Here is a 57,671-nt window from a genome sequence, read left to right as displayed (position 1 = left end):
GCCGCCGAGTGATAGGTCGCGACAATTGGCCCGACCGAGTTCACTAACGACAACATCGAAAAACTGGGCGAATTCGGCTCATGGATATGAAGGATGTCAAAGCTACCTTCCTCGATCCATGTGCGGACTCGACGGCTCGTGCGGGGACCAAAAGACAGCCGAGCGACTGAGCCGTTATACGGAATCGGGATGGCGGCACCACCTCGAACAACGAAATCCGGCACGTCCGCCTGCGCGCTAGCCGGGCCGATAAGACTGACCTCGTGGCCTCGACGGATGAACTCCTCACACAAGTCAATCGCGTGAGCTTGAACACCACCTGGGACATCGAACGAGTACGGGCACACCATTCCGATTCGCACGGCTACTTTGACCTCTTCTTATCCGCCGGCCACAGTGGCTGCATCATGTGCCAATCCGCTGGATGCTGAGCAATATCAGATTCAAAAACAGCAGCGATGTCCTGGACGATGTCGGCCAGCTCGCGCCCCTCGGTCGGCACAAATGGATGCGCTACAAAACGCCAACCATCGCGCGTGTAGGACAGACCGGCGGGCATAAGCCGAGCGCCCGTGTCCTGTGCCAGCTTTGCCGCGCCGACCGGCATTGTCGTCTGCTCGCCGAAAAAAGTGACCGGGACCCCGTGGCCGCCGAAATCACGATCAGACAGCAGGCACACAACGCCACCTTCTTCCAATCGCTTCTGGAGTTCTGGCATCGCAGGTTTGCCACCGGTAAGCGGGAGAATGTGGAATCCGAGAGATTCGCGGTACTCCACGAAAGCGTCGTAAAGCACCTCTGGCTTTAGCCGTTCCGCCACGGTACTGAACCGACCATGGCGGGAAACGAGCCACATACCTGCCATATCCCAGTTACCAGAATGCGGCAGTGGGATAACGATGGAATCTCCTGTCTCGAGGGCCTCAGCAACTCGTTCAAGCCCATCGCTGGTGGATTCGACCGTGTCTGCCAACTCTGGCGACGCGATGGAGGGCAACCGGAATGCCTCCACCCAATAACGTAGATAGGAACGCATGGAAGCCCGAATAAGCCCTTGCGGCACTTCCTCAGGCGGACAGCCCATAACGCGAGCCAGGTTTTTGCGAAGCTGACGGGTAGTCGCGGGATTTGCTGCTACCCGATCGGCGGCAATGTTGCCGATACGGTAGGCCAAGCGTTCCGGCAGCAGACCAAAAATCTTCCACCCGGCCATATAGCCGAGCGCAACGAAATCATCTTTCGAGCGAGGCAGGAAGAAACTAGTCATCGTATCCTCCTTTAGTTGTTGGAATCAGCCGAACCCGTGGACTTCGTAGCAGAGTCGGGGTTGATAGATGAACTATCAGCTGCGCCTTCTGGCGGGGCCATGGGATCCAACCCTCCTGGCTGCTTAGCCACCATGTACAAGCGCTGAACGACGGTGAATACCGACCCAATCGCCAGGAGCCACATTGCGACGTAGAGGGCATAGTCCACGCCAAGCCCCTGGAGCCCAATGCCGATTAGACCGATAATCAGGCGCTCCGCACGTTCGACGAGACCGCCGTTGACCTTGAGGCCGCTAGCTTCTGCCCGAGCCTTAACGTAGGAAATGACCTGGGAAGATCCCATAGTGATCAGTGTCAGAATAAGCAGCACTGAATCCGCGTCATGGTGATACACCACCCAATACGCTATCGCCCCGAACAGTGCAGCATCCGTAATGCGGTCACAGGAAGCATCCAGCGTCGCTCCGTATTTCGTTCCCTGCCCTCGAAGTCTGGCCATCGTGCCATCGAGCAGGTCAAAAGCAGTGAAAATAGCGATTGACACCGCAGCTGCGAAAAGATGGTTGGTAGGAATCAGGATTACCGCAAGCAGAACGGAAACTACCGTTCCCACCAGGGTGACCGTGTTCGGGCTAATGCCGACCCGCAAAAGTGCAGCGGCAATCGGTTCAACTACTGGGCGGATTGGAGCCCTGCCACGGACACTCAGCATGCTGCCCCATCCTCTCGATTAAGGGCACGCCAGCCGTCGGCAAGCAACTCGCGAGTCTGACGAAGAGCCTGCGGTAACACTTTGGTGCCATCGATCACGGTCATAAAATTGCTGTCACCCGACCAGCGCGGTACGACGTGCATATGCAGGTGATCGGCGACCGAACCGCCGGAGGCCTTGCCCAAGTTGAAACCTACATTGACGGCGTGCGGACGCGAAACCGATTTGAGAGTACGAACCGCGTGCTTGGCAAATCGCATCATCTCGGCTGTTTCTTCGTCGGTCAAGTCCTCAAGGTTGGCGACTTCGCGATATGGAACCACCATGAGGTGCCCTGGGTTGTACGGGAACAGATTCAAAACGGCGTACACCCACTCGCCGCGAGCGATAATGAGTGCTTCCTCATCGCTTTGCTTCGGCAAATCAACGAAGGGGTTACGGGATGGCTTGGAGTTATGCACACCACGCTTGACGATGTAATCCAGCCGGTACGGTGCCCATAAGCGCGTGAGCCGATCCGGTTCGCCGTAACCGCTGTCGACGTATACGCCATCAGACGATTTCTGCTGGCCGGCATTGCCCTGCTGCTGCGGAGGCAACTCTTCACTTCCCGACTGATTCACTGCCATCCCCTTCGTTGCGTGGCCGGGACCCATTCAAGCCCCGACCACATATATTTCTCTGCTGTAGTTTACGACCTCGCGGTTAACTTCTTTGGATTACCACGCGTGGTTCACCAGTTAAAACAACGCGGTCGAATTAGAGAGCGTTAACGACCTCTAGAGAGCAGAGACATTCTCCTTGTTCGGCTGTTCGTTATTCCGCGAAGCAACCCAATCACAGATGATGTCCACAGCCTTCTCAACTGCCACCCCGTTAATCTGGGTGCCATCGAGGAACCGGAAGCTGACGGCACCTGCCTCAATATCGCGGGCACCAGCCAGAATCATGAACGGAACCTTGGCCTGGGTGTGGTTGCGAATCTTCTTCTGCATGCGGTCATCGGACGTATCCACGTGGACGCGGATGCCACGAGACTTCAGCTGTGCAGCAAAGTCCTCCAGGTGTGGGATACAGTCATCCGCAACCGGAATACCAACAACCTGTTCCGGAGCCAGCCAAGCCGGGAAAGCACCTGCGTAGTGCTCCAATAGGACGCCAAAGAAACGTTCGATGGAGCCGAAAAGCGCACGGTGAATCATAATCGGGCGCTTCTTGGTTCCGTCAGGTGCGGTGTACTCGAGCTCGAAGCGCTCCGGCAGGTTGAAGTCGAGCTGTACCGTCGACATCTGCCAAGTACGGCCGATGGCATCGCGGGCTTGGACGGAAATCTTCGGACCATAGAAAGCGGCTCCGCCCGGATCAGGAACGAGCTCGAGGCCAGAAGCATCGGCAACACGCTGGAGAATAGCTGTGGATTTCTCCCAAATTTCATCCGAGCCGACGAACTTCTTTTCGTCCTTCGTAGACAGCTCCAGGTAGAAGTCATCCAGGCCGTAGTCACGCAGAAGCGAGATGATGAAGTCGAGGACACTAGTGAGCTCTTCTTCCAGCTGATCCTCGGTGCAGTAGATGTGGGCATCGTCCTGCGTAAAGCCACGGGCTCGGGTAAGACCGTGGATAACACCTGATTTCTCGTAGCGGTAGACGGTGCCGAACTCGAACATACGAATCGGAAGTTCACGGTAGCTGCGACCACGCGATGCGAAAATGAGGTTGTGCATCGGGCAGTTCATCGGCTTGACGTAGTAGTCCTGCGGAGCCTTGGTGCAGTTGCCGTGTTCGTCATATTCGCCGTCGAGCTGCATCGGCGGGAACATGCCATCCGCGTAGAAGTCCAGGTGACCAGACTTCTTGAACAAGTCACCCTTAGTTACGTGCGGCGTGTTCACAAAGTCATAGCCCGCTTCGATATGACGGCGACGGGAGTGCTGCTCCATCTCGTTGCGGATGATGCCACCCTTGACATGGAATACCGGGAAACCAGAACCAATCTCATCCGGAAAGCTGAACAAATCCAGCTCGGAGCCCAAACGGCGGTGATCGCGCTTCTCAGCCTCGAGCATGCGGTCAAGGTACTCGTCTAACGCTTCCTTGGACTCCCACGCAGTGCCGTAAACACGCTGCAGGTTATCTCGAGATTGGTCACCCCGCCAGTACGCAGCGGAAGAACGCGTGATCTTAAAAGCAGGGATGTAGCGAGTGGTCGGCACGTGCGGGCCGCGGCAAAGATCAAACCACTCGGTCTCGCCGGTACGCGGATTGACGTTGCGGTAGCCGGTCAAGGTCGTACCTGCACCACCGACGTCGACATTGGCCTCATCATCTTCGGACACCTTGCCGGCCGACTTTTCAACAATCAGCTCGAGCTTATACGGCTCGTCGGCAAGCGCTTCCTGCGCCTCATCAGCAGACTCGAACGCAAAGCGCTCGAACCGCTGACCAGACTTGATGATCTTCTTCATACGCTTTTCGATGCGCTTGAGATCCTCCGGCGAGAAAGGTTCATCGACACGGAAGTCGTAGTAGAAACCATTGTCGATGGCAGGGCCAATGCCCAGCTTCGTCCCAGGGAACTCCAACTGCACGGCCTGAGCCATCACGTGAGTCGCAGAGTGGCGGATGACATCGCGACCGTCCGGAGTATTCGCCGGAACGGGCTCGAAGACGGTTTCCACTTCTGGCTTAAAGGACAAATCCTTCAAATTGCCTTCAGAGTCGCGGACACAAACGATGGCGTCAACGCCCTTGTTCGGGAAACCCAGGTCTCTCATCGCCTCGCCCGCAGAAACTCCTGCGGGCACGGAAAACGGTGCTGGGGTTGCAAATTCTTCTGACACGGCGTGCGTGTACTCCTTTTCAAAGTGTCTTCGAAAATCACATACCTGGTGACCTTCGTCAGTCGTTCACACACTTTACCGCACGGTCAAAACTCAGGCCTCGAAAAGGTCCTGGGCCCAGTACTCCTCCTCAGAAGTTCCTCGTGGCATAACAAACACGGCGGATCCAATGTGGAAAATCCACTGATTGAGACGGTCGTTCTTGGACAGCCGCTCTTGAATCGGATTGAACTGCTCCAACGGGTCCTTCTGGAAACAAATGAATACCAGGCCGGTGTTGGTCTCGAATCGACCATTCGGTTCCGGTGGCAGGTCATAGTTGTAGACCCGTCGCAGAATCCGCTGATTAGGTTTCTCTTTCGGAGGCATTGACAGCGCAACATGGCTGTTCGGATCCGTCAGAGGCAGACCATATTCATCAGTCTTCGCCAGGTCGACGGTCTCAAACTCGTCCTTACCTCCAATTGGCGCGCCGGTGCCGATATCTCGGCCGGTAATAACAGTGCGGCTTTCGCGGTCCAACACATCCCAGCCTGGAATATCCATTTCGATACGGCGGACAACCATCGCTGTACCGCCCCGCAACCAATCCGGACCATTATCAATCCACACCTGCTTGTCGAATTCTTCACGAGTGCGCGGGTTGACCGTACCGTCCTTCTGACCGAAGAGATTGCGCGGGGTCTCGCCTTCCTGCGTAGAACCATTGGCGTGCTGGAAACCAGCTTGCACCCAGTGAACATCCAAATAAGAACCTGCATTTCGGATCATCATTCGGGCCGCATGGGAGACCATTACTGGGTCGTCCGCACAAATCTGCAGGCACAGGTCTCCGCCGTTCCACTCCGGGCGGAGCTCATCGTTAACGTACTTTGGCAGATCTCCCAGCCACTCAGGCTTCTGGTCTTCCCTATCGATGATTGTGAAGAAATTCTCCCCATATCCAACTGTGATAGTCAGATTGGCCGGACTCCCCATGAGCTCAGGTTCCAAGTCCGTTCGAGTAGCCTTGCCGGCTGTCATTCGGCGGGCATCATCCGTCCAGGCACGCATGAGGTTTTGGAGGCGATTGCGATCGACCCCCTTCCTCACGTTGAAGGCAATTAGCCATAGATTCGCCTGTGCGGGCGTCGCAATCCCCGCCTGGTGGGCGCCATCAAAAGGTACGGTTGCTGTCTGCAAAGGCGGTTTCGGCGGCTCTTCCTGTGGACGTTCCAACCCAATCGCCTGGGCTTCCGGCGCCCCCAGGGCGAGCGCTGAAGCTCCTGCGGCGGTGCCGAGCCCGCCAAGAAAACGCCTTCTGGAAAAGCCTTCGGACATTTTGTGCACTCTTACCTTTCTGATTACTTCAAACTGGAGCCCATGAGATGGCTGGAAATCCGCCGATTTTTCAATGGCTTCAACGCAACCACTGGCCTATCCAATTCGACCGTATCGATAACCTTTTTCGGAAAAAGAAAAGCGCCGGAGTTCGTTGCATATGCTGCAATAACCTGCCAAACTCCAGCGCTTCTGCCACCATTAGATTCCAGTTAGTCAATTCCTCGACGTACCTGAGCTCACGCCCGCTTTACGACGAGCGATTACTTGACCAACGTGTCACAAGAATTAGTGACCCGAGTGATCCATCTCACCGCCGCCCATGTGCTCTGGGTTGTTCAGGTCACCGTCATTACCGTAGTCCTCTTCACCTGCTGGCTGGACGCGAACCTCAACGTCCTGGGTAATGCTAGAGCCGTCGGAAAGCTCAATGACGAGCTTGTATTCAGCTCCCACATCCATAGCTTCATCATTGTCCATAATCATGAAGTGAGTGCTACCCGGTTCGAGAACGAGTTCGCCATTAGCCGGAATCGTCAAACCTTCCGGCACCTCGAACATCTTGCCGTCCTTGGTGTCGTGCTGCTCGAACTTCGTGCCTTCCTTCAGCCCCTCAAGCTTGAAGGAGGAAACCTTGATGTCCTTATCGGTGTTGTTGGTCAGCGTACCGAAGATGGCGGTCATGCCCTTGTCAGCCGGCTTTTCCTTGATGTAGGCATCGGCCAGCTGCACAGCAGCATCGCTCTTCTCCATCTCAGAGGTAGCCTCGGTCGCAGCGGAGGTTGCGGACTCAGTCACCTCAGCAGCAGTGTTATCGTCGGACGAGCAACCTGCCAGAGCAAGGGTCAGGGCTGCGGAACCAGCGATCAGTGCAGTTGCAGTGCGATTGAGCTTCATGTATCTATTTTGCCTTTCGATTAATAACGATGACGACAGCGGCGATGATGACGATGAGTCCACCACCGAGGCCATAAGCCCATAGCGGTATTGACTTCGTTTCCTCGGCGTGCGCACCGGTTTGACGAGATTCTGCCCCAGCTTCGGCTGCACCAGCAGCATCCGGATCAGCCACTGAGAAAGTGGTCTTACCCCGAGTGGAGTGGCCATCCGAGGACGTAATCTGGAAACCGATGATGTAGTTGCCAGGGCCTGGATTAATCTCCTCAGGAATATCCAAAGAGACCTCGTTACCCACTACCTCTGGCTCGTGGGAGTACAGGACTTCCTTGGCATCTGCATCACTAATTGCAACGGTGTTGAAATTGTTCTTGGGGTTGCCGGAGAACTTGAGAGAAACGTGGTGCGGAAATTCATCGAGAACCTGCTTGTCGCCTGGGTTAGACGACAGCACGGAATCGTGAGCATGCGCGGGGCCAGCATTAATAACTGACGCACCTGCAAAGACTACAAGCGCCGCAGCGGCGGCTACTGCACGCCGGAAACTCGACTTTGAGAACCGAAACGTTTCGCTTGAAGCGACCCGGGGACTCACTAGAACAGTTCAACTCCTTTAAGCGGGACAGTTCGAGAAGAACAGCAGTAGTCTGACCGCTGCCCTTATACCTATTGTCGGATGGTAGTCCAGAAAAGTTCCCGAGAGGGACGAATATAGTTCAGGTCACACAGCAAAACCCCGGCCGCGCAGTTTTTATACGATGCGTCGACCGGGGTTTTAAATAGTAGTCCCAACTGGGTTCGAACCAGCGACCTTTCCGGTGTGAACGGAACGCTCTTCCACTGAGCTATGGGACTCGGACAGAAAAGCATTATGCCTTTGCTGCTCTGCGGAATAAGTTAGCACGCGTTTTGGGAATTTCCCTAATTGAGTTTCATTGCGTTTGCGATTCCGCAGTTCGACGATTTATTACCCCACCGATGGAACTCCATGACGATAGCGACTCGATAGCCCCCAGTAACCAACCCACGAAAGCGAATAAATGACATCGTTGCGATTCAGAGGCATCAAAGGTTGGCCTTTAGCCCTACGCCCACAGGCACAATACAGATGTTCACCTGGTAATTTGTAATCAATCGCACAAGCACGCTAAAGTATCTTTCGCACCGCAAGAGAGCAATTGAGATTCTTCTTCGCTCTTCTTGCAACGTGATGCGGATGTAGCGCAGCTGGTAGCGCATAACCTTGCCAAGGTTAGGGTCGCGGGTTCGAGTCCCGTCATCCGCTCTGGTTTCTCAAGAAGTTAAGCTCTGTGGTATAACTTCGAGGCAACCACTGAGGCGGCAGCCTCACGGTGGAATGGCCGAGTGGCGAGGCAACGGCCTGCAAAGCCGTGTACACGGGTTCGATTCCCGTTTCCACCTCAGCAGAGATTCCTTACCGGTTTCGATGTAATGCGCGTTTAGCTCAGCGGGAGAGCGCTTCCCTGACACGGAAGAGGTCACTGGTTCAATCCCAGTATCGCGCACCACGTAAGCCCTTATGGGCGAGCGTATTTGCGGATGTAGCGCAGCTGGTAGCGCATAACCTTGCCAAGGTTAGGGTCGCGGGTTCGAGTCCCGTCATCCGCTCAGTGCAAAACCCCCTTCTCCTGGAAGGGGGTTGCGCTTGAAAGCTTCTATATAGCTTTTACCCCAGCGCGATTAGCTCAGTGGGAGAGCGCTTCCCTGACACGGAAGAGGTCACTAGTTCAATCCTAGTATCGCGCACCACGTAAGCCCTTATGGGCGAGCGTATTTGCGGATGTAGCGCAGCTGGTAGCGCATAACCTTGCCAAGGTTAGGGTCGCGGGTTCGAGTCCCGTCATCCGCTCAGACTAACCCCCTCCCCGGGTATCCGGGAGGGGGTTTTCGTTTAACCTTTGCTAGGCAACCAGTTTCATTGAGTCCTACCGCTCCCCTGGGTTAAGCAGGAAAAATGTTGTCCGGCAGGCGTCTCGGCTGGCAGGTTTCCCAATTCGGCGAGCTCTGCTGAGCAGCTCGCTCGTCTAAAGGCTATGGATGGTCAACCCAGAACCGCTCCACAAATCTCGGTTTGCCTGGACGCCAAGCCCATCAATTGATACTCCAGCTGAATAGAAATGACCGCCCCAGGGATAAGTGCCTGGGGCGGTCATTTCTATCGAAACTGTGAACCGAGCTCGATATTAAGCTGCGTCGCGAGCGCCAAGCTCCCGGTCGATACGTAGCAGGCCAGCACCGTTGTCGCCGACAATCTCCAGGCGGCCGATGATGCCACGCACGGTGTCCTCTTCCTCAATCTGCTCAACCACGAAGCTGTCCAGCAGCGGGCGGGAGTCGAGATCACCCTCGCTATCAGCAAGCTTGCGAAGGTTACGGATAGATGCCGAAACCTTTTCTTCATGCTCAAGAGCGATGCGGAATGCATCGATTGCGGAAGTGACCTTCACCTCCGGTGCGTCGACAGCACCAATCTGCGGGTGGTTGTCGCGAGCATCGAGGTGTGCGATGAACTGGTTCGCGTGATCAACTTCCTCATCCGCCTGTGCACGCATCCACTCTGCCATGCCGGAGAGATCCAGCAGATCCAGCTCGATTGCCAGCTGGCGGTAGACGTGGGAAGCGGTGAGCTCCATAGTGATCTGGTCGTTGAATGCCTTCTCAAGAGTATCTGTTAGTCGCATGCCCCTACTATAAGCCCAACCCTCATAAATGACAACGATTATAATACTTCCCTTATAAGCCAGGCCTTGCCTATTTTGCAATCGTCGGCTTAACCTCGGCGGTATGGCTACACTCACCTCCAGAAGCCCATCAACCGATGAAGTTTTGCAGTTTCTTTCTCGACCTGCGCAAACGGCACATGATTCAGCAGCGGTACCCCTCGCCACCTCCACCGTCACTGCCATCGCCGTCACCAGCTTGGACGGACGCGGCGCCGTCGAAGGCACCTCAGGCCAGCTTGGGAATGACACCGATGCCACGGTTTTCAACACGCTTCGCGCGCTTGCCGACGTCGTTTTCGTTGGTACAGGCACCATCGCGGCTGAGGGTTACGGGCCAGTTGAGATACCGGAGTACCTAGAGACCGTTCGACAGAAGCTAGGTCGCTCCAAGCACGTGGCGATGTCCACACTCTCGCGCTCGTTGGATTTAGATATAAAATCCGACTTTTTCGCGAATGCAGAAGTCAATCCTCCGATAATCTTCACCCAGACTGAAGATGCTTTTAATGATGAAGAGGCAAAGACCGCTCACAAGGACAAAGCTAGAAAGATGGAATCGGCCGGGGCTCGCGTCGTTAAGCTCCCTGATCCCTCGGTAAAAGCGGCGTTAGCGTGGCTGGCTGAACATGGGTATCGAGACATTGTCGTAGAGGGTGGGCCGACGATGTATCGAGAAGCATTCGAAAACGGGTGCGTCGACGAACTGTTCCTGACGTTGTCGCCGATGTGGGTGGGTAACGGTCCCCTGACTTTCGGAGAGAACGACCCTGATGAGGACTCGAACTCGACGAACCCGCAGGCTTTTGAAGTGCGGGATATCCTACATTCCGACTCACACATCCTCCTACGCTATTCCCGCAGCTTCACCCAGTAGGGTGGAGTATTGTGAGTAAACCAAAAATCGACGTGAGCGCAAGCGCAACGGCATTAACGCAAACGTCCAAGGACACGCCAGAGACAAATTCGGTGGCAACACGCCCTCTGTCTCGGCACGTGTCGCGAGGACTCAGCGCTTTCTTGTGGCCTATCGCAGCTGTGGTAATTTTTCACCGCACCTGGGTTTTGCCGAAAGACGTGTCTGGCACAGATGACTTTACGACGGTCTGGTCAGCAATTAATCGATTCGTGTCGCAGGTACCCGTTTATTCGGAAGACTACGTAACAGCCGATCCGCACTATCTGTATTCCCCAGGCGCTACCCTACTTTTAGCCCCGATTAATTTGTTCGGCTCGCTTGAATCGGGCCGAATCTGGTTTGCGGTATTTCAGTCAGCTGCAATCATTGCGGCAATTGTGTTGCTACTCAGGTGGCTTGGTATTGCGCGCTCTGGCCCCATCATTCCAGCGTCGATAGCACTGCTTTACCTCACGGAACCCGTTACCAACACGCTTGATTTTACGAACGTCAACGGTTCACTGTTCCTTGCATTAGTGCTGTTTTTTATTGCACTGACCGAGCGACGCAATATCCTGGCCGGCCTGATTATCGGTATCGCAATCACTATCAAGCCCGTATTCTTGCCAATGCTGTTCCTACCGTTCATGCGCAGGCAGTTCTCTACGATACTGACCAGTATCGGGGTGGTAATTGCAGCCAATGCCGTTGCGTGGCCGCTCATGGTCCAACCACGTGACTACCTAGATATCACTATCCCCTACCTGGGAGTTGTCCGTGACTTTGCGAATGCTTCACTGACTGGGCAGCTTGTTTGGCTGGGTGCCCACCCGACATTGATCTTGCTGTGGCAAATCTTTTTCGGCATTTTCGTCTTGGTATCTGTCGTTCTCCTTCTTCGCTGGCTCGAAAGGGATGAGAAATTCTGGATTGTTACAACTTCCGGAGTTCTCTTCACCGGCGCGTTCTTCCTTTCCAGCCTAGGACAGCAGTACTACTCGATGACGCTCTTGCCAATGGTTCTCACTGTGCTTCGCCCATTGGTTTTGGATTGCGACAATGAAGGAAATATTGGTTCGACTGTCATGTTGAATTGGGGCGCAGGACTCGGAGTCGTACTCTGTTTCTTCTACGCCAATTGGTGGATTGATGAGGATGACCTATTTTTCCCGTGGTTCACGGTTGCAATCGGCGGAATTGGATGGGCCGTTCTTATTCTCTCCATCACGGCAGCACTGATTCGAATGACGATTGTGGATGCCGTCAATGGGCGTAGCTTTGCATCCGGCTTCAGCTGGCTGGGTGACTGGAAGATCGTAGGCGGGAAGTTTAATCAGGAACCTGATTTCAAGTCTGAGGAGGCTATTCAGAATGGATGATTCGCATAGCGAAGACTGGAATCTAAGCGAAGAAGAATGGCGCGAACTCCTCAGTGCCGCGGAGTACCAGGTTTTGCGTCAGGCAGGTACTGAACGCGCCTTCACCGGTGAGTACACCGATACTAAAACTCAAGGTGTATACCGCTGCCGGGCTTGTGGTTACGAGCTGTTTCGCTCGAACGAGAAGTTCGACTCTCACTGCGGTTGGCCATCTTTCTTCTCTCCACTAGCAGGAGACCGCATTATTGAGCGACGAGATACGAGCCTCGGTATGGTCCGCACCGAAGTGCTGTGCAGTCGTTGCAAGTCTCACCTCGGCCACGTCTTTGAGGGAGAGGGATACAATACTCCAACCGACCTGCGTTATTGCATCAATTCAATTTCACTCACGCTGGAACCGGACAAGACGGCTGAATAACCGGATAAAGAAACAGCGCCGCTGGTCACAATCCCGTCAGTTAACGGGGCTTGACCAGCGGCGCTGCTGATTTTCTCGTAGATTGCACGGGCTACGGCAGAACGTTGATAATCTCCGCGATGTCATCGACGCGACGGCCCGTGTGGAACGGAATCTCTTCGCGGACGTGCAGACGAGCCTCGGTGTAACGCATCTTCCACATCAAGTCCACAATGCGATCGAGCTCCGGCCCCTCGAATGCAAGGATCCACTCGTAGTCGCCGAGTGCGAACGCCGGGACAGTATTGGCGCGCACATCCGGGTAGTCACGACCGGCCATACCGTGTTCAGCAAGGATGCGGCGACGCTCGGTTGGCTCCAGCAGGTACCAGTCGTAGGAACGGACGAATGGGTAAACCGCAATCCATCGTCCTGGCTCTTCACCCATGATGAACGACGGCAGGTGCGACTTATTGAACTCAGCTGGACGGTGCAGCGCAGCGTTCGACCAGTGCGGGGTGGATGCCTGGCCCAGCGGAGTCTCGCGCAGGAAAGCGTTGTAGAACGCCTGCAGATCTTCCAGTTTCTCTGCGTGAATCCAGAACATGAAGTCAGCTTCAGCACGCATGGCCGAAACGTCGTAGAAACCACGGATGATCAGATCGGTGTCTTCGTAACGAGCCAGGAATTCCTTGGTCTTAGCCACTGCCTCTTCGCGGTTTTCTCCGAGTGCGCCCGGGGTCACCTTGAAGGTAGACCACATGGTGTAGCGGATGGTGTCGTTGAGCTTCTTGTAATCGAGCTTGGTCATCAGTTCTCTCCTAGTTCGGTTGAAAAGTCTGTTCAAAAATTCAATGGTTCGGCGCCAGTTTCGTACTCAGCACCAATCTCGCAGCTTTATCCCAGCTCCGCAGCAATCTTGTTAGCCGCAGCCTTGGCGTTGGAAATACACTCCGGAATGCCCGGGCCACTGAGCCATGCCCCTGTTGCTGCAAGCTTAGGCACCTCGTCCAACTCGTGGCGAGCAAAATCCATCAAACCTCCATGCCCCATATCGAAGCGTGGAATCCCTGCCCACCAACGCTGGACGAAAACCGCTGTCGGTTCAGCATCAAAGCCAGTCGCCTTAGCCAAATCCGCCTTTGCCCTGGCGATGAGGTCTTCGTCGCTGCGATGCACGTGCGAGTCATCATCAAAACGTCCGAAACTTGCCCTCACAACGGCACCGTAGCGCTCACCAATATGTGGCCACTTTCGGGACGACACTGTGAAAGCTTTCGCGGACAAATCCGCACCAATCTCGCACAACACGCCGTTGATCTCCGGCAGTCCCTCTGACGAGTCAAAACACATGCCGACCACCGCCGAGTTCGACGTGTCTACCCCACCAATGAGCTCAGCCGCCTCTGGCGCAAGATTGCTCAACAGCTCCGATGTGGTTGCAGAAGGTGCCGCCACGACAACACCGTCGACATCGATAGTGCTAATGCTCGTGCCGCTTTCCGACGGCAGTTCCACAGTGACCTCAAAGCCATTGTCATGCTGCCGCAGACCAGTAGCCTTCGTCGACAAGAGGAGTTCGGCTCCCGATTCGTCGACAAGCGTGTTGTAGAGAACCTCGAAGCCATCGCGGAACGTTTGGAAGACCACCGGCCGCTTCGTCTTCGTCGAGTCTGTCGCAGCCTCACTGCTCAGACGCGCCTGCTGCGCCTGCTTACGTGCTTCCAGAACGCGCTGGACAGCGCCGGTGAGGCTGACATGATCACCGACACTAGCCATTTCATCAAGCGCTGCCGCCAGCTGTGGGATGGTCGCACGCAGGCCCAGGTCGTATGCGGTGGTTGAGTAGACGCCTCCGAGCAGCGGGGAGACGATGCGGTCAACGACTTCCTCACCGAGCCGCGCCGCGACCAGCTGGCCGACATTCATGTCGTCTCCCAGTACCCAGTGCAAGGCTGGAGTGAGCTCGGGGTTCGACTCGGCATCAATCTTGGCGAGGGTGGCCTCGCTGAGGAGGTAGCCCAACCCCTCTGAGCTTCCTGGAATACCGGTGACCGTGTTACGCGGAAGGTCCTTGAGTTCACCGCCAATGTAGAGCTTGGAAGGCAGCCCCGAAGGGGCGACTAGCTGATCTGCCAAACCAAGATCCTTGAAAAACTCGGTGGCATCGTGACGGAACGCCAGGTACGCCTCAGCGCCCGCTTCGAGAGGGCCGTTAGCTCCTGGTCGAGTCTTCAGCTTGCCGCCGACCTGTGCACTGGACTCGATGACAATTATTCTTGCGGCGGGTCCGAGCTTTTTACGCAACTCATACGCTGCGCTCAGGCCGGAGATACCGCCACCTATGACGGCAATGGTAGAAGGTTGTGCAACCACGGTATTTCGTACGCTTTCTCTATGCCCGCGCCTCGAGCGGGCACGGTCGATAAGACTTGTAGGAAATTAGCTAGTGCGTGTTTTACACGCCTGTTGCGTCGGCTTTTACGTTGCGTGAATGATCTCAACGGCGCGCGTAATCGCGTCGGCATCGGTATTCGGTAGCACCCCGTGACCCAAGTTGAAGATATGTCCACGGGCATCACCACGCTTAATGGCACGGTCCGCCTCAGAGCAGATGCGCTGAATCTCTTGGGTCATTGCATCTTCACCGGCAAAGAGAATCGCCGGGTCAAGGTTGCCCTGCAATGCAAGGCTGTTTTCCGCCGGGTCTGCGCCTCGGTGAACGTCGGAAAGCGTGGCACGAATGTGGTTGGCAGCAACGTCCAGTGGCACGCGCCAGTCGACGCCCATGACTTCTGGGCCGGCTTCAGCCATCGCACCGAGAAGCTCGCCGGTGCCCACACCGAAGTGGATGCGCGGAATGCCGGCGTCGGCGACGGCCTGGAAGATTTCCTTCGAGTACGGCAACACAAAGCGGCGGTAATCACGCTCGGTGAGATAGCCAGCCCAGGAGTCGAAGAGCTGAATAGCGTCCACACCAGCACCAATCTGCGCGCGCAGGAAAGCAATCACCATCGGAGTGATCTTCTGCATCAGGTGATCCCACAATTCAGGGTCCGAGTGCATCAGCGCCTTAGTGCGCTCGTGATTGCGGGATGGACCGCCTTCAATCAGGTACGACGCCAAGGTGAACGGTGCACCGGCGAAACCAATGAGTGCCTGGGTATCAGTCAGCTCTTGCAGAATGAGGCCGATACCCTCGGCCACCGGAGCGAGTTGCTCTTCCGTGACTTCCGGTAGAGCCTTGATGTCTGCTTCCGAGCGCACCGGAGTATCCATTACTGGACCGCGGCCAGGAACAATATCCAGGTTGACACCCGCAGCCTTCAGCGGCACGACAATATCGGAAAAAAGAATCGCAGCATCAACGTCGTGCCTACGTACCGGCTGCATAGTAATCTCAGCGAGCAGTTCCGGACGGAAACAGGAGTCCAACATACCGATGTCCTTGCGCACCTCACGGTACTCAGGCAGTGAACGACCAGCTTGCCGCATAAACCACACCGGGCGGCGCGAAGGAGTTCGACCGTAAGCTGCATCAAGAATCGGGGCATCAGTCAAAGTGCGACGATTGTTCATACGGACAATCATGCCCCACTTACCTTAGAAATTGATATGTGGGGTACTAAGAACAGGAAATTCGCTCGCCCTGCTGTGCGTTTTCGACGAACCGCTTGGTCGCTTCCCACTCTTTTCGGCGCGCCTCCCACTAACGCAAGCGTCATATGGCTAAGTTCAGGCGCGTGAATGGAACCGATTCAATGCCACAGAACTTCCGCGCCGCGGTCCAGTCAATGCATTCTGCTGAACTGCGACCTGAGATTGCTCTGGGCACCGTTCGGCCACCGCAGAAGCTGGCACCGTTTAGCCACGCTGTCTCGCTTGAGGTCACGCAGCCCGAAGCTGATATCGTCCCTGAGTCCTCGGACGACGATGCCTTTGGTCGTTTAATTTTGCTCCATGACCCCCGCAGTGAGGAAACCTGGGACGGTGACATGCGCTTGGTTGCATACATCCAGGCGGATATGGATGCCTCCCTCGCGGAAGATCCGCTGCTTCCCCAGGTTGCCTGGCAATGGCTCACCGAGGCTCTGGCTGAGAACAACGCCGAACTGTCGAACTTGGGTGGCACGGTGACTACTACGAACTCTGTCCGCTACGGCGAGATTGGCGGCAAGCCACAGGCCTTTCAATTAGAAATGCGCGCATCGTGGACTGCTCGTGGCACCGACCTGCGCACTCATGTTGAATCCTTCGCTCAGGTACTAGCGAACGTCGCTGGTCTGCCACCCGTCGGCGTATCCCTGCTGGGCTGATACCGACGACCGAAGAGGCGTGCGATGAGCTCCGACGTGGAAACTAGTCCCGACGTAGAGGTAAGACTTGCCCCTGCCGAGGGAACTCCACGCGTGCTTTCCGACATCGACGACATTATTGACGCCGGAGAGCAGCTAGCCCAAGGACACGGTTGGCTCGCAGTCGATACTGAACGAGCCTCGGCATATCGCTACGACGACCGCGCCTTCCTGCTTCAATTTCGCCGCCGTGGAGCGGGCACCTTTCTCATTGATCCCGAAGACGGTCACAAGGCGATGGCCGTTTTCGGTTCCTCAGTCAACGACCTGACCTGGATCATTCACGCCGCTCATTCTGACCTTCCCGGCCTCGCAGCTCTGGGCCTCTACCCCACCAAAGTCATTGACACTGAGCTGGCCGGCCGGCTTCTCGGACTGGAGCGAGTCAATTTAGCAGCTCTGACGGAACGACTCCTCGGAGTTGGACTTGCCAAGGGGCACGGTCGAGAGGATTGGTCTACTCGTCCACTGCCAGCGGATTGGCTGGACTACGCAGCCCTGGATGTCGAGCTGCTCATCGAACTCGCCGAGGTTCTTTGTCAGGCGCTGACTGAGCTCGACCGTTTGGAATGGCTGGAACAGGAATGCGAACGCGAACTTGCTCTAAACCGTAAATACCTCGATGGTCTGCACGTCGGACACTCGTGGCAGGGGCTCAAAGGGATTGGGAAGCTGCGCACTCCCGAACAACTTCACGTCGCCCGTGCACTGTGGACTGAGCGTGACGAAATCGCACAGCGCCGTGATGTCTCCCCAACACACGTCATGGGGCACAGCGTTCTGCGTGCAATCGCAGAACAACTCCCCGGTACGCAGCGTGAACTGACTGCAATCCGTGGATTTCCACGTCGCCGTCGCGGTGCTGCGGACGCTTGGTTGAAGGTCGTTAATGAAGCCCGTCAGGAACCAAGGTCGTCATGGCCGAAGCCCCAAAAGCCGCCTCGGAACGAGATGCCCCACTTTCGACGTTGGGCTGAGCATGCCCCACAAGCCGCCGAAATTTTCGAAACCACGCGAGACTGCATCGACAACGTCTGTGCCCAAATACATCTGCGCAAAGACACACTCATCACTTCCGCGCAGACACGTGAACTGGTTTGGTGGATTCACAGCCGCGCAGTCGGCTCATTCGTTTTCCGCCACCACGACAACTACGCTGGCGGCCTGCCAGCCGTTACCGAAATCTCCGCTCACCTCAGCGAACAGGGTTTCCGCCCATGGCAGGCACATTTGCTTGCCGACGTGATCGGCGCCAACGTTCTTGCGCCCATGCGGCAGCCACTCTAGCTACAGCTGCTCCAGCACCGCGATGGTTTCAAAGTGATGCGTTAGACCAAATGCGTCCACGACCTCGAGGTGTTTGAACGCGTAGCCATAGTCAGCCCAGTACCGGGCATCGCGGGCAAAAGTCGCCGGATCGCAACCGAAATGTACGACCGTGCGTGGCTTGGCTTCTGCAATAGCGGCAATGGCATCCTTACCAGCACCGGAGCGCGGAGGGTCGAGAACGACGATATCCGGGTTTGGTGTTTCCGCATTAGCAACTTCGCGGCGCACTACCTTGGTGACATCCCCGGTTACGAACCGGACTGGTGCCGCAGGCGACGCATTTCCACTGTGGTCAGCTGCAGTGAAAGCCTTGCGCCCCGCCGTCGCGGCCGCGGCAAAACCCTCGACAGAGAGAATTGAACCCTCTGCGTCAACTAGCTTGCGCAGTGCCGCCGACAGAACGCCTGCGCCACCGTAAAGATCCCAACCGCAGGAGAAAGACTGACCAACCAACAGGTCGATGATGCGCGATCCATAGAACTCAGGGGCATGGCAATGGGCTTGCCAAAAACCGGTCGTCGGCACATCGAAAGTAATTCCGTGAACGGTGTGCTGTGTAGTTGGCTCGCCTTCAATCAACGTTTGCGTGCGGTTCCTGCCGCTGCCGGAAACGTATACAGCACTTCGGTTACCCTCCGTGTCCATGGCCACATGGAGTTCTCCTGGCTTCGGCTTCTTGCTCCCTCGACCGCGAGCAGGCTTAGCAACAGGGATGGTTCCGGCCGTCGAAAAGCCAGCGATGAGGTTGGGAACTGTTTGGACGCACTCGGAGCCGATGACGAGCTCGTGGGAACGGGAACGACGTAATCCCGCTCGTCCCTGGGAATCCACACCCAGCCGCACGCGCGTGCGCCAACGGGAGGTCGGAGCCAGTGGAAGAACATCGATAGCTGGCAGCTCGTCGGCGGTGAAACGTCCAAGACGGCGCAGGCAATCGGTCAAGACATCAGCCTTGAGACGCGCCGCGTGCTCAGGATCAATAAAACCCCAGTCGCAACAGCCCGCGCCCTGCTGAGCTGCTTCGCAACGCTGCGAAATTCGATGCTCTGAGGCATCCAAAACCTCAACGACATTGCCGCGCCACAGCTTGGCATCAGGTTTGGCAATTTCGACAACAACGCGTTCGCCGGGGATACCGCCGGTGACGAAACCGATTCGTCCGTCGTAGCTGGCAATGAATTCTCCGCCGGCAGCGGGACGGTCAATAGTCACTTCGATGTTCACGCAGTGTGATACTACCCGCTGACAAGAGAAAAGCCGCCGTCGGGTGACGGCGGCGGGCAGTGCACAGTGGCGTCTGCAGATCCTTTTCTAACTGGTCAAGTAGCTAGCTTCTCTCTGCTGGCGGGTTGACAAAACTAATTGGTGGAGCCATCCGGGTTGATACCAGTAGCGCCTGGCACCTGCCCGGGTTCACCTTCAGCTTGGGCAGCCTGGGTCTGCTGCTGGTATGCCTGACGAATCTGCTCGGCCATCTGGGACGGCAGCGTAACCGGAAGCGGCTGACCTGCTGGCATCGGGTTTTCACCGCGAGAGACGAAGCTACGGGCAAGGAGACCGCGGGCGAGATCTGCGAGTTCCTCCGCCCGATCAGCCGGACCGGAAGCCGTCATGCGAAGCATCCAACGCGGGCCGTCGGCGCCGATGATTCGCATTTCCATATCGGAGGTGCGACCTACGACCTCAGAACCCCACGGCCCCTGCTCGACGTGGACATCGAGGCCATCGGACTCAAGACCGTCCTTGATTTCCTGAGCGGACTCCTCCCAGAGGCCGCCCGACGTCGGAGCAGCGAATGCTACAGGAGTTACGCGGCCATGCTCAGTGGCGACGTGCAGCATGGTTGGACCTGTCGGCCCCATCTCCACCTGAATATCACCAACGTGAGGAATAGGCAGCAGCATCGAACCGAGGTTCAGGCTGGCCTTCGCGAAGTCCGAAAAATCAAACTGCGTCGGGCTAGCGCTGTTGATATCGAAGGGGCCGTTTGCTGGTGCGTTCTCCGCGGCGGTTTCCGACGCGTCGTCATGCACGGTTGCGGTAGCCTCCTCAGAAGCTGGCGCCGCAGAGTCGGTGGTAACGGCCTCTGCCTCAGCAGCTGGTTCTTCTGGCTGGTTCTTCTTTCCAAATGGCCACATGGTGGTTTATTGACACCTCGCTAAAAAGAAATCTTTGTATACGCTTTTGTAAACGCTTTATTGAGCTCTTCACGCATTGAACCACACTTGGTAGGGTCCCCGCGCTGTCAGAGGCGTTTTAAAGCGTCGTGGACACTCCGGTTGACCCGTGACCGCCCGCGCCGCGTTCAGTTTCATCGAGCTCATCGACTTCCACCAGCGGGCTGAGCTCGACCTTCTGCACAACCAATTGGGCAATTCGATCGCCCTTGGCGATCTCCACCGCATTGGTCGGGTCCAAGTTGATCAGGCAGACTTTAAGCTCACCACGGTAACCGGCATCAATCGTGCCGGGAGCGTTGACGATGGATAGCCCCTTTTTGAAAGCCAATCCGGAGCGTGGATGAACCAATCCCACTGTGCCCGCCGGCAAGGCAATGGCAATTCCGGTTCCGACGAGTGCCCGTTGCCCTGGTGCTAGGACGACATCCTCCGCTGAGCTCAAATCCACACCGGCATCATCGGCATGCGCACGCTGGGGAATCACTGCGTCTTTAGCGAGCTTTTTCACTTGCACCGGGGCATAAGTCATTTCTTTGTATATCCTTCGCTGTCGCGTCTTTTAAGAACCGCACTTCGGCCTTGTCAGTACCGAGCATAGCCGTGCCCTAGAATGGATAACCGTGAGTGGAAAAGATAACCTGCAGCCTCGTCGCGGCGACAGCTCAGCATCCGTCTCTGAAGGTGCGGCAATAACAATGAGCTCGAGCGGAGATTCATCGATTGTCTATTCCGAAAAGCTCTGGGTTCCCTGGTGGTTCTGGGTACTCGGCGGTGTTGCCGTTTTCGTATGCACGGCTCAGATTGGCTTTAACCGTTCACCGATTTGGCTTGTCATCGGCGGCATTATTTGTCTGGCCGTGGGCGTGTGGGTGCTGTTGACTATGTCGAAGACCACGGTGTCCGTAGAAGTGGACAGCACTGGTGAACGCTGGCTTCACGCTGGCACGGCAGTTTTGCCAGCATCGGTTGTTGCCAAATCCCTGGTGGTCCCGAAGTCCGCGCAGCGCAATGCGTTGGGCCGTCAGCTCGATCCAGCAGCATTCCTGGTTACGCACACGTGGATTCCCACGATGGTACTGCTAGTCCTCGACGATCCGGACGACCCCACCCCCTATTGGCTGGTCTCCACCCGCCACCCCGAGGCACTACTTGACAGTTTCTTCGACCGCTAGGTCAAATCTCTCACCGCCGCTACACGCTTGCCGACGGTCCCAGCGCCGCCAGAACCGTGGTAGTGGCGGTTTTCCTTTTTCTAGGAAGCTATCCCGGCTGTGCGGGGATTAGGCACAGTCCTGACAGATGGGGAATCCATCGCCGTTATCGATTGCGATCATTGAGCGGTGCATCACCATGAAGCAGGAGCCGCAGGTGAATTCATCCTCCCCCTTGGGGGCAACATCCATATCGAATTCTTCACCCGCGATGTCGGCGACCGGCAACTCGAACGGCTCGACAATTTCGCCGTCGTCAGTGTCGTCGATTTCCTTCTCAGCAGATGCAGCCTGAAGGCCCTCAAGGGAATCGGTCTCCAGCTCTTCGGTTTCACGAGTACGCGGGGCATCGTAGTTTACAGCCATGTCCCAAACCTTCTTTCTGGACCTTTGCTAGACATTGTGAACTGACTTTTTCTCGGAGAATACAACGCGTTGAGACGATTGACACCCTGTACTCTCCAGTGCCTTTCTCAGCGGATATTAAGGCAATTCACGCAATCTGTCATCTCTGCAGGTCAGAATAGGTTTCTATGCCTATTAGACGAGGAGACGATAACATGATGGCTATGAGTTCAGGCCCCGCGAGCATTACGAGCGCATCACATCGACGAAAAATTGTTCCCTACGTGGTGGTTTCCGTCGTTGCTGTAGTTATTGCCGCTACGTTGTGGGTGTTGGCATTCCGCAGCCAACCGGCAAGTTATCCGGTGTCCTGTTCCCTCCCCGCGGCTGGGGCCCCTGTTTCCTCCACCACGCTAATCGGAGAGCACGTCGTTCCACCGTCGGATGTTCATGTGCGCGTTTATAATGCCAACGGCAAAGTCGGCCAGGCTACAACCGTCGCCGAGCAATTGCGGCAGCTCGATTTTGTCCTCGATGAGCAGGTTCCCTACGGCAACGACCCTATTGTGGAAAACCAAGACCTCGGTTGCTTCGGCCAGCTGCGTTATGGCGAGGACTTCAATGGCCACGCCGCGGCGCTTCACGCTCTTTTCCCCTGCTTTGAGCTCATCCACGATGGTCGGCCGGATGCAACCGTCGATGTGTCGTTGGGTAAGGGGTTTAAGGATCTCGAAGTAGCCAGCCAGGTTGAGGAAACGATGTCCGCATTGAACCGTGGCGAACAAGCCGACCTAGAGGGTTTGAGCTCGTTAGGCTCGAGCACCTGCTCCTAGACCGACGCACTAATTCCTAGCCTTCGCGATAGCACCATCCAATGCCTCGAAGAACGCATCGGCAACTTCAGAGTTCGCCGCACCGACACCAAAGTCGAGCGGGTCTCCCTCCGGCTGGCCAGTAACGTTGGCACACTGAGTGAATTCCGGGACCCTAATCCTTGCGCCTGCTTCAGCCGCAATCAGAGCACCAGCTGCATAATCCCAAACCTTGATGTCGTGTTCGTAATACGCATCAACACGGCCGTGCGCCACCATGCACAAATCCAGCGCCGCCGATCCCATGCGCCGAATATCTCGACACTCCCCCAGCAACTGCGACGCTATCCGGCCCTGCACCTGCCGGAGACTAGCGGAATAGCTGAATCCCGTTGCCACAAGTGTCTTTTCCAGCTCGGCCGTTGGGGAACAACTAAGCGTCTGCACAGTGCCGTCCCGTCGAGAAACCTGAGCGCCCTCTCCCTTAGCTGCACTGTAAATCTCTCCCGAGGACGCATTTGCCACTGCACCCGCCACTACCTCATCGCCTACGGCGCAAGCGATACTCACAGCAAAATTGGGCATGCCGTAGAGGAAATTCACCGTACCGTCGATGGGGTCTACAATCCAGGTCACCGCTTCGCCCTCGTTGGCAGCCTGCGCTGGGGAACTCGCGCCGTCGTAAAGCCCGCCTTCTTCGCCCAAAATGCGGTCAGAGCTGCTAAACGTCTTGATAAGCGAACGAATGAGCTCCTCAGATTCACGGTCGACGACGGTGACGGGGTCTACAGCTGAAGACTTCGTTTCGGAGCTTGCTAAAACGCCATCGGAGCCGAGTTCGACCCGACGACTGGCGATGTGCGCCGCGGCTGCGCGGGCGATAAGTACCGCGCGATCGCGCAATTCCCTGACGCTGGGTCGCACGGAACCGGGGCTATTCGACGCACTAAACCCCCTATTATCTGCCCTGCTAGCGAGTTGTTCGGTGCCACGCGAGTTAATGCTCATGCCCCCATTGTGTCTGTTTCGTACAATTTGAGCTATGGGACAACGAATTGGATTTGGCATCGACGTCGGAGGCTCTGGAATCAAGGGTGGCCGCGTGGACCTTGATACTGGGCAGCTTATTGGTGACCGCATTAAGATTTTCACGCCACAGCCGGCAACTCCGGAAGCGGTTGCGGAGACCATTGCAGAAATTGTGGACATTGCGAAGTGGGATTCCGATGTCGGCATCACGATTCCGTCCGTCGTACAGAATCAGATTGCCTTGCTGGCCGCCAATATTGACGGTTCTTGGGTTAATACGAACTGCCAAGAGCTCTTCGCTAAATGCCTGCCCAACAACAAGGCGCACGTGCTTAACGACGCTGACGCTGCCGGCCTCGCTGAAGTCCAGTTTGGCGATCCGGGCAATAAGACAGGCGCCGTGTTGTTGCTAACTTTTGGTACAGGCATCGGCTCCGCGCTTATTCATGACGGACTGCTCTACCCCAATTCGGAGTTAGGCCACCTCATCATTGATGGCATGGAGGCCGAACACTTTGCATCCGCGAGAGTTAAGGATGTGGAGGGGCTCGGCTTCGAAGAGTGGGCTGAGCGCGTGAGCAAAGTGCTTAAGACCTACGAGGCGCTGTTTTGGCCGTCACGGATCATCGTCGGCGGCGGAATCAGTCGCGAACACGAAAAGTGGATTCCGCTGTTGACATGTAAGACTCCAGTTGTCCCCGCAAGTCTGGATAATAATGCGGGTATTGCTGGCGCCGCCTTTGCAGCTGACCAGGGACTTTACCCTTAACCACTTTCATTTCTTATATGGGGATTGGTAGCTACGTGTCGGGCGTGACACGTGCTTGAAGCCATGCCCCGTGGCGGCGATTTTCAGAATTGGTTTACAATAAGAAGTTGACTCACGGCAAGGTTGAATAATCAACAGGCTCGAGGAGGATTGGGAAAATCGAATTCCAGCGCACTGCTTCGATGAGGATTTTCACCGATTACTTCTTCGCTAGGAGCCAGAAAGCAACACTGATGACCGTGGCACGAAAAGGTCAGCTCTGAATGTTTTCCATTCGGCTAGTTGGCTATAGACGAAGTAAAGGCGCACCACTGGCGCGTTGAGCTTCTCTTCGACCGAGAGAAGCTGGCGGCGGCTTTGGCGGCGCACACAACGTACATCGTGAAAGGGCGTTCGTGGCAGGCAACGAACTGGGGCAAGCTCAGGACCAATCCACCGGGAGTGGCACCGGTTCAGCTACTCCTGCAAAGAAGGCTGTAAAGAAGGCCATCAAGAAGGCAGTGAAGAAGACCGTGGCAAAGAAGACTGCCGCGAAGAAGACTGCTGCCAAAAAGACGGCTGCTACCAAAACTGCGGCGAAGAAGACGACCGCTAAGAAGGCAGCGGCCAAGAAGACCGTGAAGAAGGCGGCCAAGAAGTCCGTCGCTAAGAAAACCACGCGTAAGGCCGCCGCCAAGAAGGCAACTAAGCGGACAACGGCTGCGAAGGCCACCGCGGCCAAGGCTGCTGCAGCGAAGGCGAAGGACGCGCAGGCTCTCGACGCAACTGAGAACGAAGAACTCGAGGACGAGGAACTCGACCACGACTTGGAGCAGGAGCAGGACTACGACCCGGATCTGGATGATGACCTCGAAGACGATGATCTTCACGACGATCTGGATGATGACGACCTCGAAGACGACGACCTCGACGATGATGAAGAAGAGGACGACGAGGACGAAGACGAAGACGAGGATGAAGAGGACGAGGGCGACGAGGTCTGGAACGAGGACGAGTCCGCTCGTCTGCGTCAGGCCCGCAAAGATGCTGCCCTCACCGCCTCCGCCGACTCTGTCCGCGCCTACCTCAAGCAGATTGGTAAGGTCGCGCTGCTGACTGCCGAGGAAGAAGTCAGTCTGGCAAAGCGCATCGAGGCCGGTCTGTATGCGCAGTACAAGATTGACGAGGCCAAGGAAGCCGGCGAGCGCATCGCTTACGCTCAAAAGCGCGACTTGCGCGAGATTTCTCGCGACGGTCAGCGCGCCAAGAATCACCTGCTCGAGGCCAACCTCCGTCTTGTGGTGTCCCTGGCAAAGCGCTACACCGGCCGTGGCATGGCTTTCCTCGACTTGATTCAGGAAGGCAACCTCGGCCTGATTCGTGCGGTCGAGAAGTTCGACTACACCAAGGGCTACAAGTTCTCCACCTACGCAACGTGGTGGATTCGCCAGGCCATTACTCGTGCAATGGCCGACCAGGCTCGAACCATTCGTATTCCGGTTCACATGGTTGAGGTCATTAATAAGCTCGGCCGTATCCAGCGTGAGCTGCTCCAGGATTTGGGCCGCGAGCCCACTCCGGAAGAGCTCGCTAAGGAGATGGACATCACCGAGGAAAAGGTTCTCGAGATTCAGCAGTACGCTCGTGAACCCATTTCGCTGGACCAGACCATCGGTGACGAGGGTGACTCTCAGCTCGGTGACTTCATCGAGGACTCCGAGGCAGTCATCGCCGTTGACGCCGTCAGCTTCACGCTCCTCCAGGATCAGCTTGGCGACGTCTTGGAGACTCTCTCCGAACGTGAAGCCGGTGTCGTCCGCTTGCGCTTCGGCCTTACCGACGGCATGCCACGTACCCTGGACGAGATTGGTCAGGTCTACGGTGTGACACGCGAGCGTATCCGTCAGATTGAGTCCAAGACGATGTCCAAGCTGCGTCACCCATCGCGTTCGCAGGTTCTGCGCGACTACTTGGAGTAAAGCTTTAACCTGAAGTTGTTCAGGGGCTAACAGCTAGCCCCAGAGAATCGGGCTTGAATGAGGTTTTACACCTTTTTCGGGCCCGGTTCTCTTTAAGGGGGGGGCTAGGGTCAGGGCCAGCGGGTTACTGACTGCGTTTATGTCAAAAATGACCTAAAAAATGGCCTGAAAGTGTCATAAACTCACACAGTTTCACATTTGCAGCCAAAAGCCCCGAACCACCAAAGTGGAACGGGGCGAAGGAGCATCTGAGCAACGCTAGGCGGAGAAGCCCGGTGGCGGTTCAGAGCACTGCTCCACCATCCACTACGGGCTACTACATACCCAGCTAGTACACGACGCCGAATACCCACTGCAGCAGCGTCAGCGATGCCACAGAAATCACGATCAGTGCGACGACGTTCAGCCAGACACCGGCCTTGACCATGTTGTCCATGCTGACGTAGCCGGAGCCGTAGGCGATGGCGTTCGGCGGTGTTGCAACCGGCATCATGAAGGCCGAAGTAGCTGCCAGTGCAACTGGTACGGCGAAAATCATCTGGTCGTGGCCCAGACCGATAGCCATGGCACCTACCAACGGCAGGAAGGTCGCAGCCGTCGCTGTGTTAGAAGTGAACTCGGTCAGGAACAGAACAACGGCACCGACGACAACTACGAGTGCAGCCACTGGCATCCAGCCGAGGGTAGACAGCTGCTCGCCAATCCAGTCCGACAGCCCAGAGGCACCGAACTGCGAGGACAGTGCCAGGCCACCACCGAACAGCAGCAGCACGCCCCACGGCAGCTCTAACGCATTTTCCCAACGCATAAGCTTAACGCCATCAGGACCGCCCGGAATAATGAACAGCGCAATACCCACGGTCATTGCGATAACCGCATCGGCGATCTTGGTGTCGGGCAGCAGCACCGGAACAAAGACCCACGCCAGCGCAGCCGCGATAAACACCATGAGCACGCGACGCTCACCAGCCGACATACGACCGAGGCGCTTGAGTTCATCACGCATGAGTTCGCGGCCACCCGGAATGTGCGTAATCTCCGGCTTGAACAGCACGTTCGTCAACAGGAACCAGGCACAGAACATGAGCACAATCGCCACCGGGACACCGAGCAGCATCCACTGGCCAAACCCAATATTGACGCCTTGCTCCGCCATGTAGGCCGCCAGCATAGCGTTCGGAGGAGTACCAATAATGGTGCCCAGCGAACCAATCGATGCCGCGTAAGCGATACCCAGCATCAGCGCGATACCGAAGTTCGACTTTGGCATCGGGTCATAGCTTGACGACGACTCCTCGGCCTCCTCCAGCGCATCCCCACCGGGGGTTTCAGCGACGGATTCGCTCGCAGAGCCCGTATCCTCTGCAGCAACCTTTTCATCGTGCAGCATTCGGACAATGAGGCTCAGGACGGACACACCGATTGGCAGCATCATCACGGCCGTGGCCGTGTTGGAGACCCACATCGACAGGAAGCCAGTAGCCACCATGAAGCCGAGAATCAGCATCTTTGGTGACGACCCCATGAGCACCAGAACCCACAATGCGACGCGCTTGTGGAGGTTCCAACGCTGCATCGCCAGCGCCAACAGGAAGCCGCCCATAAAGAGGAAGATGGTCGGGTCTGTGTACTTGCCCGAGAAATCCTTAATCTCCGCGAGGTTGAGAATCGGGAATAGAGCCAGCGGCAGCAGAGCCGTAACGGCAATCGGGATAGCCTCGGACATCCACCACACGGCCATAAGCACTGCTACGCCTGCGGTTGCACGCAGGTTGTGATCGAGCTCAGCCGGCATAAAGAAGTACACGAGCAGGGCCAGGATGATACCGAGTCCTAGACCGGTGCGCTTACGGAAAAGCTCCCGGCTGAGGTATCCACGGTCTTGTTGGCCAGGTGACAGTTCCGGGGAGTTGTCGCGCGTAGATGTCGCTGCCACGATTCACGCTCCTATTTAATAATCAGCAGACATCCTGTATTGCACGCATGTTCAAACGTTTACCGCATGTAGGGGATGCCAAATGTGGGTACTTTCTGACACCAATATCATTACCAACACTCGGCCAGATATGAGATTTCGCTAAGAAACCCCCGGCCGAAACTGCAGGCAGTTGGGCTTCGGGGGTGGATTACGGGGTTAGCTCATTTCCTGATTGCGTATTTGGCGTTGACCGAAAACTCCGGGCACAAAGTAAGACCGCCATTGATGTCGCTTCCGAATTCACTCCGATTGCTTCTTTGGCTGATCAGTACCCATCTGCTTAGAGATGCACTCGGCATACTCTCCCGAGGTGCGCTCGAACTTCTCGCACTTCGACATCGCATCTGATGTCGACGAATACAACATCAGCGACACCACGGCGGCTGCGATACCCGTCACAATGCCGACCACGCCCAATCCGAACGAACCGCTGATGACCGCGTCTCCCCCAGCTGCCTGCACGCGTTTCTTAGCACTCATTGCCTTCGCAATCGCGATGATGCCCAGAACAATGCCAAAGACACCGAGGATGCCACCAACAATCATCCAGGACATCAAGAGTCCGCCGACGCCAAAGATCAGTGCCAGCACGCCAATAGTCCGACCGTCATTGCCTGGTACAGCTGACAAACCACCGCCGGTCAATTCCGACGGCCTCGACTTATCACTGCTTGCCGACATTCTTCTCTCCACCATAATCTGCCCGATAGATTGCTCAGTTCGTTTGAAACCCTACCAATTACGCAGGTAGCTGATGCGATCACGCAACTGTTCCTCCGTACATAGCGCAGTCGGCGGGCCACCACAGGCGCGCCGAACCTCGTTATGCACTTGACCATGTGGCTTACCGGTTCGCGCCGCTGTCATCGACACCAGCGTATTGAGCTCCTTCCGTAACTTCGGCAACACCTCACTGGCCACCTTCTGCGGCCTTGGGTACGCCGATCCTTCAATGCGGTGCACCGCGCCCCCTTCGCCTCCGCTTGACGACGATTCCCTCGCCTCCTCGCGGGCTTCCTTCTCTCGGGCACTGGCGGCTTTAAGCTGTTCATCCTGCCGCTGACGCAGCAAGAGTCGCATCTGATCGGCGTCGAGAAGCCCTGGCAAACCCAGATAATCGGCCTCTTCGGCGGAACCGGCAACGGTTGCGGTGCCGTAGGAGGAGCCGTCGTAGATGAGGTAGTCGAGTTCAGCATCCGCGCCAATGGATTCGTAGGCCGGCAGCAATTCGTCGGGCTCATCCTTGCGGCGATTGGCCTCAGCGACCAAGTCATCCTCCCAGCCTTCCGAAGGCCGATCCGGCTTGCCGAGCACGTGGTTGCGCTGCACCTCCATCTGCGAGGCCAAGTCGAGCAGCACCGGAATCGACGGCAAGAAGACCGAAGCGGTCTCCCCCGGCATGCGGCTTCGCACGAATCGTCCGATAGCCTGCGCGAAGAATAGTGGAGTCGAGGAACTGGTCGCGTACACGCCGACCGCCAGCCTCGGCACGTCCACGCCTTCGGAGACCATGCGCACGGCCACCATCCACTCATCGGTGGACTCGGAGAAAGTCTTGATTCGTTCCGACGAGCCCGGTTCATCCGAGAGCACTAACGCCACCGGCGTAGAGGCAATCTGCTCGAGAATGCGTTTGTACGCACGGGCAGTTGCCGCATCGGAGGCGATAACCAGGCCACCCGCGTCCGGGATATGCTGCCTCATCTGCGAGAGCCGGGTGTGCGCTGCCCGCAGCACAGATGGCATCCACTCGCCCTTTGGGTCAAGCGCGGTGCGCCAAGCACGCGTGGTCTCCTCTGGACTCATCACGGTGCCCAGTCGCGCAGCGAACTCATCACCCGCGCTATCACGCCAGCGAGCTTCACCGGAATAAGCCAAAAAGACCACTGGGCGCACGACGCCGTCGGCAAGCGCATTGGAATAGCCGTACGTGTAATCGGCGACGGAACGCGAGTAACCATCGCCGTCCGGCGAGTAGCGAACAAACGGAATCGCCGCGTCATCGGAGCGGAACGGCGTACCAGTTAGGCACAGGCGGCGTTCGACATCGCCGTAAGCTTCGGAAATACCGTCGCCCCAGCTCTTGGCATCGCCGCCGTGGTGCACCTCGTCCAGAATCACCAATGTCGGCCGAGCGGTGGCTACGGCATGGTGCTTAAACGGATGCACTGCGACTTGGGCGTAGGTCACAACAATTCCCTGGTAGGAGGGGTTTACCACACCCTTGGCGTTGGTGAATTTGGGATCCAACGCAATCCCCGAACGAGCAGCGGAAGCAGCCCACTGCACTTTCAGGTGCTCAGTGGGAACCACGACGATGATGCGCTCGACGATCCGGCGCGACAGCAACTCACTGGCGATACGCAGGGCGAAGGTCGTCTTACCTGCGCCCGGTGTCGCCACTGCAAGGAAGTCCTTGGGGTTAGTCGCCAGGTATTTGTCGAGAGCCTCCTGCTGCCATTTACGAAGCCCGCTCACTTGCGACGCAGGGACTTGTAAATCCGCTCGCAGTCAGGGCATACCGGTGAACCCGGCTTCGCCGACTTCTTCACTGGGAAGGTTTCACCGCACAGAGCAACGACGTAGGAGCCGTTGACCGCGGAGTTCACGATCTGGTCCTTCTTGACGTAATGGAAGAACTTCGGGGTGTCGTCCCTCGTCGACTCATCGACGCGGGTATCGGTGCGTTCAATCGTCTTTGTCGTCTTCAATGGAGTGCTCACAGATTCCAATTGTGCCCCATCGGTCAAATTATGCCCAGTGACCCAGGTGCTGGCCGCTGCTGACTGCTGCCTTCCATAGCCATCCACAACATCGCTACGACTACGCGAGCATGCGGCTGCAACGGACATAGCTAGTTGAGACGACCCCACGCCACAGGCGTATGCTAGACAACCATGGCGCGAATCAATGACCGTCGCGACTCCGCGCTGCCGAAACGCGGAAGTTCCCGGCGACGCAAGAAAGACGCGGCGTTGATTACCGACGCCCGCGGCTCTCGGATTCGCAACTATGACCACCGCCGCCACGTCTACGCGGCTCTGCAATGGTCTCGCATTCCGCTGCTGCTTCTTTCCGGCGCTTTTTATCTTTGGTGGGATGTGCCGTGGATCGCAGCGATTCTCATGGTCGTCTCCGTACCCATGCCGTGGATCGCGGTTGTCATCGCCAATGGCGTTGGAGAACCCGCTGACAAGCGTAAGCCGCGCGTCTACAAGCCTGGAGTTGTACGCGAGCAAAACCGCAAATGGGAGGAGCAGCAACGCCAGCGCGCCCTCAAGGAAGCAGAGATGCGCGCGCTCGGTTCGGCCGCCAGTACCGAAGACACCGACGCACCGCCGCAGTCCGGTAACGAGACCATCTCAACCCCCTTCGATGATGCAAATGTCATCGATATGCCGGAAGACGACGATCCGTCGTCAAGCTCCCCTAACTAGCCCCTCCGCCCCGCTTTACGACGAAGGTAGTGCCTACGATGACCTTTTCCCCCTCCACCTTCACCCCACCGACTGATCAGCAGCTTCGTGATTTTGTCGACTGTGCGGAGGAATTTGCCACCGCACTGAAGCGCCTTGAGTTTTCCAGTGAGTCACTGCGTCGAGTCCTAGGCGCCGAGGGACTGGCCGCGCTGGACCGCGGTGAGCCCGGCGTTGTCGATGTTCTACTTACCGAAACTGAGGGCGTTTCTGCGGACACTGTGACCGCGTTGCGTCTTCTCATCCTGGGCGACTTCGCCGACGCAGACCAGCTATTTGGGCCTGCTCTGACGGCCAAGTTACTGGACAGCGGCATACTTGCCGGCACCGCCACCAACGCACAGGTGTGTATCGATGTGCGCCCGGTTGAGATTGCGGGAGTCGACCGTATTGTCTTTTCCGACCGCGATGCCTCTATGAGCGATCACGTTCCTGGACCCAATCATGTCTTGGGCGTAGGGCGGGCTTCCCGCTCCCTCCTCGATATTTCGCCGACCTCGGCGGTGGAATCCGTACTCGACCTCGGTGCCGGTTGTGGTGTCCAGAGCCTTGCCCAGCCGGATGCAAAGTCGATTGTCGCGACGGACATTCACCCCCGGGCGCTGTTTTTTGCCCGCGCTACTTTCGCAGCAAATGGCTTCGACCAGGCGCAGGCCCTCGAAGGCTCGTGGTTTGAACCGGTTGCAGGCAAGAAGTTTGACCGCATTGTGGCGAACCCGCCGTTCGTCGTAGGGCTGCCAAGTGTGGAACATGTTTACCGTGACTCAGGATTGAATCTGGACGGTGCCACCGAACTTATGATCCGCGGTCTGGCCGACCATCTCACCGACGGCGGCACGGCGCATCTGCTCGGCGCTTGGGCCCATATCGAAGGCGAAAGTTGGCAACAGCGCATCGCCTCTTGGCTCCCTGCTGAAGGCCTCGAAGTGTGGGTAACACAACGAGATGTCGCCACGCCGGCGGAATACATCGGCACCTGGCTTCGAGACGAGTCCATCGACCCCCGCAGCCCAGAAGGCTGCGAGCGCTCCCGTGCCTGGCTGGAGCACTTCCGCAACAGCGGCGTGACAGGCATCGGGTTCGGCTACATCACAGTCCAACGCATTGCCGGCCCGACTTCCGCTGTGTGTGAAGAAATGCCGCAGCCTTTGGCCGCTCCCTTCGCCGCCGAAGCCGAGGAGTATCTCGGCCGCGCCGAATGGCTTCGCGCACAAACTGCTAACACCATCCCCGAAGCTGCCTTTACTGTGCGACCCGGCGTCGCCTTAGAACGCGTTTCGCTTGCCGACGTCGACAGCGGCCAGGGCTTCACTGAGTTCGATACACGCATCTCACGCACCGACGGCCCCGCCTGGACACACTCAATCGATGAGTCCGTCGCAACCATCCTGGGTGCACTGCATCCCGAAGCTGCCCTGGGCTCCGTCATCGACATCATGGCAATGTTTGGAGCCTTTGATGAGTCCGAAGTCCCTGCAATCAAGGACGCCCTAGTTCCCATCGTCGTTGACCTGGTTCGCCATGGTCTGATTCTCCCCACCGAGCTCTTGGAGGATAAACAGTAAATGAAAGCCGTTCTCACCCGAGTTAAATCCGCGTCAGTCACTGTCGACGGCTCCGTTGTTGGCCACGTTGACGGAGGCGATACCGGCGCCATTTTGGCGCTCGTAGGTGTTGGCCGCGAGGACACTGCCGATGCTTGGGAAACGATGGCCCGCAAGATCGCGGAGCTGCGCATTCTGGATGGCGAGCTCAGCGCTGTCGACGCTGGCGCCCCGGTGCTCATTGTTAGCCAATTCACGTTGATGGGGGCGACAAAGAAGGGACGGCGGCCGTCGTGGGTAGACGCGGCTCCGGGCCCAGAGGCCGAACCCGTCATAGAAAAAATTGTCGAGAACTTGCGCAATCGTGGCTTGACGGTCGAAACGGGACAATTTGGAGCGATGATGGAGGTCGCATCCGTCAATGATGGACCCTTTACAGTTCTCGTAGAATGCTAGTCGCGGCAGTTTTTCTTAACATTATATTTGCATGGCAAAATTACCCTATTGACATTCATCAACTTTCACGGGAACATTTCCGTAACTCCGTGCGTTGTAGTTATTGAGTCCACTTAAAAATCCAGGAGGCAGATTCATGAAGAGTGCCGATATTCAAAATGACGAACTGGAAGGTCAGCCACGGGACAAGGGGCGCCGCACTGGCAATAACTCCAATCCGTCCGCCGATTTGGTTCGTGTGTATTTGAACGGCATCGGAAAGACTGCTCTTCTCAGCGCTGAAGAAGAGGTGGAACTTTCTAAGCGCATTGAAGCCGGTGTATACGCCGAGCATTTGCTGCAGACCGGCGCGAAAATGACCCGCGCAAAGAAGCGTGATGTCAAGATCTTGGCAAAGGAAGGTAAGGCTGCACGCGCCCACCTACTCGAAGCCAATCTCCGTCTTGTGGTCTCGCTGGCGAAGCGCTACACCAACCGCGGTATGCCTCTGCTGGATCTAATCCAGGAGGGCAACTTGGGCCTCATCCGCGCCATGGAAAAGTTCGACTACACCAAGGGCTTCAAGTTTTCCACATACGCAACGTGGTGGATTCGCCAAGCTATTACCCGCGGTATGGCTGATCAGTCGCGCACTATTCGCCTACCCGTCCATTTGGTTGAGCAGGTCAACAAGATTTCTCGTATCAAGCGTGAGCTCTACCAGCAGCTCGGCCGTGAGGCTACGAATGAGGAATTGGCAGAGGAATCCGGCATTCCAGAGGCCAAGATCGAGATGCTGCTGCGTCAGTCCCGCGACCCGGTGAGCTTGGACATGCCGGTGGGCACTGATGAGGAAGCTCCTCTGGGAGACTTCATCGAGGACTCAGAGGCAACTGATGCCGAGGAGGCAGTTGTCGCTTCCCTGCGTCACCACGATGTCCGCAAGGTTCTGTCCACTCTCGAGATTCGAGAGCAGGAAGTTATTAAGCTCCGCTACGGTCTCGACGATGGTCTGCCCCGCACGCTGGATCAGATTGGCCGCCACTTTGGCCTGTCTCGAGAGCGCGTCCGCCAGATTGAGCGGGAAGTTATGTCCAAGCTGCGCGAGGGTGACCGTGCTGACAAGCTGCGTGAGTACGCAAACTAACGCCACATGGCGGTGACATCGATAGGGTTCCCAATTTCAGCCCTGAGATAGAGCTGGACTTCAATGCCGACCCCGTGCGGGAGTTTCATCCACACTGGCGGTCGGCGTTTTCGTCTGCACGTCGAACTTTCGACATCGCGTACGCTCCCTTCCGTCTCAGCAGCGCCCACCGAACCAAGCTTTTCGCTGCCTAATCAGCACCAAAGCCACTAGATTTGCGAGCCCTAACATCTTTCTTGCGCAAGTGTGGTTATCCTAATACTTGAGTGAAAACTTTTAAGACTGTGTTATCGGAGGAAAACCGTGAGGGATTTGGTTGACACCACGGAAATGTACTTACGTACGATTTTCGAACTCGAAGAAGAGGGCATCATTCCTTTGCGTGCTCGCATTGCCGAACGCCTTGAGCAGTCGGGGCCGACCGTTAGCCAAACCGTTGCGCGCATGGAGCGCGATGGCCTTCTCGTAGTTGCCCCAGATCGCAGCTTGCAGCTTTCCGACGAGGGCCGCAGGCTGGCCACGGCTGTCATGCGTAAGCACCGCCTAGCTGAGCGCCTACTTACGGATGTCATTGGCCTCGAATGGGACAAGGTTCACGACGAAGCCTGCCGCTGGGAGCACGTAATGAGTGACGAGGTCGAGCGCAAACTTCTCGACGTGCTTGACTCTTACACACGCTCCCCATTCGGCAATCCGATTCCCGGTTTGGGAGACCTCGGTGGGACTCAGTCACCAGAGCCGTTAGAGAACGTTCGCCGACTGTCCGATCTAAACCCCGGCGAGTACACCGTTGAGATCGTCCAGATTAACGAAATCCTGCAGGTCGAGCAGAGCTACATGAAGCGTCTCCACAAGGCTGGAATTATGCCGGGTACTGAGGCACTTGCCGAGGTTGCCGCCGGCCGCGTGACTCTCGCCCGTGGTGATCATTCTCTTGACATTCCGGATACTCTGTCTCACGCAATCATGGTGATTATCAAATGAAACTCCTCGTCACTGGTGGTGCCGGCTACGTCGGTAGCGTGTGCTCGGCAGTATTGATTTCTCTTGGCCACGACGTCACCATTCTGGACAACTTCTCTGTTGGCAACCGTGATGCGGTGCCAGAGGGCGCGACCCTAGTCGAAGGCGATGTGGCGGACAAGGCCTACGAGGTTCTGTCCTCCGACAGCTTCGACGGCGTCGTTCATTTCGCTGCGAAATCGCTTGTTGGCGAGTCTGTCGAAGTTCCTTCCGACTACTGGCACAACAATGTGGGCCAAACCCTGAAGCTACTCGACGCGATGCGTGATACCGGTACGAATAACCTGGTGTTCTCTTCGACAGCTGCAACCTACGGCGAGCCAGAGAAGACACCAATTACCGAAGACATGCCAACCGCGCCGACCAACCCTTACGGTGCCACCAAGCTGGCCATGGACTACGCCATCGCCTCTTACGCCAAGGCATACAACATCGGCGCTACGAGCTTGCGTTATTTCAATGTGGCGGGTGCCTGGGGCGGTTTTGGAGAAAACCGTGAGGTGGAAACTCACCTCATCCCACTGGTACTGCAGGTTGCGCTCGGTCACCGCGACAAGATTATGGTCTTTGGCAATGACTGGCCGACTCCGGACGGCACCGCGGTGCGTGACTACATCCACATCAAAGACCTCGCCGATGCGCATGTCTTGGCACTAGAGTCCAACACGCCGGGAACCCACCGTATCTTTAACCTCGGTTCCGGCGACGGCTTTTCAGTTCGCCAGGTCATTGAAACCTGCCGTAAGGTCACCGGTCACCCGATTCCCGCTGAGGATGCACCGCGTAGAGCCGGTGATCCGGCAACCCTTATTGCCTCTTCTCAGCGTGCCATGGACGAGCTCGGATGGAAGCCCAACCAGACGGAGCTTGAAACCATCGTCGCCGATGCATGGGAGTACACCAAGAACCTCGGCGACCGAGCCCACTCGGCGCACCGCTAGGTACTGCAGTACAGCTTGCAGGGTCGCTAATCAATACGCGGCATTTTCACCTTGTATACCCTGCGCAGTACCTCTTGTGCTGCTCCAAGAATTGTGCCGACGCACCTCGGCACAATTTGATTGGCGACCGCAATTTCCAGCAACTGAGTCAGTGAATGATTCGGTTGCTCCCCCGCTGCCTCATCGAGAGCTGTTTGCGCAAAGTTCTCCAGCCCAGCCGCGAACTTTGCGATGGCAAAACACGCTAAAGCGTTAGCACGCAGGCTGCCGCGGTGGACGATTGCGGCCTCGCGCCAGATTTCTCCCATTGATTGCGCCAACTGCGTAGTAATGAAAATCATGGACATATCGCGCAAGGTGACGTTGGTCAGTGCTGCTGCAATGGCATATCCTGCGTTTTCATCGCGCACCGCCTCATGTGCATCCATCACACCATCGGCCACGTTTTCCACGGCGGTTTTGAGCATGTCGAAGTGCTCAATGAGCGCGGGATTGTCCGAACCAATTTTGAGCTTCCTCGGCTGCTCAACGGCTGTCGCTCGTTCCCGGAGGCGTTCAATCAGAGCCCTGTCTTTACTGTCGTGGAATTGGCCACCTCGAAAATAGCTGCGGTACTCCTCATAGTTTTTGAAAACCTGCTCTCCCTGCCGGGAGATTAGATTTGCATTGTCGGTCATCAGACTGTCACCGACAATGCCGACGATCTCTCCCTGCTCGTCCGTGACAACTTCCCCCGCAGCAATAGTGGCAACGCCCGCCAAACGCACCTCATGCAGGCCGCCTTCTCGCAGCCAGCCTGTAATAGGTGTGGAGTCCTTTTCAATCCCCCAGGATTCGTCGATGATAAACACATCTGCGTGAGTGCATCCTTCATCGAGCAGGAAGTCCGCGGCTGCCCGCACCAAGTCAGGATTGTTCTCCATCGAGGCCACATCCTTAATCAGCATCGGGCCAGCATGCGCTGTCGGATCAAACTCGACCTTGCCATCGATGAGATCTTCGACCTGCTGACGATACAACGCCGCAATCACTACCTGCCCCCGCGGATAGAATCCAACGATTCCCGGCAGGTTCGTCAGAAAAACACTCGGCTCAATTTCAGGCTTTTGTCCTGCACCGAAGTTCTGTTTGTTTCCCATTAATTCCTTACCCCTTTTCCCCCATTGGAATAGCTCGACAGCGGACAATCCTCTCGCCATCTGGTGGCTCTCATTGTTATCGAATCCGCAACAGCCTTGCTTGTGCGCGACCGGAAAAATCGGCCCATCTGTGGACTACTTTCAACTTGTGGATAACTGGAATAATTTCTGCGGTATCGTGGTTGTTTACTTCAAATGACGAAAAATGTGATGCAGGAGGTAGTCGTACGTGAGTGATCCGACCGACAAGCCTCAGGGCAATATGTACGAGGTAGTTTTCCCGGTTCCTGACGTAACGGGAAGCGAGGGGCATCTGACCCTGGTCATTGCACTTAGCGGTTATGCGGATGCCGGTAATGCCGTCTCGGAATCAGCTAGTTTCCTGTTGGATGCTCTCGAGCACCGTCCATTGGTGAACTTTTCTATCGACGAGCTGATTGATTATCGTTCTCGCCGTCCCTCTGTGACGATGAACCACGACCAGATTGTGGATGTATCCGATTTGAACCTGTCGCTCAATGTGGTTCGCGACAACGTCGGTAAGCCGTTCTTACTGCTTTCTGGCCCTGAGCCAGACATGCGGTGGGAGGCTTTCTCGACTGCCGTGGCAGATCTTGCAGAGCGCTACGATGTCGGTCGGACTGTGTCGCTGTACTCGGCGCCGATGACGGTTCCGCACACCCGACCGCTGGGTATCATCGCCCATGGCACAGATAAGCGGAAACTCGGTGATATGCATACCTGGGGCAACCGCGTCACGGTTCCGGGTGCTGCGAGCCTGAACATTGAGTACGAGCTCTCAAGCCGCGGTTGTGATGCCTTTGGTTTCACCGCACAGGTGCCACACTATGTCGCGGCCTCTGAGTATCCGCTGGCGTCACTGCGGCTGTTGCAGGAGGTAGCAAAGCTAGCCAAGCTCGAGCTCCCGCTTGAGGCGTTGGAGAAGGAATCCGCGCGGGTGGCGGAGCTGCTCAATACGCAGACGAATGATTCCGGCGAGGTCTCTCAGCTGGTCAATCTTCTCGAGGAACAGTACGACCAGGAGGTTCAACGTCGTCAAGAGCTGGAGACTTCTCCTCTACTTGGACCTAACGGCGAGATGCCTTCGGCCGACGAGATTGGCGCTGAGTTCGAAAGGTTCCTCGCTTCTCAACCGCTGCGCCCAGTAGAGGATTCTTCCTCGCTTGACGACGAGGCGGAGACCCCGGCCAACTCGGATTCCTCGGCAACTACATCAGAGGACACTGACGCACACTCGGAAGAACCCGAGTCGGCCTCGGCGGATGATAGGTCTGCGGAGTTTTCTGTAGACGACACTGCCGAACAGCCTGAGTCAGAACAGCCCGAGTCTGAACAGCCTCGGGAAGAGCAGGCGGAAAGCGAAGAATCCGGTGAACCGGAACAACCTCGCCGTCGGCGCGGCTGGAAGCCCTGGTTCCGCTTCTAATCCGGGGTTACCGCTAGGGTGGGAAGCGTGTCACTATCTGAAATGCTTCCCGACCTAGCTGAGGTTCCAGAGTCCCTTTTCGACGATGCGATTATGGACTCGTTCATTGCCTGGACCAGGGATCAGGGCATCACGCTCTACCCGGCCCAGGAGGAGGCCGCTATTGGTCTCGCTGGTGGCGACCACGTCATTCTTGCCACTCCGACAGGTTCGGGCAAGTCCATGGTGGCTATTGCTGCCCACTTCTGCGCCCTCGCTCGTGGCCAGCGCAGCTTTTACACAGCGCCTATTAAGGCCTTGGTCAGCGAGAAGTTCTTTGCCCTCTGCGAGGTCTTTGGCGCTGAGAACGTCGGTATGATGACCGGCGATGCCACCGTCAACGGTGGTGCACCCATCATCTGCGCAACTGCGGAAATTGTCGCCAATATCGCCCTGCGCGACGGGGCCGACGCCGATATTGACCAGGTGGTAATGGATGAATTCCACTTCTATGCGGATCCCGATCGCGGGTGGGCATGGCAAGTGCCCTTGCTCGAGCTTTCCCGTTGCCAATTCCTGTTGATGTCCGCCACTCTCGGCGATACTCAAAAGTTTGAGACGGATTTGAAGGAACGCACGGGACTCGACGTCAACCTCGTTACAGGTACGACGCGCCCGGTACCGCTGGATTTCCACTATGTCTACACACCAGTTCATGACACGCTGGCGGAGTTGCTGGAATCCGGCAAAGCCCCAATCTACATCGTCTTTTTCTCCCAGCGCCAAGCAGCTGAACAGGCTCAGGCACTGACCGGTCTGAAGCTGCTGACGAAGGAGGAGAAGGAGCGGATTCGCGAAGAGATTGGCGATTTCCGGTTTACCACGGCCTTTGGTCGAATTCTTTCCAAGTTGGTGCGCCAGGGCATTGGCGTCCACCATGCGGGAATGCTGCCGAAGTACCGTCGTTTGGTTGAGCGTCTCTCTCAGACTGGTCTGCTGAAGGTCATCTGTGGCACGGATACCCTCGGCGTCGGCATCAACGTGCCTATTCGCACGGTGCTAATTACCGGTTTGGCCAAGTTCGATGGCCGTCGTAGCCGTATTCTCAAGTCACGCGAGTTCCACCAGATCGCTGGACGCGCCGGCCGTGCTGGCTACGACACCGAGGGCACCGTAGTTGTCGAAGCACCTGAACACGAAATCGAAAACGCCAAGCTGCGGCGCCGTGCCGGCCAGGATGAGGCCAAACTGAAGAAATTGCGGCTGAAGTCCGTTCCCAAGGGCGAAGTGACATGGTCGGAGAAGACCTTCGACAAAATCGTTTCTCAGCCACCGGAGCCGCTGACCAGCCGCTTTACAGTTACCAACGGTATGTTGCTCAACGTCATTGCACGTGGTGGCGATACCTACGAACACATGCGTCATCTGCTGCGCACCAATCACGACACCCGCCACCAACAAAATGAGGCTATTCTGACCGCAATTGAGCTCTACTGCGGTTTGGTCACCGCGGGTATCGTCGTCACGCATGGCGAGGGCGATGACTGCCGCCCCGAGCTGACAATGGAGCTGCAGCGTGACTTCGCGCTCAATCAGCCGCTGTCGCCTTTCGCCATCGCCGCGCTCGAACTGTTGGATAAGGACAGCCCGAACTACGCACTCGATGTCATCAGTGTGTTTGAGTCAATTCTGGAAGACCCTCGCCCACTGCTCATCGCGCAGCAGAAGAAGGCACGCGGTGAAGAAATCGCCGCGCTCAAGGCCGAGGGTGTTGATTACACCGAACGTATGAACATCGTCGAAGACATCACATGGCCGATGCCGCTTGCCGACGAGCTGGAGCGCGCATTCGACACCTATGCTCAAGGTCACCCGTGGGTGCGTGAGTTTTCGCTGTCGCCCAAGTCAGTCGTGCGCGAGATGGTGGAAAAGGCCATGACTTTCTCGGACGTGGTATCTGAGTATGGAATTGCCCGCTCTGAAGGTATTTTCCTGCGCTATCTCACCGATGCCTGGCGCACTTTGCGACACACTCTCCCTCCGGAAGCCGCTAACGAGGAACTTCGGGACATTGTGGAATGGCTCGGCGAGCTCGTTGTGCAGGTGGATAACTCCCTGGTGGATGAATGGGCGCAAATGGCCGATCCGGACAAGCCATTGGACGAGGAAACTCTCAAGGAAGCGGCTTTTGGCACCGACGAGTCGCGGCCCCTTACAGGCAACGAACGTGCATTTACCCGTATGGTGCGCAATCTCATGTTCCGCCACGTGCAGCTCTTTGCCTTTGAAAAGGAGGAGGAGCTGGCCGACCTGGACAACTACCTCGACGATGCGCCAGATTGGCCTGCCGCAATGGATGACTACTTCGATGAATACGATGACCTAGGGATCGATGCAAAGGCTCGCGGCGGCGATATGATTTCGATTGACCGCAAGGCTGGTGAGGGCCTATGGCATGTGATCCAGATACTCGATGACCCTGAGGGCGACCACGGCTGGCGCTTTGAAGCGGACGTTGACTTGGCTGCATCTGATGAATACGGCGAGGTCAGGTTGGGATCGCTGCGAATTATTCAGGGATAAACGCGAAAAACCGGGCTGGAACTGCCAGCCCGGTTTTTGCTTATTTCGTACGCTATTGCAGCATGCGCCAAGAGAGCTTTAGGCAACAGCGTCCATGTACGCCTGCCGTACCAGTTCAGCAATTCGATTGAACTCGCCGCCGCGTACCGATGATGCGCGGTGAACCAGCCCAATGGTGCGTCCCGGCCGTGCCGGACCTTCGAATCGTGCAACAGCCAGGCCGGGGCGGTCGGCCTCAATCTTGACAGCCGATTCCGGTACAAGCGACTGCCCCAACCCACCGGCAACACACTGCACGACGGTGGATAGAGAAGCCGCCCGTGTTTCCAAGCTGGAGGTCTCGCCGTGAACAGCATCGACCTTGCGACAAATATCCAACACCTGGTCGCGCAGGCAATGACCGTCGTCAAGCAGAAGCAAGTCCAAGTCCCTGATTGCCTCAAGCTTTACGTCTTCCTTACCTGCCAGCGGATGATCCTCTGGCACGACGATGTAGAACTCCTCGTCGTAGAGGTAAATCTCTTCAAAGGAAGGCACATCGGATGGCAGTGCCATGATGGCTGCATCAATGGTGCCGGAGCGAAGTGATTCGATGAGGCGCTCGGTCGGCTCTTCGACAATCCTAGGCTTTAGATCTGGCAGCTCGTCACGAACCAACTGGAGGAAGTTGGGCAGCACGTATGGAGCAACCGTAGGGATAACACCAATGGATAGTGGTCCGGACAAATCATCTGTACGGCCAGAGGCGCGAGCAACGATCTCGTCAACAATTTCAGATGCTTGGCGGGCATATGGAATCAGTCCGCGACCGAGTGGCGTCACCAGCACTCGGCGAGTCGAACGCTCTACAAGCTGCACCCCCAGTCCCTGCTCAAGGGTGGAAAGCGCTTGTGACAGGCTGGGCTGTGAAATGCCGAGGCGGGCAGCGGCTTGACCGAAGTGACCGGTATCGGCAATCGCGACAAAGGCACGTAACTGAGGCAAAGTGGGCCGATAATCTCTATTACGCATACCTATAAGCCTACACGAGCTTATTAACTTTTTCCTCTTGACGGTTCGGGAATCCATAGGCATAATGGTGTGTGACCCCAAAAGGAATACATTCAGGAGGATTCCATGGCAATTTTGACTGTTGGCGACAAGTTCCCCGAGTTTTCTCTGACCGCTCTCAAGGGCGGCAACCTGCGTGATGCAAACGCTTCTTCTCCGGATGACTACTTCGAGCAGGTAACCAATGAGTCTTACGAGGGTAAGTGGAAGGTCGTCTTCTTCTACCCGAAGGACTTCACCTTTGTCTGCCCGACTGAGATTGCTGCATTCGGCAAGCTGAATGAGGAATTCGAGGACCGCGACACCGTTATTCTCGGTGGCTCTGGCGACAACGAGTTCTCCCACTTCAACTGGCGTGCAACCCACGAGGAACTGCTGGACATCCCGTTCCCGATGTTCTCCGACATCCGCCATGACCTGATGCGTGCACTCGGTGTCGAGAACGCTGACGGTGTTGCAGATCGCGCAACCTTCATCATTGACCCGGACGGCATCATTCAGTTCGTCTCCGTTACCCCGGACGCTGTCGGTCGTAACGTTGACGAGGTTCTGCGTGTTCTCGACGCTCTTCAGTCTGAAGAGGTCTGCGCATGTAACTGGCAGAAGAATGACCCGACCAAGAACATCGACAAGATGGACGTTCTGAAGCAGGAGCTGAAGTAACTCATATGAGCATCGATAACCTTCGTTCCGGTCTACCGGAGTACGCCAAGGACATGAAGCTTAACCTTGGCACTCTCACCCGTTCTACGGAACTCTCCGAGCAGCAGCTGTGGGGTACCCTGCTTGCATCCGCTGCTGCCACCCGCAACGAGACTGTTTTCTCCGAGATCGCCGAGGAAGCCAAGGAGCACCTGTCTGACGAGGCTTTCGAGTCTGCACTTGGTGCGGCCACCGTTATGGGCATGAACAACGTTGCTTACCGCACTCGCCACATGCTCGGTGATGACTACGCACAGGTCAAGTTCGGCCTGCGCATGAACATCATCTCCAATCCGGGTGTCGAGAAGGAAGACTTCGAGCTGTGGTCTCTGGCAGTTTCTGCCATCAACGGCTGTGAAGCTTGCGTGACTTCTCACGCAAAGGTCGTCCGCGATGCCGGTCTGACCAAGGAGCAGGTCTGGGAAGCTGTGAAGATTGCAGGCACCGTCTCTGGTGTTGCACAGGCTGTCTTCGCCGAGGCTACCCGCTAAATATTCGGAGCATAGGTTCGGCTTTTGATAGCCGAACGCTCCCCAGCAGGATTACCTGCTGACGAAATAGCGCCCGAGGAACCAATTTTTATCGGTTCCTCGGGCGCTTTCTCTTGTTTGGTTTGGCTACTGCTGCGGAGGGTAATAACCCGGATTCTCCTGGGCTTCATTAACTACTCGACGGCCACCGATGAGCTGACGGTAAATATGTACTTGCACGAGGAGAGCAAGCGGGACTGTGTACAACATACCGATATAGAAGAGCATTGCACCTGCGGAAGAAACAATTGACGTCAGAATGAATGCAACGAGCATCGTCCAATACTGAGGCTTCACCAAGCGCCAAGCGACGACCGGAGCCTCAAGTGCTGTTGCTCGACCATCGAAAACAAGAAGCGGCATAGTCGCTGTGATTGGCATGATGAAGATGGACAGCACAAGTACCAACAGGTAGCCGATGGGAATCATCGCAGCTGCAGCTTCACTGCCGTTGGCAGACAGGGATACTCCAGCGATGAAGAGCACCATCCCCGGAAGCATGGCGAGCAGCCCCACCAGGAACGTGACAATGTAGGCACCGATAAGAGATCCCCACCGGTTTACACGGAAGAAAGTACCGTAGCTCGGCACTCGGCCGTCGACAGCTTCGAATGCACCGCGCAGCATAAATGCCTGCATCGCGAACATGCCCACGGCAAATAGGAGTGCCATCGCGCCGAGAGTCGCGAACATTGACCCTAGATCCTCAAACGGAACATCGCCTGGATAGTTCGGCTCAAAGTCCGGATCGAAGTCACCAGTCGCAAAGAGAATTGCCGCTGCGCCAACAATCAGTGCGACTAGTACGGCGAAGAACGTCAGCATGATGCCAAGCCAGGAAGCAAAATTGCTGTTTAGACTACGAAACGCCGCGGAAAAGGCACTTCCAATGTCGACCTTCGTCGGCCCCTGTGCCACAGGCTTCACCGGCGGCTCATCGCCACCTGGCATGTTGACTCCGGGAGCAAGTGCACCGGCTGCAGAAGCCCCGCTGGACTGGTGCTGCCAGTAGCTCGAGTCCGCACCATAGGGTTGCCCGCCGTAACTATCGCGCGACTCGCCAGTTCCATAAGAAGGAATTTCGCCATAAGCCTGTTCACGGCCGTAAGTCTGATTCCACTGTGGCGAATCCTCTGGTCCACGCGGGCCATGTTGTGCGTCCGAATCGAACCCGTAAGGGTTGTAGTCCTGCGAACCATTGTTGGGAAAACCGTGACTCTGGGAGTCATAGTTATTGGACTCATTGTCCCGGCTGCCGTCACCGTAAGAATCGTTGTTGCTATATGGATCGTTTGAGGTATTCATGAAGCAAATTGCTCCTGCCAAATTGACGGATACATACAAATAACGCGCACAACGGACTATACGTGAGACAAGCCCTTGATGAGTTTTTAAAGGCCGAAGTATAAGTCACATTGTGCGCATGGACGTATTTAATTGGACGTTCTTACACGAGCTCCACCGCGGCGACTCCCTCGAACTCGTTCAGCGAATCACCGGCACCCAACGCGCTACCACGCACGATGATGTCATACTTGCCCGGCGCGACTCCTCCGGTCTCCCAAGTGACCTTGGCGGTGGTGTAATTACCGTCCTTGGCAAATTCAATGACAGTTGCCTGGTCCCAGTCGTCAGAAACGATCTCACCGCGGTCATTCTTGATGAGTAGGTAGCCGTCTTCCAGTCGCAAGTCGTTATTCGGATTTGCCGCGACGAATTGGGCAACGGCCTGCTGCCCTACCGTGACGCTTGCAGTCGATTCGAGCACGTCACCAAAATTCTTGCCCATTGGTACGGAATCGATAGTCTTTCCTCCTGCTGGCGACGGCGGGATGATGCCAGTGAGATCACCTGCAGCACTGCCCGGGTCGACAGCCATGCCGTCGGCAAGCGCGTGGGCGAGATCGTGATAGATGGAGATCATCGCACTGAGCGTGTACTTGCCGAAAGCCGTTGCGCCGCCCTCGTAATCCTGCTGATCGTATTCCTCTGGGGTAACGACGTAGTGTCCATAGCTGTTGGTGTAGCCCTGGCAGATGACAGTGTCGATTGGAACGCCGAGGACATCGGCGACGTGCTGACGCATGCGGTAACCCGACATCGTGGTGGGTTCAAGGCCGTTGGTAATCAAGGTGAAGCCACCGATGCGGGTGATGGAGAACATGTGGGTCTGCTGGAGAAGACCATCGATGTAGCCCACTGGCAGCAGGCATTCTTTCTCGCCCTGAATCTCCCCGATATTTTTCGGGAGTACGACGTTATTGAGCTGACGTACCCACGGTGTGCCTCCACGCTGGCCCTCGTTGAAACCTAGGGCTGGTTCGCCGCCGCCGTCCTCCTGGCTACTGGCTGCGAAGGCCGCACCGAGGATTGCAGGTCCAGTGCGGTGCGGCTGGCCGTCGGGCGTGAATTGGCCGTCAATGTCGACATCGCCGAGGTTGACCCACTTGTGGACGGTAGAGATTCCGCCTCCTGGCAGTGCAATGGTCTGACCCTGGGTAGCGTCAATCTGACGCTGACCGAGAATGCGGGCGGACTCTGCTTCGTCTCCGTTGCCGGGACCCGAATTTGGCACGAGCCCCATGTTCGGGCTGATGTCACCCGGGCACGACATGGTAAATGCGGCGACAAAGGGGGCATCGGCCGGCTCACGGTGGGTAACCCCGCGGTCGACCTCAACCTTCCATGCTGCATAGCCCTTGTTGTCGCCGTCGATGATGGTGTGCTCGGGGCCGAAGGTGGTCGGATGAATTCCATACCAGTTAATGAATCCGACTTCGCGACCACCGCGACTCACGTGCAGTGTATGGCTTTCCGGGTTGACTCCGTCGGGGAAAAGACGCTGTTCTTCCTCGGGGTTACGCCTGAATGCCTCCAGGGAGCGGTTAACACCCGCATCCTTGGCAATCCCCTTGGTCAGGTGGATAGTCGACGGCTGGTAATCAGCGTGTGCACGTTCAATAGCCTTGACCACACCGACGACCACAGCTTCGAAAGTGACGGGACGGAAACCGAGAGTAGTCAGGTCGACCATAAGATGGCCCGATGTACCACCCGGCGCGACATGCGTATGAGATGCGCAGATAAGCACGTTGCCCTCGTGGTAGAGGTCTCCGAAGAGAGCTCGCAGTCGCCGCAGAACTTCCATCTGGATGGACTGGAACATGAGCCCCATATCTGCGGTGACGTGGACGACACGGTTGTCGTTGTCATCACCGAAGATGAATGCACGCGCCATCTGGCGAAGACGCAGACCCGAGGTGGTCTGGTCCATGACCGCATACCCGTTCATGCCAGCGCCGAGTGGCTCGCCTGTCATGTCAGCCATTCCTCGACCGACATTCAAATTGGTGGTCGAATTCCCCGCGGCGGCAGAAGCCCCGTTTGCAGGAGCGGCGTTTGCCTTTGATGCACCATTTACGGCAGGCATCATACTCGCAGCTGACACGGCAGTTGCTCCGACGAGGAAGCCTCGCCTGCCCACTTGGTACGGGGCGCGTGCGGTTGGTTCTGCCGAATTCGACGATGATGCCATCTGGGGATCGAGCATGTCACATCCTCTTCATATTTCTTTTTGAATATCAATATGTTGGACTTTAATCAGACAATCCCCTACGCGTGGCCTAATAAGCCAAAGTTCCCAAAATTCCCCCCGCGACAGCAGTAACCGATACGACATTCGCAAGGCAGTATCACTACCATGGACACAGTAGAATTTCGCAAGCTTTAGCGCGCTCCTCGCAGACACAACTTCAGAAAGGGCACCATGGCTCAGGCTGTCGGTTTTAACCGCGAAAAGTACATCGAAATGCAATCCGCTCATATTAAGAAGCGGCGCGCAGACATCGCAGGTGAAGGCGGCAAGCTCTATCTCGAAATGGGCGGCAAGCTATTTGATGACATGCATGCCTCGCGCGTGCTCCCCGGCTTCACGCCTGACAATAAAATCGCTATGCTCGATCGCCTCAAAGACGATCTGGAAATCATGGTGTGCATCAATGCCAAGGATTTGGAGCGCCACAAGGTCCGCGCTGACCTCGACATCACTTACGAAGACGATGTGCTGCGCCTCGTCGATGTCTTTCGTGAACGCGGGTTTCTAGTCGACAGCGTCGTCGTCACGCAGCTTTCCGACGACAACACCCTGGCAAAGAACTTCATTGAGCGCCTGCAGCGACTCGGATTGAGCGTAATCCGCCATCGCAATATCGAGGGCTACCCGACAAACACGGAGAAAATTGTCAGTGAAGCCGGCTTCGGGCTGAATGAATGGGCGCAAACGTCGCGGGACTTGGTCGTTGTTACAGCGCCGGGCCCGGGCTCTGGAAAGCTGGCGACCTGTCTATCGCAGATTTATCACGATCACAAACACGGAATTCGTTCCGGTTACGCAAAGTTTGAGACCTTCCCTATCTGGAACCTGGCACTCGAACACCCGGTAAATCTGGCCTACGAGGCGGCAACGGCTGATCTCGATGACATCAATCTCATCGACCCTTTTCATTTGGCCGCCTATGACACCAAGGTCACCAGCTATAACCGTGATGTCGAGGTCTTCCCACTGCTGCGCACTCTGTTGGAGAAGCTCGCGGGCGAGTCGCCGTACAAGTCACCGACCGACATGGGCGTCAATATGGCCGGTTACTGTATCGACGATGACGAAGTGTGCCGAGAGGCATCCAACCAGGAAATCGTTCGCCGTTACTACAAGGCTCTTGTCGACGAACACAAGAACAGCGCAGACGACGAAGTCTCACAGCGCATTGCCATGATTATGAGCAAGGCCAACGTGTCGACAGCCGCCCGCCGAGTCGTAGCACCAGCGCTTGAAGTTGAGAAATCTACCGGGGCGCCGGGCAGCGCAATCGAATTGCACGACGGCACAATCATTACGGGCAAGACCTCTGAGCTACTCGGATGCTCAGCAGCAATGCTGCTCAACGCTCTCAAGAAGCTCGCCAATATCGACCCGGACTTGCACTTGCTCTCCCCAGCTGCCATCGAGCCAATCCAAACGCTTAAGACGCATCACCTGGGCAGCCGCAACCCCCGCTTGCATACCGACGAGGTCCTTATCGCCCTTTCTGTGTCGGCCGCCACCAGCGACGATGCGCGCTCCGCTCTCGCCGAGCTGAAGAACCTTAGAAACTGCGATGTCCACACCACCACCATTCTGGGCAGCGTGGACGAAACAATTTTCCGCAACCTCGGTGTGCTAGTGACTTCGGAGCCTAAGTACCAGAAAAAGGCTCTCTATCAGAAGCACTAAGCCATATCAGCAGCTCACGCCGAAAATAGGATAACTGAGAGAGCAGACTAGAATAGTCCCCGTGAGCATCAGCAAGATTCTTCTGTACTACCAGTTCGCCCCGCTATCCGATCCGCGTGCCATCATGCTGTGGCAGCGCGATCTTTGCGAGTCGTTAGGGCTCAAGGGCCGCATTCTGGTGTCCGAGCACGGCATCAATGGCACCGTCGGCGGTGATCTCGATGCCTGCAAGAAGTACATCAAGAAAACCAAGCAGTACCCCGCTTTTCACTCCATGCAGTTCAAGTGGAGCGAAGGCGGCGCTGATGACTTTCCAAAACTCTCCGTCAGGGTTCGCGACGAAATCGTCGCTTTCGGTGCTCCGGGTGAGCTGAAAGTCGATGTCGATGGTGTCATTGGCGGCGGCACACATTTGAAGCCGGAAGAGGTCAATAAACTGGTCGAGGAACGCGGCGACGATGTCATCTTCTTCGATGGCCGCAACGCAATGGAAGCCGAGATTGGCAAGTTTAAAAACGCTGTCGTCCCGGACGTAAAGACCACGCACGACTTCATCGACGAACTGGAATCCGGTAAGTACGACTGGATGAAGGACAAGCCGGTTATCTCCTACTGCACCGGCGGCATCCGCTGCGAGATCCTCTCCGCACTTATGAAGAACCGCGGTTTCGAAGAGGTCTACCAAATCGACGGCGGTATTGTGCGCTACGGCGAAAAGTTTGGCAATAAGGGGCTGTGGGAAGGCTCCCTCTATGTCTTCGACAAGCGCATGCATATGGAGTTTGGCGATGGCATCGAAGACGAGGACTACGTACAGCTCGGGCACTGCGTCCACTGCGGCAAGCCCACAAACACCTTCCAGAACTGCATCAACGAAGATACCTGCCGTCGTCAGGTGCTTATTTGCGATGATTGCTGGGAGCACACCGAGACACAGCACTGTGGGCGCGAGGACTGCAAGGAAGTTGCCGAAGAGCTAGCAGCCGCAAAGTAGGACGCTTCCTGCTGCCATCGGACTATCTTGAGCACCTCTTAATCAGCACAGATGTGGGTTGTCTCCCCAGACGCGGCTAATCTAGTAGGCAACCATGAGTACTCCTAGCCGTTCTGATAAACCAGCTCCACGTGCCCAGTCGGGAAACCACCACTCCGGCCACCGCAATTCCGCCAGGCCACAGCGCTCTGGCAAACCTGCTAAGGACACGCGTAAAAAGGAGCTCTACCAGCTCGCTGATCAATTGCCGATTCGGGAGGCTCAGTCCTTCCGACGCCGGCTAAAGCGAGCATCCGCGCCGAAGGCGCTGTCTGCAATCTCTGCAGACCTCGACTTTGCGCTGGAGCGGTTAGAAGATCGTCGTAAAGCGATTCCTCGCATCACCTACCCTGCCCAGTTGCCGGTGTCCGCGCGCCGCGACGACATTGCAGAGGCAATTGAAAACAACCAGGTCGTCATTATTGCTGGTGAGACTGGCTCTGGTAAGACTACGCAGATCCCGAAGATATGCCTCGAACTGGGACGCGGCGTGCGGGGCAAGATTGGTCACACTCAGCCACGTCGTATTGCGGCGCGTTCCGTCGCGGAGCGCATCGCTCATGAGCTGGGCGAAAAGATTGGACAGCACGTCGGCTATGCAGTGCGTTTTGATGATCGCGTGAGCAAGGATACCTGCATCAAACTGATGACCGACGGTATCCTGCTGGCCGAAATTGGCCGCGACCGACTGCTACGCGAGTACGACACCATCATCATCGATGAGGCGCACGAGCGCAGCCTCAACATCGACTTCCTGCTGGGATATTTAAAGCATATTCTGCCGCAGCGTCCAGATCTGAAAATCATTATCACTTCCGCGACGATTGATCCGGAACGGTTCGCTCGTCATTTCGCGCCTGACGACGAGCACCCTGCGCCCATCATCGAGGTGTCGGGGCGCACCTACCCGGTGGAAATCCGCTATCGCCCGCTGGTGCGGACCGTTGTTGCGAAGAATGGGCAGGAAAAGGAAGTCGCCATCGAGCAGATCGATGGTGTAATCGCTGCGTGTGAAGAGCTCATGCGGCTTGGCGACGGCGATATCCTGGTGTTCTTTTCGGGTGAGCGAGAGATCCGAGAAGCTGCCGAAGCCATCGAGGGCAAACACTGGAAAGGTGTAGAAGCCGTTCCACTATTCGGTCGGCTATCTAATGCAGAGCAGCATCGGATCTTCACTCCGCATTCCGGGCGTCGCATTGTGCTGGCGACCAACATTGCGGAAACGTCGCTGACGGTCCCTGGTATCGAGTATGTCGTCGATACTGGTACCGCACGCATTTCCCGCTACTCCACCCGCACGAAGGTGCAGCGCCTGCCAGTTGAGGACATCAGCCAGGCATCCGCGAATCAGCGCTCTGGACGCTGTGGCCGTGTAGCTGATGGTGTGGCGATTCGTCTCTACAGCGAAGAGGATTTTCTCTCGCGCCCCGAGTTTACGGATCCGGAGATTCTGCGCACCAATCTCGCTTCGGTTGTACTGCAAATGATTTCACTGCGGCTTGGCGCGATTGAGGACTTCCCCTTTGTCCAGCCACCAGAGCACAAAGCAATCCGCGATGGCATTAACCTGCTCACAGAGCTTCAGGCTATTACCACCACGTCGGGGTCTGATGCCCCCGAGCTGACGGACATCGGCCGACAAATTGCCCGTATCCCAGTCGACCCGCGTCTTGCCCGCATGCTGGTCGAAGGGTACGAGAACACCACTCTTGGGGCGGTAACCGTCATTGTCGCCGCTTTGTCTCTGCAGGATGTTCGCGAACGTCCACTGGAGTTCCAAGCTCAGGCAGATCAGCTACATGCCCGTTTTAAGGACACCACCAGCGACTTCAACTCCCTACTGAAGCTCTGGGAGTACCTGGAGGAAAAGCGTCGCGAGCTTAGCGGTAACCAATTCCGCAAGATGTGCAAGCGCGAGTACCTCCACTATCTGCGCGTTCGCGAGTGGCAGGACTTGGTGCGTCAGCTCCACCAGGCAACGGCCGAGCTGGGCTGGCATCTTTCGGCCCGCAGCTCAACCAACGGTGTCGACAATCCCGACGAGGTGGCAAAGTCACTGTTACCGGGTCTGTTATCGATGATTGGTACGCGCGAGGGCGAGGGCAAGGAATTTACTGGCACCCGCAACACTAAGTTCCTCATTCACCCCTCGTCCGCGTTGGCAAAGAAGCCGCCTCGCTGGGTGATGGCTGCGGAAATCGTCGAGACCTCGCGCACTTTTGCGCGCAACGTAGGCACGATTCAGCCGCAGTGGGTAGAGAAGGTAGCCCCTCATCTACTCAAACACCAGTACTCAGAGCCTCACTGGTCGACTAAGCGCGGTGCAGCGATGGCTTACCAGAAGTCGACACTCTACGGCGTGCCCGTGGTGGTTGATCGCCTGGTGCCATATCACCGAGTCGATGCCGACGCCGCCCGCTCGATCTTCATTCGCTCTGCGCTTGTCGACGGCGAGTGGAACACACATCACGAGTTCTTCAAGAACAATCAAGACAAACTTGCCGAAGCCGAGAAGATCGAGGAAAAGCAGCGTTCCCGCGGCATTGTCGTCGATGACGACGTGCTCTACGCGTTCTACGACTCCAAGCTGCCCGCCTCTATCACCACGGCCACCAATTTTGACCGCTGGTGGAAGAAAACTAAGCCCAAGCAGCCAAATCTACTGGACTTTGATCCCAATAAGCTGCTCAACCCCGAAGCCGGCGACATCGACGACAACGCCTTCCCCGAAATGTGGCAGCAGGGCTCGGTCGATTTCTCTCTGTCCTATAAATTCGAACCGGGCGCCCCTGATGACGGTGTGACTCTCCGTGTCCCCGTGCCTCTTCTTGCAGGTCTGCGTGAAGATGGCTTCGACTGGCAGGTACCAGGTCTTCGCGCTGAGCTCGCGGAAGCCTACATTCGCACTCTGCCGAAGGCACTGCGGAAGTCCGTTGTCCCCGCCCCGGATTTCGCACGCCGCGCGCTGGAGACGATGACTCCGTACTCAGGCCGCTTCGTCGATGTTTTTGCCGATGCTTTACGACGACTCGGAGGCTCGGGCATCAATGGTGCAGACTTTGCCCCTTCGAAGCTGCCAGCACACTTGCGCTTTAACTACGCAGTGGTCGACCGCCATGGAAAGATCGTCGATCAGAGCCGGGATCTTGCTGCGCTTCGAGACAAGCATGCCTCGACGGTCTCAACTGCTGTGTCGAAACGTTCGAAGTCTGCAGCACGCGAAGCTGTGAAAAAGTGGACTTCAGAGAACTTGGGCGCCGTCTCAGAAACGGTCAAAAGTACTGTCGACGGTCAGTCCGTCACGATGTATCCGACGCTGGTGACCACCAAGGATGGCGTGGCCATTGAGGTCAAACCAACTAAGGCTCAGGCTGAGGCGACGTTGGCGACCACAAATTTGACAATGTTGTTGCGGGATTGCCCAGTAAATGGTGCACAAATGACTAAGGGGCTTCCACTCCAGCAACGTGTTGGCGTGGACGCATGGCCACATGGGGGCGCCGATGGGCTTGTCGAGGACTGCCGTGTCGCAGTGATTCGCGACCGTATGATGGCTGCCGGTGGCCCGGTCCGCGATCCGAAGGAATTCGACAAACTACTCGAACACGTTCGTTCTGGAGTCGCCTCAGAGGTGCGCCAATTGGTCGTCGGCGTTGCCCAGGCAATGCCTCGTTATGTCTCGGTGGTGAATCAGCTAAACAAGTGGGAAGGCGATGCCATTGACGATATGCGTCGCCAGCTGGAGTTCATGTTCCCTAAGGGCGCTGTGGCAAGGCACGGTTGGCAGCACCTACGACATTTGCCACGTTATCTCCAAGCAATGGAGATTCGACTTGAGGAAATGAACCGTGACCCGGACCGTGATGCCGAACGTGAAGATGAGGTGACTGAGGCACGCGAATACTTGGCGGCAAAGCTTCAGCAGCTACCTAAGGCACGTTCGAATTCCGCCGAGGTACGGGATATTCAGTGGCTCATTCAAGAGCTGCGCGTCAGCCTTTTCGCACAACGGCTGGGTACCGCCCAGAGCGTATCCCTGACTCGAATAAAGAAACGTGTGGATAAACTGCGTTAGTTCTTTTTAACCTCGTTGCCATTAGCCTGCGGTCCTTTCCCCTTGCGCATGCTGGCAATCTCTTGCGCGAAATCGTCCGCGGAGGAAAAGGACTTGTACACCGAAGCGAAGCGGAGATAGCCAACTTCGTCCAGTTCTTTGAGCGGCTCAAGGATGGCAAGGCCGATATCGTTTGAGTCCACCCGGGGCGTGCCTTTCTCGCGGAGGCTCTCCTCCACTTTTTGTGCAAGTTTCTTCAGCTGAGACTCTGATACTTCGCGCCCCTGGCACGCACGTCGAACACCCTGGATAACCTTTTCGCGGTTGAACTCCTCAGGGATTCCATCCCGTTTAACGACCATCAGCTGCGAGCGTTCAATCGTAGAAAAACGTTTACCGCAATTGAGGCATTCTCTCCGGCGACGAATCCCCATACCGTTATCTATTAACCGTGAGTCCAAGACTCGTGTCTGATCATGATGACAAAACTGGCAATACACAGTCTCCAGTCTACGTCCCACCCCAACGCCGGAAACCCGAATGATTATTGCGCAGAGTAGGAAGCGTACGTAGACGTAAAGGTGCTTTCGACTGCCTCATTTTGCCCTTGTTCAAAGACCATGCTGCCGAAAACTCCGAAGAAAGCACCAAGCCCTAGAGCCCATACCGCCATCAAACGAGTCAGGTTCGTGCCTGCGGATACATCACTACGATTGGACTGCTGCGCCCTGCTAACGGATAGAGACGGACGCCCGTAGTTGACCGAGACATGACTGGGCCGCGACCTGTCCCTCCGCATTCGCGCCGATGAAGCCCCGTTGCGATTGCGTTGTGCACTACGTGCACGCTGACCGGGCCGAACAATGTGCTGGGTGCAAGACGCACTACGTTCACCCCACACCAACGGGGCTTTCCGTGTCGTCCGAGCAGAGCGCTCAGAAACTTGAGAAAAGTCAATATCAAATGTGCTGCTAACACCTAGTGCGGTTGAAACCGTAGACATCATGTTTTCTCCCTTTCCAACGTTGACTCTCCCACCGTTGCCGGCCTGGAGAGAATAAGAGTTGTACGACCGTTTCCCGACGCTGTGGAGACTATGTCCAAGGGCGGATGCGGAGAATCCGTCTAGACCTTTTCATCAAACGACTGTTCGAGTAACTTGTCATGTTCGATTTATAACACCATGTTCGAACGTTGTCTACTGTTATCCGGATTTATTTTCGATTTTCGACATCGGCACCGCCTCCGAACACGCATAATGGACATCTTTTCCAAAGAAGTCAAGGACGCACAGTGTTCGATGCTCGACGATTCGAACAGTTTTGAGTTATGATTCATTCGAAAGAGTTTGAGAAGGGATGTTCCATGGCTCAAAAGAAGAAAGCGAACCCTAAAACACTCACCGATCGGCAGCGTCGGATCCTTGACGTCATTTCGGATGCCGTCGTACTTCGCGGATACCCACCGAGCATTCGAGAAATTGGGGATGCTGTGGGCTTGAACTCCACCTCGTCGGTGGCATACCAACTCAAGGAGTTGGAGAAGAAGGGCTTTCTCCGCCGCGACCCACACAAACCCCGCGCGGTAAACGTAAGGGATTCGAAGTCCTCCGCTGGCACTTTCACTCCGGTAAAGCCTGGACCAAAGGCTACTGGCACCACCCAAACTCCCGAGATGCCAGAGGACATGCCAGAGCCAATCTTCGTTCCTATCGTTGGTCAGATTGCTGCTGGCAACCCTATTTTGGCGGAGCAGCATGTGGAAAGTCACATGGCACTTCCGATGGAGATTACGGGCTCTGGTCAGCTATACCTGCTCAAGGTCGTGGGTGATTCCATGGTTGACGCGGGCATTCTCGACGGAGACTGGGTGGTAGTCCGTTCCCAAGACGTGGTCGAACAGGGAGATTTTGTTGCAGCCCTGTTTGAAGATGAAGCAACAGTCAAGGAATGGCACGAAGACGCTGCTGGCAAGTGGCTCATGCCCCATAATCGCGCCTTTGACCCGCTCCCCGCGGAGCACGCCAAGATCCTCGGCAAGATTGTCAGCGTCCTACGCAGCCTCTAATTTCCCACATTTTCGTTGCCCGAAACAGACATAAACGGGCATACTAGGAACAGATAGTAAAGCTGAGATTTCTTAACAGCTAAGGAGCGGGGAATGTACGCAGAGGAACGCCGCCGGAAGATTGCGTCTTTGACAGCAGTCGAAGGGCGCGTGACGGTCGCTGATCTTGCGGAAGCTTTCGATGTCACAGCAGAGACGATTCGCCGTGACCTAGCTCAGTTGGATGCAGAGGGCGCAGTTCACCGCGTGCACGGTGGCGCTGTAGCTACTCGTTCTTTTCAGACTGTTGAGTTTTCAGTTGCCGCTCGAAAGAACGCGCAAAAGGACGCGAAGCTCTCTATTGCCCGCTGTGCTGCGGATTTTCTGCCTGACTCTGGTGGTGGAATTTTTCTCGATGCTGGAACTACCACCGAGGCTCTTGCAGAGCTGATGGTCCACTCCCCTGATAACCGCCGTTGGTCGGTTGTCACAAACTCTCTTCCCAACGCCATCACACTCGCAGGATCGAACCGCATTGAGCTTCAACTCCTTGGCGGCCAAGTTCGCGTCATTACTCAGGCGGTTGCTGGCGATACGGCACTCCGCACTCTCGCGGTTATGCGTGCCGATGTCGCTTTCATTGGTTCTAATGCCTTGACAATTGACCACGGTCTTTCTACTGCTGATCCACAGGAAGCGGCGGTAAAGCGCGCGATGATTACGAATGCGCGCAAGGTCATCGTTATGGCGGACTCGACGAAACTTGGCCGCGACTTCCTCGTCAGCTTTGCAGCATTGGAAGATATCGACGTCGTGATTACAGATTCCTCTGCCCCGGAACAGTTCGTCAACGAT

The 57,671-nt window shown here is 56.5% G+C and carries 50 protein-coding genes and 7 tRNA genes (2 of these 57 cut by a window edge); 30 read left to right on the top strand and 27 right to left on the bottom strand.

What is annotated here, in order from left to right:
• From HMPREF2820_RS02090 to HMPREF2820_RS02050, 9 genes are all read right to left on the bottom strand, one after another.
• Positions 1-362, bottom strand: partial view of a glycosyltransferase family 4 protein gene (locus HMPREF2820_RS02090; RefSeq protein ID WP_070602546.1) — the 5' end (the start) only. Its footprint begins 781 nt before the window's first position; only the first 362 of its 1,143 coding nucleotides appear in the window; the start codon lies at positions 360-362; its stop codon lies beyond the left edge, outside the window.
• Between the two features lie 2 nt (positions 363-364).
• Entirely contained in the window at positions 365-1,267 is a 903-nt protein-coding gene (locus HMPREF2820_RS02085; protein WP_070602544.1) for a phosphatidylinositol mannoside acyltransferase, read from the bottom strand.
• An 11-nt stretch (positions 1,268-1,278) separates the two neighbouring features.
• Entirely contained in the window at positions 1,279-1,980 is a 702-nt protein-coding gene (pgsA, locus tag HMPREF2820_RS02080; RefSeq protein ID WP_070602542.1) for a phosphatidylinositol phosphate synthase, read from the bottom strand.
• Positions 1,974-2,609: an ATP adenylyltransferase gene (locus tag HMPREF2820_RS02075; protein WP_070602540.1), complete on the bottom strand. Its 636-nt coding sequence runs from the start codon at positions 2,607-2,609 to the stop codon at positions 1,974-1,976. The genes pgsA and HMPREF2820_RS02075 overlap by 7 nt, the downstream gene beginning before the upstream one ends.
• Positions 2,610-2,759: 150 nt before the next feature.
• A complete protein-coding gene (gene thrS / locus HMPREF2820_RS02070; RefSeq protein ID WP_246822146.1) occupies positions 2,760-4,754 on the bottom strand; it encodes a threonine--tRNA ligase in 1,995 nt (664 codons plus the stop codon).
• A gap of 159 nt (positions 4,755-4,913) precedes the next feature.
• Positions 4,914-6,140, bottom strand: coding sequence for a Dyp-type peroxidase (locus tag HMPREF2820_RS02065; RefSeq protein ID WP_070602536.1), 1,227 nt, complete (start codon positions 6,138-6,140; stop codon positions 4,914-4,916).
• A gap of 288 nt (positions 6,141-6,428) precedes the next feature.
• Positions 6,429-7,037, bottom strand: a complete 609-nt coding sequence (locus HMPREF2820_RS02060; RefSeq protein WP_005511497.1) for a copper chaperone PCu(A)C — start codon at positions 7,035-7,037, stop codon at positions 6,429-6,431.
• 4 nt (positions 7,038-7,041) lie between these two features.
• Positions 7,042-7,632, bottom strand: coding sequence for a copper resistance CopC family protein (locus HMPREF2820_RS02055; RefSeq protein ID WP_070602533.1), 591 nt, complete (start codon positions 7,630-7,632; stop codon positions 7,042-7,044).
• A 188-nt stretch (positions 7,633-7,820) separates the two neighbouring features.
• A tRNA-Val gene (locus HMPREF2820_RS02050) sits at positions 7,821-7,892 on the bottom strand.
• Positions 7,893-8,249: 357 nt separating this feature from the next.
• Here HMPREF2820_RS02050 and HMPREF2820_RS02045 point away from each other — a divergent pair.
• The 6 genes from HMPREF2820_RS02045 to HMPREF2820_RS02020 all read left to right on the top strand — a co-directional run bounded on the left by HMPREF2820_RS02045 (position 8,250) and on the right by HMPREF2820_RS02020 (position 8,907).
• Positions 8,250-8,322, top strand: a tRNA-Gly gene (locus HMPREF2820_RS02045).
• A gap of 66 nt (positions 8,323-8,388) precedes the next feature.
• A tRNA-Cys gene (locus tag HMPREF2820_RS02040) sits at positions 8,389-8,459 on the top strand.
• 32 nt (positions 8,460-8,491) lie between these two features.
• Positions 8,492-8,566, top strand: a tRNA-Val gene (locus HMPREF2820_RS02035).
• Positions 8,567-8,593: 27 nt separating this feature from the next.
• Positions 8,594-8,666, top strand: a tRNA-Gly gene (locus HMPREF2820_RS02030).
• Positions 8,667-8,732: 66 nt separating this feature from the next.
• Positions 8,733-8,807 (top strand) — tRNA-Val (locus HMPREF2820_RS02025).
• Between the two features lie 27 nt (positions 8,808-8,834).
• Positions 8,835-8,907 (top strand) — tRNA-Gly (locus HMPREF2820_RS02020).
• A 334-nt stretch (positions 8,908-9,241) separates the two neighbouring features.
• On the opposite strand, the gene HMPREF2820_RS02015 is transcribed toward HMPREF2820_RS02020, so the two are convergent.
• Positions 9,242-9,739: a ferritin gene (locus HMPREF2820_RS02015; protein ID WP_005509579.1), complete on the bottom strand. Its 498-nt coding sequence runs from the start codon at positions 9,737-9,739 to the stop codon at positions 9,242-9,244.
• A 103-nt stretch (positions 9,740-9,842) separates the two neighbouring features.
• On the opposite strand from HMPREF2820_RS02015, the gene HMPREF2820_RS02010 reads away from it, so the two are divergent.
• The 3 genes from HMPREF2820_RS02010 to msrB are packed head-to-tail and all read left to right on the top strand — an operon-like array spanning position 9,843 to position 12,473.
• Positions 9,843-10,655 (top strand): dihydrofolate reductase family protein, encoded by an 813-nt coding sequence (locus tag HMPREF2820_RS02010; RefSeq protein ID WP_070602531.1) that lies wholly within the window; start codon positions 9,843-9,845, stop codon positions 10,653-10,655.
• A gap of 11 nt (positions 10,656-10,666) precedes the next feature.
• The gene (locus HMPREF2820_RS02005) at positions 10,667-12,055 is read left to right on the top strand and encodes a glycosyltransferase family 87 protein (protein ID WP_246822189.1); all 1,389 of its coding nucleotides are present in this window, start codon (positions 10,667-10,669) and stop codon (positions 12,053-12,055) included.
• Positions 12,048-12,473: a peptide-methionine (R)-S-oxide reductase MsrB gene (gene msrB / locus HMPREF2820_RS02000; RefSeq protein ID WP_070602527.1), complete on the top strand. Its 426-nt coding sequence runs from the start codon at positions 12,048-12,050 to the stop codon at positions 12,471-12,473. The genes HMPREF2820_RS02005 and msrB overlap by 8 nt, the downstream gene beginning before the upstream one ends.
• A gap of 91 nt (positions 12,474-12,564) precedes the next feature.
• Here the strand turns inward: msrB and hemQ are convergent, their stop codons facing one another.
• The 3 genes from hemQ to hemE all read right to left on the bottom strand — a co-directional run bounded on the left by hemQ (position 12,565) and on the right by hemE (position 16,043).
• Positions 12,565-13,263 carry a hydrogen peroxide-dependent heme synthase gene (gene hemQ / locus HMPREF2820_RS01995; RefSeq protein WP_016422664.1) on the bottom strand — a complete coding sequence of 233 codons (699 nt, stop codon included), beginning with the start codon at positions 13,261-13,263 and terminating at the stop codon, positions 12,565-12,567.
• A gap of 86 nt (positions 13,264-13,349) precedes the next feature.
• Positions 13,350-14,828: a protoporphyrinogen oxidase gene (gene hemG / locus HMPREF2820_RS01990; protein WP_070602525.1), complete on the bottom strand. Its 1,479-nt coding sequence runs from the start codon at positions 14,826-14,828 to the stop codon at positions 13,350-13,352.
• Between the two features lie 105 nt (positions 14,829-14,933).
• Positions 14,934-16,043, bottom strand: coding sequence for a uroporphyrinogen decarboxylase (hemE, locus tag HMPREF2820_RS01985; protein ID WP_070602523.1), 1,110 nt, complete (start codon positions 16,041-16,043; stop codon positions 14,934-14,936).
• A gap of 170 nt (positions 16,044-16,213) precedes the next feature.
• Between hemE and HMPREF2820_RS01980 the strand changes: the two genes are divergently transcribed.
• On the top strand, positions 16,214-16,768 hold the full coding sequence (locus HMPREF2820_RS01980; protein WP_016422661.1) for a DUF3000 domain-containing protein: 555 nt from the start codon (positions 16,214-16,216) through the stop codon (positions 16,766-16,768).
• A gap of 24 nt (positions 16,769-16,792) precedes the next feature.
• Positions 16,793-18,094, top strand: coding sequence for an HRDC domain-containing protein (locus tag HMPREF2820_RS01975; protein WP_070602521.1), 1,302 nt, complete (start codon positions 16,793-16,795; stop codon positions 18,092-18,094).
• On the opposite strand, the gene HMPREF2820_RS01970 is transcribed toward HMPREF2820_RS01975, so the two are convergent.
• The 3 genes from HMPREF2820_RS01970 to dut all read right to left on the bottom strand — a co-directional run bounded on the left by HMPREF2820_RS01970 (position 18,095) and on the right by dut (position 20,845).
• Positions 18,095-19,360 carry a class I SAM-dependent RNA methyltransferase gene (locus HMPREF2820_RS01970; protein ID WP_016422659.1) on the bottom strand — a complete coding sequence of 422 codons (1,266 nt, stop codon included), beginning with the start codon at positions 19,358-19,360 and terminating at the stop codon, positions 18,095-18,097.
• A gap of 134 nt (positions 19,361-19,494) precedes the next feature.
• On the bottom strand, positions 19,495-20,274 hold the full coding sequence (locus HMPREF2820_RS01965) for a DUF3710 domain-containing protein (protein ID WP_070602519.1): 780 nt from the start codon (positions 20,272-20,274) through the stop codon (positions 19,495-19,497).
• 118 nt (positions 20,275-20,392) lie between these two features.
• Positions 20,393-20,845: a dUTP diphosphatase gene (gene dut, locus HMPREF2820_RS01960; protein ID WP_070602517.1), complete on the bottom strand. Its 453-nt coding sequence runs from the start codon at positions 20,843-20,845 to the stop codon at positions 20,393-20,395.
• A 166-nt stretch (positions 20,846-21,011) separates the two neighbouring features.
• Between dut and HMPREF2820_RS01955 the strand changes: the two genes are divergently transcribed.
• The gene (locus HMPREF2820_RS01955; protein ID WP_070602515.1) at positions 21,012-21,488 is read left to right on the top strand and encodes a DUF3093 domain-containing protein; all 477 of its coding nucleotides are present in this window, start codon (positions 21,012-21,014) and stop codon (positions 21,486-21,488) included.
• Positions 21,489-21,596: 108 nt separating this feature from the next.
• On the opposite strand, the gene HMPREF2820_RS01950 is transcribed toward HMPREF2820_RS01955, so the two are convergent.
• Positions 21,597-21,893 (bottom strand): DUF4193 family protein, encoded by a 297-nt coding sequence (locus HMPREF2820_RS01950; protein WP_016422655.1) that lies wholly within the window; start codon positions 21,891-21,893, stop codon positions 21,597-21,599.
• A gap of 203 nt (positions 21,894-22,096) precedes the next feature.
• Between HMPREF2820_RS01950 and HMPREF2820_RS01945 the strand changes: the two genes are divergently transcribed.
• Positions 22,097-22,705: a LytR C-terminal domain-containing protein gene (locus HMPREF2820_RS01945; protein ID WP_160310003.1), complete on the top strand. Its 609-nt coding sequence runs from the start codon at positions 22,097-22,099 to the stop codon at positions 22,703-22,705.
• Between the two features lie 9 nt (positions 22,706-22,714).
• On the opposite strand, the gene HMPREF2820_RS01940 is transcribed toward HMPREF2820_RS01945, so the two are convergent.
• Positions 22,715-23,608, bottom strand: coding sequence for an inositol monophosphatase family protein (locus tag HMPREF2820_RS01940; RefSeq protein WP_246819566.1), 894 nt, complete (start codon positions 23,606-23,608; stop codon positions 22,715-22,717).
• Between the two features lie 118 nt (positions 23,609-23,726).
• On the opposite strand from HMPREF2820_RS01940, the gene ppgK reads away from it, so the two are divergent.
• Positions 23,727-24,482 carry a polyphosphate--glucose phosphotransferase gene (gene ppgK, locus HMPREF2820_RS01935; protein ID WP_070602511.1) on the top strand — a complete coding sequence of 252 codons (756 nt, stop codon included), beginning with the start codon at positions 23,727-23,729 and terminating at the stop codon, positions 24,480-24,482.
• Positions 24,483-24,877: 395 nt separating this feature from the next.
• Entirely contained in the window at positions 24,878-26,440 is a 1,563-nt protein-coding gene (locus HMPREF2820_RS01930) for an RNA polymerase sigma factor (RefSeq protein WP_016422651.1), read from the top strand.
• 328 nt (positions 26,441-26,768) lie between these two features.
• On the opposite strand, the gene HMPREF2820_RS01925 is transcribed toward HMPREF2820_RS01930, so the two are convergent.
• The 4 genes from HMPREF2820_RS01925 to HMPREF2820_RS01910 form a co-directional block, all read right to left on the bottom strand.
• Positions 26,769-28,376: an SLC13 family permease gene (locus tag HMPREF2820_RS01925; RefSeq protein WP_070602509.1), complete on the bottom strand. Its 1,608-nt coding sequence runs from the start codon at positions 28,374-28,376 to the stop codon at positions 26,769-26,771.
• A gap of 282 nt (positions 28,377-28,658) precedes the next feature.
• Complete coding sequence (locus tag HMPREF2820_RS01920; RefSeq protein ID WP_070602507.1) at positions 28,659-29,099, bottom strand: hypothetical protein; 441 nt, start codon at positions 29,097-29,099, stop codon at positions 28,659-28,661.
• 51 nt (positions 29,100-29,150) lie between these two features.
• Positions 29,151-30,896, bottom strand: coding sequence for a DEAD/DEAH box helicase (locus HMPREF2820_RS01915; RefSeq protein WP_048733265.1), 1,746 nt, complete (start codon positions 30,894-30,896; stop codon positions 29,151-29,153).
• Positions 30,893-31,141, bottom strand: a complete 249-nt coding sequence (locus HMPREF2820_RS01910) for a DUF3039 domain-containing protein (protein WP_005509477.1) — start codon at positions 31,139-31,141, stop codon at positions 30,893-30,895. The genes HMPREF2820_RS01915 and HMPREF2820_RS01910 overlap by 4 nt, the downstream gene beginning before the upstream one ends.
• A 174-nt stretch (positions 31,142-31,315) precedes the next feature.
• Between HMPREF2820_RS01910 and HMPREF2820_RS01905 the strand changes: the two genes are divergently transcribed.
• The 6 genes from HMPREF2820_RS01905 to galE all read left to right on the top strand — a co-directional run bounded on the left by HMPREF2820_RS01905 (position 31,316) and on the right by galE (position 36,984).
• A complete protein-coding gene (locus tag HMPREF2820_RS01905) occupies positions 31,316-31,855 on the top strand; it encodes a DUF3099 domain-containing protein (protein WP_070602505.1) in 540 nt (179 codons plus the stop codon).
• A gap of 38 nt (positions 31,856-31,893) precedes the next feature.
• Positions 31,894-33,459 (top strand): DUF7782 domain-containing protein, encoded by a 1,566-nt coding sequence (locus tag HMPREF2820_RS01900; RefSeq protein WP_070602503.1) that lies wholly within the window; start codon positions 31,894-31,896, stop codon positions 33,457-33,459.
• A complete protein-coding gene (gene dtd, locus HMPREF2820_RS01895) occupies positions 33,460-33,894 on the top strand; it encodes a D-aminoacyl-tRNA deacylase (protein WP_070602501.1) in 435 nt (144 codons plus the stop codon).
• 136 nt (positions 33,895-34,030) lie between these two features.
• Positions 34,031-35,020 (top strand): sigma-70 family RNA polymerase sigma factor, encoded by a 990-nt coding sequence (locus HMPREF2820_RS01890; protein ID WP_016422644.1) that lies wholly within the window; start codon positions 34,031-34,033, stop codon positions 35,018-35,020.
• A gap of 303 nt (positions 35,021-35,323) precedes the next feature.
• Entirely contained in the window at positions 35,324-36,004 is a 681-nt protein-coding gene (locus HMPREF2820_RS01885) for an iron-dependent transcriptional repressor DtxR (protein ID WP_070438300.1), read from the top strand.
• Positions 36,001-36,984, top strand: coding sequence for a UDP-glucose 4-epimerase GalE (galE, locus tag HMPREF2820_RS01880; protein WP_069358725.1), 984 nt, complete (start codon positions 36,001-36,003; stop codon positions 36,982-36,984). Before HMPREF2820_RS01885 ends, galE begins: the two co-directional genes overlap by 4 nt.
• A 26-nt stretch (positions 36,985-37,010) precedes the next feature.
• Here galE and HMPREF2820_RS01875 read toward each other — a convergent pair whose 3' ends face one another.
• The gene (locus tag HMPREF2820_RS01875) at positions 37,011-38,123 is read right to left on the bottom strand and encodes a DUF4192 domain-containing protein (protein WP_246822188.1); all 1,113 of its coding nucleotides are present in this window, start codon (positions 38,121-38,123) and stop codon (positions 37,011-37,013) included.
• A 229-nt stretch (positions 38,124-38,352) separates the two neighbouring features.
• On the opposite strand from HMPREF2820_RS01875, the gene HMPREF2820_RS01870 reads away from it, so the two are divergent.
• Together HMPREF2820_RS01870 and HMPREF2820_RS01865 are read left to right on the top strand one after the other, a co-directional pair.
• A complete protein-coding gene (locus tag HMPREF2820_RS01870) occupies positions 38,353-39,570 on the top strand; it encodes a PAC2 family protein (RefSeq protein WP_070602497.1) in 1,218 nt (405 codons plus the stop codon).
• A 42-nt stretch (positions 39,571-39,612) separates the two neighbouring features.
• A complete protein-coding gene (locus tag HMPREF2820_RS01865) occupies positions 39,613-42,132 on the top strand; it encodes a DEAD/DEAH box helicase (protein WP_141751980.1) in 2,520 nt (839 codons plus the stop codon).
• Between the two features lie 78 nt (positions 42,133-42,210).
• Here the strand turns inward: HMPREF2820_RS01865 and HMPREF2820_RS01860 are convergent, their stop codons facing one another.
• On the bottom strand, positions 42,211-43,143 hold the full coding sequence (locus tag HMPREF2820_RS01860; protein ID WP_048733293.1) for a hydrogen peroxide-inducible genes activator: 933 nt from the start codon (positions 43,141-43,143) through the stop codon (positions 42,211-42,213).
• A 105-nt stretch (positions 43,144-43,248) separates the two neighbouring features.
• Between HMPREF2820_RS01860 and HMPREF2820_RS01855 the strand changes: the two genes are divergently transcribed.
• Complete coding sequence (locus HMPREF2820_RS01855; protein WP_016422637.1) at positions 43,249-43,845, top strand: peroxiredoxin; 597 nt, start codon at positions 43,249-43,251, stop codon at positions 43,843-43,845.
• Positions 43,846-43,850: 5 nt separating this feature from the next.
• A complete protein-coding gene (locus tag HMPREF2820_RS01850; RefSeq protein WP_016422636.1) occupies positions 43,851-44,375 on the top strand; it encodes an alkylhydroperoxidase, AhpD family in 525 nt (174 codons plus the stop codon).
• Between the two features lie 126 nt (positions 44,376-44,501).
• Here HMPREF2820_RS01850 and HMPREF2820_RS01845 read toward each other — a convergent pair whose 3' ends face one another.
• Complete coding sequence (locus HMPREF2820_RS01845; RefSeq protein WP_016422635.1) at positions 44,502-45,719, bottom strand: hypothetical protein; 1,218 nt, start codon at positions 45,717-45,719, stop codon at positions 44,502-44,504.
• Between the two features lie 142 nt (positions 45,720-45,861).
• The gene (locus HMPREF2820_RS01840) at positions 45,862-47,964 is read right to left on the bottom strand and encodes a neutral/alkaline non-lysosomal ceramidase N-terminal domain-containing protein (protein WP_070602494.1); all 2,103 of its coding nucleotides are present in this window, start codon (positions 47,962-47,964) and stop codon (positions 45,862-45,864) included.
• Between the two features lie 216 nt (positions 47,965-48,180).
• On the opposite strand from HMPREF2820_RS01840, the gene HMPREF2820_RS01835 reads away from it, so the two are divergent.
• The 3 genes from HMPREF2820_RS01835 to hrpA all read left to right on the top strand — a co-directional run bounded on the left by HMPREF2820_RS01835 (position 48,181) and on the right by hrpA (position 54,791).
• The gene (locus HMPREF2820_RS01835; protein ID WP_070602491.1) at positions 48,181-49,683 is read left to right on the top strand and encodes a DUF1846 domain-containing protein; all 1,503 of its coding nucleotides are present in this window, start codon (positions 48,181-48,183) and stop codon (positions 49,681-49,683) included.
• A 61-nt stretch (positions 49,684-49,744) separates the two neighbouring features.
• Positions 49,745-50,677 (top strand): oxygen-dependent tRNA uridine(34) hydroxylase TrhO, encoded by a 933-nt coding sequence (locus tag HMPREF2820_RS01830; protein ID WP_016422632.1) that lies wholly within the window; start codon positions 49,745-49,747, stop codon positions 50,675-50,677.
• A 94-nt stretch (positions 50,678-50,771) separates the two neighbouring features.
• Complete coding sequence (gene hrpA, locus HMPREF2820_RS01825; RefSeq protein ID WP_083308399.1) at positions 50,772-54,791, top strand: ATP-dependent RNA helicase HrpA; 4,020 nt, start codon at positions 50,772-50,774, stop codon at positions 54,789-54,791.
• Here hrpA and nrdR read toward each other — a convergent pair.
• Positions 54,788-55,270, bottom strand: a complete 483-nt coding sequence (gene nrdR, locus HMPREF2820_RS01820; protein WP_042388651.1) for a transcriptional regulator NrdR — start codon at positions 55,268-55,270, stop codon at positions 54,788-54,790. The genes hrpA and nrdR overlap by 4 nt on opposite strands.
• Positions 55,271-56,135: 865 nt before the next feature.
• On the opposite strand from nrdR, the gene lexA reads away from it, so the two are divergent.
• Positions 56,136-56,837: a transcriptional repressor LexA gene (lexA, locus tag HMPREF2820_RS01815; RefSeq protein WP_016422629.1), complete on the top strand. Its 702-nt coding sequence runs from the start codon at positions 56,136-56,138 to the stop codon at positions 56,835-56,837.
• Positions 56,838-56,930: 93 nt separating this feature from the next.
• On the top strand, positions 56,931-57,671 hold the 5' portion of the coding sequence (locus tag HMPREF2820_RS01810; protein WP_016422628.1) for a DeoR/GlpR family DNA-binding transcription regulator. It continues 39 nt past the right edge of the window; only the first 741 of its 780 coding nucleotides appear in the window; its start codon is at positions 56,931-56,933; the stop codon falls past the right edge of the window.

Origin of the sequence: Corynebacterium sp. HMSC064E08 (genome assembly GCF_001811805.1) — a bacterium.
In the GTDB taxonomy this organism is placed as follows: Bacteria; Actinomycetota; Actinomycetes; order Mycobacteriales; family Mycobacteriaceae; genus Corynebacterium; species Corynebacterium jeikeium_D.
Note: the sequence above shows the minus strand (reverse complement) of the source record. Positions and strands in the feature narration are given on the sequence as shown.

Excerpts from the sequence above, each read along its gene's own strand:
- HMPREF2820_RS02085 (WP_070602544.1), bottom strand. The coding sequence starts at position 1,267 with ATGACTAGTTTCTTCCTGCCTCGCTCGAAAGATGATTTCGTTGCGCTC.
- pgsA (WP_070602542.1), bottom strand. The coding sequence starts at position 1,980 with ATGCTGAGTGTCCGTGGCAGGGCTCCAATCCGCCCAGTAGTTGAACCG.
- HMPREF2820_RS02075 (WP_070602540.1), bottom strand. The coding sequence starts at position 2,609 with ATGGCAGTGAATCAGTCGGGAAGTGAAGAGTTGCCTCCGCAGCAGCAG.
- thrS (WP_246822146.1), bottom strand. The coding sequence starts at position 4,754 with ATGAGAGACCTGGGTTTCCCGAACAAGGGCGTTGACGCCATCGTTTGT.
- HMPREF2820_RS02065 (WP_070602536.1), bottom strand. The coding sequence starts at position 6,140 with ATGTCCGAAGGCTTTTCCAGAAGGCGTTTTCTTGGCGGGCTCGGCACC.
- HMPREF2820_RS02060 (WP_005511497.1), bottom strand. The coding sequence starts at position 7,037 with ATGAAGCTCAATCGCACTGCAACTGCACTGATCGCTGGTTCCGCAGCC.
- HMPREF2820_RS02015 (WP_005509579.1), bottom strand. The coding sequence starts at position 9,739 with ATGCGACTAACAGATACTCTTGAGAAGGCATTCAACGACCAGATCACT.
- HMPREF2820_RS02010 (WP_070602531.1), top strand. The coding sequence starts at position 9,843 with ATGGCTACACTCACCTCCAGAAGCCCATCAACCGATGAAGTTTTGCAG.
- msrB (WP_070602527.1), top strand. The coding sequence starts at position 12,048 with ATGGATGATTCGCATAGCGAAGACTGGAATCTAAGCGAAGAAGAATGG.
- hemQ (WP_016422664.1), bottom strand. The coding sequence starts at position 13,263 with ATGACCAAGCTCGATTACAAGAAGCTCAACGACACCATCCGCTACACC.
- hemE (WP_070602523.1), bottom strand. The coding sequence starts at position 16,043 with ATGATTGTCCGTATGAACAATCGTCGCACTTTGACTGATGCCCCGATT.
- HMPREF2820_RS01980 (WP_016422661.1), top strand. The coding sequence starts at position 16,214 with ATGCCACAGAACTTCCGCGCCGCGGTCCAGTCAATGCATTCTGCTGAA.
- HMPREF2820_RS01975 (WP_070602521.1), top strand. The coding sequence starts at position 16,793 with ATGAGCTCCGACGTGGAAACTAGTCCCGACGTAGAGGTAAGACTTGCC.
- HMPREF2820_RS01965 (WP_070602519.1), bottom strand. The coding sequence starts at position 20,274 with ATGTGGCCATTTGGAAAGAAGAACCAGCCAGAAGAACCAGCTGCTGAG.
- dut (WP_070602517.1), bottom strand. The coding sequence starts at position 20,845 with ATGACTTATGCCCCGGTGCAAGTGAAAAAGCTCGCTAAAGACGCAGTG.
- HMPREF2820_RS01955 (WP_070602515.1), top strand. The coding sequence starts at position 21,012 with ATGAGCTCGAGCGGAGATTCATCGATTGTCTATTCCGAAAAGCTCTGG.
- HMPREF2820_RS01950 (WP_016422655.1), bottom strand. The coding sequence starts at position 21,893 with ATGGCTGTAAACTACGATGCCCCGCGTACTCGTGAAACCGAAGAGCTG.
- HMPREF2820_RS01945 (WP_160310003.1), top strand. The coding sequence starts at position 22,097 with ATGAGTTCAGGCCCCGCGAGCATTACGAGCGCATCACATCGACGAAAA.
- ppgK (WP_070602511.1), top strand. The coding sequence starts at position 23,727 with ATGGGACAACGAATTGGATTTGGCATCGACGTCGGAGGCTCTGGAATC.
- HMPREF2820_RS01920 (WP_070602507.1), bottom strand. The coding sequence starts at position 29,099 with ATGTCGGCAAGCAGTGATAAGTCGAGGCCGTCGGAATTGACCGGCGGT.
- HMPREF2820_RS01905 (WP_070602505.1), top strand. The coding sequence starts at position 31,316 with ATGGCGCGAATCAATGACCGTCGCGACTCCGCGCTGCCGAAACGCGGA.
- HMPREF2820_RS01900 (WP_070602503.1), top strand. The coding sequence starts at position 31,894 with ATGACCTTTTCCCCCTCCACCTTCACCCCACCGACTGATCAGCAGCTT.
- dtd (WP_070602501.1), top strand. The coding sequence starts at position 33,460 with ATGAAAGCCGTTCTCACCCGAGTTAAATCCGCGTCAGTCACTGTCGAC.
- HMPREF2820_RS01890 (WP_016422644.1), top strand. The coding sequence starts at position 34,031 with ATGAAGAGTGCCGATATTCAAAATGACGAACTGGAAGGTCAGCCACGG.
- galE (WP_069358725.1), top strand. The coding sequence starts at position 36,001 with ATGAAACTCCTCGTCACTGGTGGTGCCGGCTACGTCGGTAGCGTGTGC.
- HMPREF2820_RS01875 (WP_246822188.1), bottom strand. The coding sequence starts at position 38,123 with ATGGGAAACAAACAGAACTTCGGTGCAGGACAAAAGCCTGAAATTGAG.
- HMPREF2820_RS01865 (WP_141751980.1), top strand. The coding sequence starts at position 39,613 with ATGCTTCCCGACCTAGCTGAGGTTCCAGAGTCCCTTTTCGACGATGCG.
- HMPREF2820_RS01860 (WP_048733293.1), bottom strand. The coding sequence starts at position 43,143 with ATGCGTAATAGAGATTATCGGCCCACTTTGCCTCAGTTACGTGCCTTT.
- HMPREF2820_RS01855 (WP_016422637.1), top strand. The coding sequence starts at position 43,249 with ATGGCAATTTTGACTGTTGGCGACAAGTTCCCCGAGTTTTCTCTGACC.
- HMPREF2820_RS01850 (WP_016422636.1), top strand. The coding sequence starts at position 43,851 with ATGAGCATCGATAACCTTCGTTCCGGTCTACCGGAGTACGCCAAGGAC.
- HMPREF2820_RS01845 (WP_016422635.1), bottom strand. The coding sequence starts at position 45,719 with ATGAATACCTCAAACGATCCATATAGCAACAACGATTCTTACGGTGAC.
- HMPREF2820_RS01840 (WP_070602494.1), bottom strand. The coding sequence starts at position 47,964 with ATGCTCGATCCCCAGATGGCATCATCGTCGAATTCGGCAGAACCAACC.
- HMPREF2820_RS01835 (WP_070602491.1), top strand. The coding sequence starts at position 48,181 with ATGGCTCAGGCTGTCGGTTTTAACCGCGAAAAGTACATCGAAATGCAA.
- hrpA (WP_083308399.1), top strand. The coding sequence starts at position 50,772 with ATGAGTACTCCTAGCCGTTCTGATAAACCAGCTCCACGTGCCCAGTCG.
- lexA (WP_016422629.1), top strand. The coding sequence starts at position 56,136 with ATGGCTCAAAAGAAGAAAGCGAACCCTAAAACACTCACCGATCGGCAG.